The following is a 57006-nucleotide window of genomic DNA, read 5'->3' as shown; positions in this document are numbered from 1 at the left end:
GACCTGGGCCGCGCCCACCGCCTGGCCCGTGACGTACGCTCGGGCATCATCTGGGTCAACACCTACCGCGCGGTGTCGGCCATGGCGCCGATCGGTGGCTTCAAGAACAGCGGCTACGGCCGTGAGAGCGGCATCGATTCGGTGCTGGCCTATACCGAGCTGAAGACCGTGTGGATCAACCTGTCCACCGCGCCGATGCCCGACCCGTTTGTGATGCGTTAAGAGGTAGCACGAGATGATCGAACCAGGCATCTACAAAGACGTGATGGGCTCCTTCCCGTCCGGCGTTACGGTGGTCACCACCCTGGACGCCGACGGCGGCATCGTCGGTATCACCGCCAGCGCGTTCAGCGCGCTGTCGATCGAGCCGGCACTGGTGCTGTTCTGCCCCAACTACGCCTCCGACACGTACCCGATCCTGCGTGACAGCAAGCAGTTCGCCATTCACCTGCTGTCTGCCGAGCAAACCGCCGAGGCGTATGCCTTTGCCGGCAAGGGCAAGGAAAAGGCCAAGGGGATCGATTGGCACCTGAGCGAGTTGGGCAACCCGTTGCTGGCCAAGGCCACGGCGATCATCGAGTGCGAACTGTGGCGCGAGTATGACGGCGGAGACCACGCGATCATCGTCGGCGCGGTGAAAAACCTGGTGTTGCCGGCAGATCCGGTCACCCCGATGGTCTACCACAAAGGCAAGCTGGGCGCCCTGCCCCCGCTGGGCTGATACCCTTGGGGCTGCCCTGCAGCCCAATCGCCGGCAAGCCGGCTCCCACAGGATCGCCACGGTCCTGTCTGCCTGTGCTGTACCTGTGGGAGCCGGCTTGCCGGCGATTGGGCCGCAAAGCGGCCCTGTTCCACCCATTTTTTAGGGGCCGCGCGACCCTCTCACCCTCGGTTGCGGCCCCTGTTTTGATTCGGAGCCAGACGCATGAGCAACGAAAAGTACGAGAAAGGCCTGCAGATCCGCACCCAAGTGCTGGGCGAGGACTACGTCAACCGCTCGATCCAGAACGCCGATGAATTCACCAAGCCCTTGCAAGAGCTGGTCACCGAGTATTGCTGGGGCCATGTCTGGGGCCGCGAAGGCTTGTCGCTCAAAGAGCGCAGCATGATAAACTTGGCCATGATTTCCGCGCTCAACCGGCCCCACGAACTCAAGCTGCACATCCGCGGCGCATTGCGTAATGGCCTGAGCCGAGAACAGATTCGCGAGATCCTGCTCCAAGTCGGCATTTATTGCGGCGTACCCGCGGCGGTGGACAGTTTCCGCCTGGCCCGCGAAGCGTTCGCCGAAGCCGATGCGGAGTCAACCCGTTAACAACGGGCTGTTCGAACCACCGTAAGGAGCAGCGCCCGGTTCGGCGTGCTCCGCGGGTTGGCGCAACAGCCTCATAAAGAGCGCACCTGATGAAACGCCAGCCACTCGACGACAGCTTCAAGGTCAACCGCAACCCCGTTACCCTGCGCGAAATCGTGCTCGACAAGCTGCGCGCCGCGATCATGAACTTCCACTTGCTGCCAGGTGACCGCCTGGTGGAGCGCGACCTTTGCGACCGCCTCGGGGTCAGCCGCACCTCTGTACGTGAAGCCCTGCGCCACCTCGAATCCGAAGGCCTGGTCGAGTTCGCCGACGCCAAAGGCCCGCGCGTGGCCATCATTACCCTGGAAGATGCCCGCGATATCTACGAGCTGCGCTGCGTGCTCGAAGGCTTGATCGTCCAGCTGTTCACCCTCAATGCCAAGGCCAAGGACATTCGCGCCCTGGAGCGCGCGCTGGAGGTCAACCGCGAAGCCCTGGAGGAAGGCGAACTGCAACAGGTGCTCGACTCGGTGCAAGGCTTTTACGATGTGCTGCTGGAAGGCTCCGGCAACCAGGTTGCCGCTCAACAGCTGCGCCAATTGCAGGCCCGCATCAGCTACCTGCGCGCCACCTCGGTGTCGCAGGAAAACCGCCGCGGTGCCAGCAACCGGGAGATGGAAAAGATCGTCGAGGCGATCAAGGGCGGTGACCCACTGGTCGCCCACCAAGCCTCGGTCGATCACGTCCGCGCCGCCGCCAAGGTGGCCCTGGACTACCTGCGCCAGAAGCAGGATGACCACACCAAGGTGCGCGACATGGTCGAGCCCCTGGCCCTCAAAGAGCCACGTATAGAACCCCGCCTAGGCCGCTGACCATGCCCAACGCCCCGCGCTACTGCCCGCACTGCACCACGGAACTGGCCCGGGGCGTTCCCACAGGCGACACCCACGAACGCCTGCATTGCACCGGCTGCGGCTACATCCACTACATCAACCCGAAAATCATCGCCGGCTGCATCATCGAGCGCGATGGCAAGTACTTGCTGTGCCAGCGGGCTATTCCACCCCGCCCTGGCACCTGGACCTTGCCCGCCGGGTTCATGGAAGCGGGCGAGACCACCGAGCAGGCGGCGTTGCGCGAGGTGTGGGAAGAAAGCGGCGTGCACGCCGAAATCGTCTCGCCCTACTCGATTTTCAGCGTGGCCAAGATCAGTGAGGTGTACATCATCTTCCGCGCCATCGCCACGCAGGAGACCGGCCAGTTCGGCCCGGAGACACTGGCCTACAAGTTCTTCGAGCCGGACGAAATCCCCTGGGACGAAATCTACTACCCGGCCATCCGGCAGATTCTCGAGCGGTATATCCTGGAGCGCCAGGCCGGGGTGTACGGCATCTACATGGGCAATGACGATACCGGTAAGGTGCATTTCATTCGCTGAGCCAGCGCGATTCGGTAGGAGCAGCCTTGTGCTGCGAAGAAGCCGGGGATAACAGCGGAGATCTTCGCTGCTGTCGCTGGCCTCTTCGCAGCACAAGGCTGCTCCTACACGCGAAGAGGCCCGCACAGACGACATAAAGCCCTCGCCAATTCGCTATTCTCGGTGCACCCTTATCCTCCCAGGTATGAAGGATCGGCAGCACACATGGCGAAATGGCTAGACGGCGGCGGGCTGATGGCCGAACGCATCCGCCAGCACGATTGGACCCACAGCCCACTGGGCCCGCTCGAGGCCTGGCCGAGCGCGCTCAAGACTTCGGTGGCCTTGTGCCTGGCCTCGCGCTTTCCGCAAGCCGTGCTGTGGGGCCGCGAGCTGATCACTTTGTACAACGATGCCTTTATCCCTATCCTCGGTAGCAAACCTTTAGCCCTAGGCCGGCCGTTCAGTGAAGTGTGGCAGGAGGCCTGGGGCGAAATCAGCGCCATGGCCGAACACGCCATGGCCGGTGAGGCGGTCTACATCGAAGACTTTCCCTTGGTCATCGACCGCAACGGTGCCCCCGAACGCGCCTACTTCACCTTCTGCTACAGCCCGATCCGCGGCGAAGACGGCACTGTGCTGGGCATGCTCGACACGGTGACCGAAACCACCACCAGCGTGGTCAACAGCCAGCGCCTGAGCTTTCTCGACGGCCTGGGGCGCGAAGTGGCCAATGCCACCGACCCCGAGCGGATCATGGCCATCACCACCCGCATGCTGGTGGAACACCTGCAACTGTCCAGCTGCGCCTACGCGGTGATGGACCCCGACCAGGACGGCTTCAACATCTGCGGCGACACCGTCGCCCCCGGCTCACCGCGCCTAATCGGCCAATACCGCCTGGCCGACTTCGGTCGCCTGGCTGTCAGCCGACTGCGTGCAGGCGAACCGCTGGTGATCAATGACAACCTCAACGAACTGGCCGCCGAGGAAGCCGCGACGTTCCAGGCCATCGGCATCACCGCGACCATCTGCATGCCGCTGATCAAGGACGGTCGCCTGACCGCCCTGATGGCTATTCACGACAAGGCGCCCCGGGTATGGACGGGCTATGAACTGCGCCTGATCCGCGAAGTCACCGAACGCTGCTGGTCGCATATCCAACGGGTGCAGGCCCACGCCGAAGTGCGTGAAGCCCTGGCCGCGCTGGAGGCGCTCAACGCCTCCCTGGAGCACCGCGTCGAAGAGCGCACCGCCCAGCTGCTGCACACCGAAGCCGTGCTGCGCCAGGCACAGAAGCTCGAGGCCATCGGCCAGTTGACTGGCGGTGTGGCACACGACTTCAACAACCTGCTGACCATCATCCGCTCGTCATTGCACTTCTTGCAGCGTCCCAACCTGGACGAAGCACGCCGCGAGCGCTACCTCAAAACCATTGCCGACACCGTCGAACGCGGCGCCAAGTTGACCGGCCAACTGCTCGCTTTCGCCCGTCGGCAGGCCTTGAGCCCACAAGTGTTCGAGGCCGGGCCGCGGCTGCAGGCCATGGCCGATATGCTCGATACCGCTACCGGTGCACGGGTTCAGGTGGAAATCGAACTGCCAGAGGCGCCTTGCCATATCCGCGCCGACCTCAGCCAACTCGAAACCGCGATCATCAACCTGATGCTCAACGGCCGCGACGCCATGGCCGGGGAAGGCACCTTGCGCCTGCGCCTTCAGGCCAACCAACGCCTGCCCGTCCTGCGTGGGCAGGCCGCGCAAGCCGGGCCCTTTGCCGCCATCTCGGTAGTGGACAGCGGTGTCGGCATCGCCAGCGAGCTGCTCGATCGCATCTTCGACCCCTTCTTCACCACCAAAGCGCCCGGTGAAGGCACCGGGCTTGGCCTTTCCCAGGTGTTCGGCTTTGCTAAGCAGTCCGAAGGCGATGTAGAGGTGATCAGCGTCGAAGGCCAGGGCACGACGTTTACCCTGTACCTGCCGCAACAAGCGCCCTCTGCCGGCCCTGAGGTTTCTGAATAGCAGCTACCGTTGCGCGGCCAGTAACCGCGCCACACTCTGTGCCAGCTCGGCACGCCGGTACGGCTTGCGCAGCACTTCGAAGCCTTTGAGTTCGCGCGGTGTCAGGTTGGCGTAGCCGGTAATGATCAGCACCGGCAGGTTGGCCTGGCGCTGGCGCATCTGCTGGGCGAAGCGCACGCCGGTCATCTCGGCCATCACATGGTCGGTCACCAGCACATCCGGCACTAGCCCCCGCTCTACCAGCTGCAAGGCCGCCGCCGCACTGTCGGCCTCGATCACTTCGTAGCCGAGGTCGCGCAGTTGCAGCGCTGTGGCATGGCGAACGATCGCTTCGTCATCGACCAACAGCACGTGGTTCTTCCGGCCGGCCGATGGCGCTTCGGCTGTATCGCTGTCGCGGCAGCTTGCCGCCTCATCGCTGGTCGGCAGCCACAAGGTCGCCTCGGTGCCCTCACCTGGCCACGAACGAAGGGTAAAACCGCCGCCCGACTGCACGGCCAAGCCCTGCACCATCGGCAGGCCTAGGCCGGTGCCTTTGCCCACCGCCTTGGTCGAGTAGAAGGGCTCGAAACAGCGGCGCAGTTGTTCAGCGTCCATCCCACAGCCACTGTCGCGCACCTGTAGCCAGGCCAGCCGCGCCGCGGCCACACCTTCCGGCCTCGGCGGGCCGTTTACATCGATACCGGCGACGATACTCAGCTCACCGCCTTCAGCCATGGCGTCACGGCCGTTGACCACCAGGTTGAGCAAGGCCAGCTCCAGTTGATGAGGGTCGGCCACCACGGCCGGTAGCGCCGGGTCGACCTGCACGTGCACGGTAATGGTCGGCCCCAGCGAACGGGCGATCAGCTCACGCATGTCATCCACCAGCGCCGCCAGAGACACGGCTTGGGGTTTGAGGGTTTGCCGGCGGGCGAAACTGAGCAGCCGACCGACCAGGTTGCGCGCCCGCTCGGCAGCCTGCAGGCCGCCGTCGATCAGCCTGGGGGCACGCTCGGACTGTGGGTTGCGGCGCATCAATTCGAACGAGGCAATGATCGGCGTGAGCATGTTATTGAGGTCATGGGCGATGCCGCCGGTCAATTGCCCGATCATTTCCAGCTTGTGGGCTTCGTGCAGCTGCAGCATCGCGGATTCGCGCTGAGCCAGGGCCGACGCCACGCGCTCCTCCAGGCTTTCGTTGAGCAGGTGCAGCGCCCGCTCGGCCCTGGCATGGGTAATCGCCGCCCACGCTTGCTTGGCGCTCTCTTCCACCAGTTGGCATTCGTCTTCAGGGCACGGGTGGGGGGTATGGAAATGCACACTCAGGGTGGTCTCCAGCCGGCCAGCGCGCAGGACCGGCACATGCAGGCTGTGAGGCTGCTGCACCACCTGCCCCGCTGCCAGTTGCTCGCGCAACGAAGCACCGAAGCTCGCGTAGGCATGCTGGCCGACGAACGAGGACAAGCCCTCGGACCAGTCATGTGCTACCTGGAAATTGCTGCCGTCGCCTTGGTCTTCACCAAAATAGACCCGTGCCGCGCCGAGTCGCCGTGCCAGCCGACTTACCGCGAACGCTTCGATCCGCTCTGCATCACCCAGCGCGGGTAAAGCACGGCCCAGCTCCAGCAAAAAGGCCTGGCGCTGCTGGAAGCGTACGCGCTCGGTAGTCTCAGTCACCAGGCACAGCACGCCACCGACGCTGCCGTCAGCCTCGCGCACAGCGGAATAGGACACATCGAAATAGGCCGTTTCACCCACGCCGTGGCGCTCGATGTAGAAAGGGCGATCCTTGGCCGAGAAGGTCTGGCCGCTCTCGCGCACACCGCGCAGCAACGGCTCCAGGTCGTCCCACAGCTCGCTCCAGTTTTCCTGGGCCGGCCGCCCCAATGCCTGGGGGTGCTTGGTGCCAATGCTCGGTGCATAGGCATCGTTGTACAGCGCCACGTAGGCCGGCCCCCAGAACAGCACGCACTGCGCTTGCGCCGGCAGCAGCGTGCCCATGACCGTCTGCAGGTGCGGCGACCAGGTGTGGGGGGGACCCACCGGCGAGCCGCGCCAGTCCATCGACTGGAGCAGGCTGCCGACGCTACCGCCGTTGAGCAGAAAGCCCAACGGTGGGTCACCCGCGTCGGTGGGGGGTTGTTGAAGCGATCTCATGTCAGGGAAGTCCCGGGCACATTGCCATCCATCTGATGGATAGGAGGCCTGCAAGTACCCGTTCGTTCCCTTGCTCTCAGACGTTTTTCAACGGCGCCCTTCAGCCAGCATGCGCAAGGCCAACCCGGCCAGCACAGTGCCCATCAACCAGCGCTGAACGCGCTGCCACAGGGGCCGCCCGCCTAAGAACACGGCGATGGAGCCGGCCATCACCGCGATCAAGGCATTGACCGAAACGCTGATGGCGATTTGCGTAGACCCGAGCACCAGCGACTGCACCAACACGCTGCCGTGACCGGGCTCGATGAACTGCGGCATCAACGACAGGTACATGACGGCGATCTTGGGGTTCAGCAGGCTGGTGGCAAAGCCCATGGTGAACAGCCGCCGCGGGCTGTCCGCTGGCAGGTCGCGGACCTGGAATGGCGAGTTGCCGCCAGGACGAAGCGCCTGCCAGGCCAGGTACAACAGGTACAATGCGCCACCGATGCGCAGCACGTCGTAGGCAAACGGCACGGCCATGACCAGCGCGCTGATGCCCAGCGCAGCGCAGAGCATGTAGATGACGAAGCCCAAGGCCACACCACCGAGGGAAATCAACCCCGCATTGCGGCCCTGGCAGATCGACCGGGAAATCAGGTAGATCATGTTCGGGCCGGGCGTCAGCACCATGCCTAGGCAGATCAATGCGAAAGTCAGCAGTTGGGCGGTGTCGGGCATGGGGCACATCCTGGTTGTGCGAAAAGTAGCGGCGAGTGTATCCGAGCGGCGTCAGCGCCGGTAGCGTCAGCCCAACTGCCCGGTAATCAGCCCCAAGGCCACGGCGATCATCGCCACGCCCGACACCCGCCCGACCACCTTCGCCGCCCCTGGCCGGGTGCTCAAGACGGCCTTGGCGCCGTACCCCACCAGCGAATAGATCACCAGCGAGCTGCACAGGTGCACCAGCCCCAGCAGCAGGATCTGCACCGGCACCGGCCAGCTTGACTGCGGGTCGGTGAATTGCGGCAGCAAGGCCAGGAACAGCAGAAACACCTTGGGGTTGAGCCCGCTCACGCAAAAGCCTTTGAAGGCCCAGCGTGAACCGCTATCGCCAACACCGCCCTGCCCGGCTTCCGGCACCGCCGGGCTGAGCAGCAGGTTGCCGCCCAGCCACAGCAGGTAGGTACAACCCGCCAAGGTCAGCAACATCAACGCCAACGGGTGCCCCGCCAACAGGCTGCCCACGCCGGCTGCCACCACCAGCGTCGCAAGGAAGTGCCCCGACAACATGCCCGCCACCGCAGGCATCACCCAGCGGCCACGCATACCCGCCGAGATGGCGTAGGCCCAGTCGGCACCAGGGGTAATCACGAACAGCAACGACACGGCCCAAAACGCCGTCAGCACACTGATTGCCACTTGAATCTTCCTTATGTCTTGGCTTGGTATGCAGAAAGATTACGGATTCCTTCGGGGCATTTTCTTTCGTATATTCCCCGTCATCGCACATAAGCTGGAAGATTTTTCCCCATGGACAGAACTGATCGAAAAATCCTTGTCGAGCTGCAAAAAGATGGTCGCTTGTCGGTGACCGAGTTGGCGGATCGCGTGGGCCTGAGCCTGTCGCCCTGTCATCGCCGGCTGAAGGCGCTGGAGGAATCGGGCGCCATCCTGGGCTACCACGCGCGCCTGGCGCCGGCTGCACTGGGGCTGAACTTCGCCGCGCTGGTGTTCGTCACCCTGCGCGAGGTGACGCGCCAGCCGGTGGCGGACTTCGAGGCAGCGTTGGCCGAAATCCCCCATATCGTCGAGGCGCAGCGGCTGTTCGGCGACCCGGACTACCTGCTGCACGTGGTGGCCAAAGACCTGCCAGCGTTTCAGAAGCTGTATGACGAACACCTGACCAGCATTCCCAACGTGAAGCGGTTGAGTTCGACGTTGGTGATGAAGGAAGTGATCCAGGACCGGCTGTTGCCGATGTAGCTGTGCAGGCCTGCTCTGGCCTCTTCGCGGGCAAGCCCGCTCCCACACCGACCGCGTTATGCCCCCAATTTACAGGGCATGCGCGAACATTGTGGGAGCGGCCTTGTGCCGCGATGGGCCGCAAAGCGGCCCCAATGCAGGCGATGGATAAGTTAAGTGAACAGCATTACGGCACAGGCGGACTATTATCTGCACTGAAAACGCGCACCCCGCACCAGCCCGGTTCCCGGCCCATTCACCCGGATGGCGCCAACCCCTCAGGCCCAGGCCTTCCAGCCGTATGGCCCGCTCCTTGCTACCACTCGTCCCTTAACCTTTTGTCAGCCTTAGGTTTTTTAAGGTTTATGGGCACATATTTACTAATTTCTCGTTATCCCCGCACCCCCCATCATCCCTCCAACAAGAACGCGTCGCCCTTCGCCGGCACGCACCCGGGCAGTACCCCATGCCCTACCTTGCCTTGGAGTCAGTCATGACCAGTGCAGCCAACTCGGCACCCCTCATAGAAAAACACACGATCGGCTACGTGCCCCCGCAAGACCGCCATGGAAAGGTAAGGGATTTGTTCACACTGTGGTTCGGGGGCAATATCGCGCCCCTGCCCATCGTCACCGGCGCGCTGGGCGTGCAGCTGTTTCACCTGAACCTGGTGTGGGGCATCGTCGCCATCCTGGTCGGCCACCTGGTCGGCGGGGTGCTGATGGCGCTGCACTCGGCCCAAGGCCCGCAGATGGGCATCCCGCAGATGATCCAGAGCCGCGCCCAGTTCGGCACACTTGGCGCGCTGCTGGTGGTGGTGATCGCCGGGGTCATGTACATCGGGTTCTTCGCCTCCAACATCGTCCTCGCGGGCAAGTCGCTGCATGGCGTGGTCGAAGCCGTGCCGGTACCGGTGGGTATCGTCATTGGCGCACTGGGGTCAGGCATCATCGGCATCATCGGTTACCGCTTCATCCATGTGCTCAACCGCATCGGCACCTGGGTGCTGGGCATCGGTATCGTGGTCGGCTTCGGCTATATCTTCACCCACGTGCAAAGTGACGACTTCCTCACCCGCGGCGGTTTCAACCTGGCCGGCTGGCTGGCCACGGTGTCGCTGGCAGCGTTGTGGCAGATCGCCTTTGCCCCGTATGTGTCGGACTATTCGCGCTACCTGCCGGCCGACGTCAAGGTCAGTTCGACCTTCTGGACCACTTACCTGGGCTCTGTGCTGGGCTCGAGCCTGTCGTTCATCTTCGGCGCGGTCGCGGTGCTGGCAATCCCGGCGGGCATGGACACCATGGACGCGGTGAAACTCGCCACCGGCACCCTGGGCCCGATCATGCTGGTGCTGTTCCTGCTCAGCGTGATCAGCCATAACGCCCTCAACCTGTATGGCGCGGTGCTGTCGATCATTACCCTGATCCAGACCTTCGCCTACCGCTGGATCCCCACCGCCAAAAGCCGTGCGGTGCTGTCGCTGATCGTGCTGGCGGCTTGCAGTGTGGTGGCCGTGTGCGCATCGAAGGACTTCATCGGCCACTTCGTCGACATGGTGCTGGTGCTGCTGGTGGTGCTGGTGCCATGGACGGCGATCAACCTGATCGACTTCTATGCCATTCACAAGGGTGACTACGACATCCAGTCGATCTTCAAGGTCGATGGCGGTATCTACGGGCGTTACAACCCGCAGGCGCTGGTGGCCTACGCCGTGGGCATCGTGGTGCAGATCCCGTTCATGAACACGCCGCTGTATGTCGGGCCGGTTTCCGAGCACATCAACGGGGCAGACCTGTCGTGGCTGGTGGGGCTGGCGATTACCTCGCCGTTGTACTGGTGGTTGGCTTCGCGTGACAGCGCTTACCGTCGTCGGCAGGTGAGTGCCAAGTTGGCCATGGGGCACTGATTCAGCCTGTACTGGCCTCTTCGCGGGCAAGCCCGCTCCCACAGGGGGACCACAGATTCCGGGCCCTGCGGTATTGCTGTGGGAGCGGGCTTGCCCGCGAAGAGGCCGGTACAGACACCTTGTAGTCAGAGGTTATAAGCCCGCTCATTGTGCTCCGCCAGGTCCAGCCCCTGCTCTTCCTCCTCCCGGCTGGCCCGCAGCCCGACAGTCAGCTTGATGGCGCCCAGAATCGCCCAGCTCACCACAAAGCAATAAACAAAGGTAAAGGCCACGCCTTTCAGCTGCACCAGTGCTTGCCCAAGGGGCGTAATGCCTTCCACATAGCCGCCCAACGACGGCGCGGCAAACACCCCGGTCAATAGCGCGCCAACCATCCCGCCCACGCCATGCAGGCCGAACACGTCGAGGGTGTCGTCATACCCCAATGCCTGCTTCAGCCGGGTCACTGCGAAGAAGCAGATAGCCCCCGTCAGCAAGCCGATCACCAGCGCCCCCAACGGCCCGACAAAGGCGCACGCCGGCGTGATGCCAACCAACCCGGCCAACGCACCTGAGGCCGCCCCCAGTGCAGTGGGCCGCCCATGCATGAGCTTTTCGGTAATCAGCCAACCGACAATCCCTGCGCAGGCAGCCACCATGGTCGCCAGCATCACCACCCCTGCCCCTTCGTTGGCGGCAAGCCCCGAGCCCACGTTGAACCCAAACCAGCCCACCCACAGCAAACCGGCACCTACCAGGGTGAAGCCGAGGTTGTGCGGCGGCATGGCCACCTGTGGGTAGCCCTTGCGCTTGCCTAGCATCAACGCTGCAGCCAGCGCCGCCACCCCGGAGTTGATGTGCACTGCGGTGCCGCCGGCAAAGTCCAGCACACCCCAGTTGACCATCAATGCCCCTGGCCCGCCCCAGACCATATGGGCAATCGGTGCGTACACCAGGACGAACCAGGCGCCCATGAACAACAACGAGGCACTGAATTTCATGCGTTCGGCAAAGCCGCCGGCAATCAGCGCAGGCGTGATGATCGCGAAGGTCAGCTGAAATACCGCGAAGACACCTTCCGGGATGGTCCCTACCAGGCTGTCATGGCCGATGTTCAGCATCAGCGCCTTGTCCAGGCCGCCGATAAAACTGTTGAAGGTCAGTTGGCCTTCAACCATACCGCGGGTATCCACCACCAGGCTGTAGCCGAACAGCACCCAGAGGATGCCGATGAGCCCGGCCACGGCGAACAGCTGGGTGAACACCGAAAGAAAGTTCTTGGCCCGCACCATGCCGCCGTAGAACAGCGCGAGGCCCGGGATGCACATCGTCAGCACGAACATCGCCGCGCAGATCATCCAGGCGGTATTGCCGGTGTCCAGGGTGGGCTCGGCGGCGTGAGCCAACGGCGTCAATGCCAACAGCACAACAGCAAGGGCAAGCTTCATGGAGTCACTCCTGTGCGAATGGGGATGCAGCGGGGGCTGCTTCGCAGCCCTTTCGCGACACAAGGCCGCTCCTACAACGGACCGCGATCATCTGTAGGAGCGGCCTTGTGTCGCGAAAGGGCCGCAAAGCGGCCCCAGAAGGTTGAATCAGTACTGAGCCTGGCCTGGTACCCAGGCAGTACCGGCCAGCGGTACCCGGGCCATGGCGGCTGCTTCCACGGTCAGCGCCACCAGGTCCTCAGGGTCAAGGTTGTGCAGGTGCGACTTGCCGCAGGCACGGGCCATGGTCTGCGCCTCCAGCACCAGCACGCGCAGGTAGTTGGCCAGGCGCCTGCCGGCCTCTTCCGGGTTCAGGCGCTTGGCCAGTTCCGGATCCTGGGTGGTGATGCCGGCTGGGTCGCGGCCGTTCTGCCAGTCATCGTAGAAACCGGCGGCCGAGCCAAGTGCCTTCAACTGCGCATCCAGGCGCGGGTGGTTGTCGCCCAGGGCGATCAGCGCGGCGGTGCCGATGGCCACTGCGTCAGCGCCCAGGGCCATGGCCTTGGCCACATCGGCGCCGTTGCGGATGCCACCCGAGACAATCAACTGCACCTTGCGGTGCATGCCCATCTCTTGCAGTGCCTGCACCGCCTGCGGGATGGCCGGCAGGATCGGAATGCCGACGTGTTCGATGAACACTTCCTGGGTCGCGGCAGTACCGCCCTGCATGCCATCGAGCACGATCACGTCAGCGCCGGCCTTCACCGCCAGCTTGACGTCGTAGTACGGGCGGCTGGCACCGATTTTCACGTAGATGGGTTTTTCCCAATCGGTGATCTCGCGCAGCTCGGCAATCTTGATCGCCAGGTCATCCGGGCCGGTCCAGTCCGGGTGGCGGCAGGCGCTGCGCTGGTCGACGCCAATCGGCAAGGTGCGCATCCCGGCCACGCGCTCGGTCACTTTCATGCCCAGCAGCATGCCGCCACCGCCCGGCTTGGCGCCCTGGCCAAGGACGATCTCGATGGCGTCGGCCTTGCGCAGGTCGTCCGGGTTCATGCCGTAGCGCGACGGCAGGTACTGGTACACCAGGTGCTGCGACTGGCCCCGCTCTTCCGGGGTCATGCCGCCGTCACCGGTGGTGGTGCTGGTGCCGGCGATGGTCGCACCACGGCCCAGCGCTTCCTTGGCGTTGGCCGACAACGCGCCGAAGCTCATGCCGGCGATGGTCACCGGGATCTTCAGGTGGATCGGTTTCTTGGCAAAGCGGGTGCCCAGCACCACGTCGGTGCCGCATTTTTCGCGGTAGCCTTCCAGCGGGTAGCGCGACACGCTGGCGCCGAGCAGCAGCAGGTCATCGAAGTGCGGCACGCGGCGCTTGGTGCCACCGCCGCGAATGTCATAGATGCCGGTTTCGGCGGCACGCTGGATTTCCTGGATGGTCAGGCGATCGAAGGTGGCCGACTCACGCAGTACCGGGGGGAATTGCTCGCTCATGGGGTTGCTCCTGGATCAGTACGCGGAGGCGTTGTCGACTTTGAAGTTGTACAGCTGACGGGCCGAGCCATACCGTTTGAAATCGGCGGCTTTATGGTCGAGGCCCGCGTCGTTCAGCAGCGCCTGAAGCTCTTGCAGGTGCTCGGCGCGCATTTCTTTCTCGATACAGTCCGAACCCAGCGACTGGACCGTGCCCTTGACGTAGATGCGCACCTCGTACAGCGAGTCTCCCAGCGCATCGCCGGCGTCGCCGCACACCACCAAACGCCCGGCCTGGCCCATGAAGCAGCTCATGTGGCCAATGCTGCCGCCGACCACGATGTCGACGCCCTTCATGGAAATACCGCAACGGGCACCGGCGTCGCCCTCGATCACCAGCAACCCACCGTGGGCGGTTGCACCGGCGGCCTGAGAGGCACTGCCCTTGACCCGCACCGAGCCGGACATCATGTTTTCCGCCACCCCCACGCCCACATTGCCGTGCACCGTAATGTTGGCTTTCTGGTTCATGCCGGCGCAGTAGTAGCCGGCATGACCGTCGATCTCTACCGAAACGTCTTCGTTGATACCGACAGCCAAGTTGTGTTTGCCGTCGGGGCGCGTCACGCGCCACTCACGGTCTTGCACCTCACCGTGCAGGGACTGGTTAAGGACACGCACCGAAGTGCTGGAAAGGTCGATCGTCTTCATAAGGTTCTCCAGAGGTTCGGTGGCAGGTCAGGCGCTTTCGCGCTCCCAGACGTACAGGGTGGCCGGCGCCGGCTCCCAGACCTTGGCGTTTTCAATACCGGGCAGGCTGGCCAGGGCCTGGTACTCGGAGGCCATGGCAACGTAGTCGTCGGTTTCAGCCAGCACCGCTGGCTTGCAGGCGATCGGGTCGCGAATCACCGCGAAGCCGTTGCGGGTGCCGATGGCAAAGGTGAAGAACCCGTCCAGGTCTTGCAGAGCCCCGTCCAAAGCCTTGGCCAAGGTATCGCCCTGCTGTAGGCGCCAGGTCAGGTAGCCGGCAGCCACTTCGGTGTCGTTGTCGGTCTCGAAGCTGATGCCTTCACGCTTGAGTTCCTGGCGCAGGCGGAAGTGGTTGGACAGCGACCCGTTGTGCACCAGGCACAGGTCGGCGCCGGTGGAGAACGGGTGGCTGCCCTCCAGGGTCACCGCGCTTTCGGTGGCCATGCGGGTGTGGCCGATGATGTGGCTGCCCTTCATGCCGGCCAGGCCGAAGCGGCTGGAAATCTCAGCCGGCAGGCCCATGCCCTTAAGGATTTCGATGCTCTGCCCGGCGCTCATGATGCGCACTTCAGGGGCCAGCTCGGCCAATGCAGCACGGGCGGCAGCTTCCGTGGTGTGCACCTTGAGCACGGCGGCGCTGGCGTTCTGAAACCAGTCCAGCGAGCAGCCCAAGCGCCCTTCCAGTTGCCCCATCAAGCTGGCCCACGAATAGCCCCCATCAAGGGCCTGCAACGTCAGTTTTACCCAGCCGTCGGCCACTTCATCGCCGTAAATGGCAAAGCCGGCGCTGTCGGGGCCACGGTCGGTCATGGCGTGCAGCATGGGTTCGAAGAGCTTGCCGAGCTGGGCTTCCAGCTCAGGCTTCTTCAGGTACAGACCTACGATTCCACACATGGTGATGCTCCTTACTAGGCAGTGGGCGACCGCTGTTTTGAGGGCCGCCCAAGGGATGGGGGCGGTCAGAAAAACTCGGTGTAACGCTGGATTTCCCAGTCGGAAACGTGGCGGCAATACTCCACCCACTCCATGCGCTTGAGCTTGATGAACTCGTCGACGATCTCGGCGCCGAGCACCTCGCGGAACAGGGGGTCGGCCTCGAGCGCGTCGGCGGCTTCCTTGAGCGATTGCGGCAGGGTCTTGATACCGCGTGCGGCGATTTCTTCGAGGCTCAGGGTGTAGAGGTTCTCGTTGCACATCTCGCCTGGGTCGAGCTGGCGGTCGATACCATCCAGGCCAGCCGCGATGATCGCGGCAGTGACCAGGTACGGGTTGCAGCCCGCATCCGGCAAGCGGAACTCAAGGCGCCCGTAGGGGATGCGGACCATTGCCGAGCGGTTGTTGGCGCCCCAGGCAACGAAGGCTGGGGCCCAGGTCGAGCCGGACAACGAGCGGCCAACCACCAAGCGTTTGTAGGAGTTGACGGTTGGCGCCGCGAAGGCACACAGCGCCGGGCCGTGGGCCATCAGGCCAGCGGCGAAGTGGTACGCCAGCTTCGACAGGCCCATGCCGCTGCTGTCGCTGGCGTCATGGAACAGATTCTTGTTGGTGCTGCTGGCCAGCGACAGGTGAAAGTGCATGCCATTACCCGCGCGCTTGGGGTCGGGCTTGGGCATGAACGAGCAGATCATCCCCAGGTCGTTGGCGATTTCGCCGGCCGCCATGCGGAAGAACGTGAAGCGGTCGGCCGACTCCATGGCGTCGCTGTAGGTGTAGTTGATCTCGAACTGGCCGTTGGCGTCTTCGTGGTCGATCTGGTAGATGTCGAAGCCCACGGGCTGCAAGGCTTCGGTCAGGCGCTCCAGAAACAGCCGCGACCGCGACAGGCCCTTGTAGTCGTAGCACGGCTTGTCGAGGTTGTCCGAGGCATCCACCAATTGCAGCTTGCCGCCTTCGTCACGGCGGAACAGGCTGAACTCGGGCTCCAGCCCGGTGTTCAGCGTCCAGCCCTTGTCGGCCAAGCGCTGCACCTGTTGCTGCAACACGTAACGGCTGTCATAAGGCCAGGGCTGGCCGTTGACATGGCCGACGCACACCACCCGGCCATAGCCGGGCTGCCAGGGGACCGGGATCAACGTGGCCAGGTCGCCCCGGGCCATGAAGTCCGGGCCGTGTGGCTCCATGCCCATGCCGCAGATGGCGAACCCGGCAAAACCGGCGCCCTCCTCGGCCACCATCTTGAGGCCCGAGACCGGCACCGATTTGGTCTTTGCCGAGCCATGGATGTCGACAAACTGCGCCAGCACATACTTAATGCCGTGCTGATCGAGGGTGCGCTGGGTTTCTGCTGGCAACATGGGTTGAACACTCCTGGGTAAGGGGTCGCTTGTAATTCCGCATGGGAAACTTACTTTCATCACAGGAATGCAAAGCGCTTGCCAGGTTTACCTCCACCGGCCTTTTCGCGGCGGTTCGGCGCGAAGAGGCCAGCCGCCATTACCCAGGAAATTCCGTTGTAGATATGGGAAACTTGTTTTCACCTGAGGAAAACGACTGCCACCGCAGCAGCATTTCGCACTTTCTCAGTGCGAAATCTTTATTCTTGAACTGAAACCGTGCAGGACATTAGATGCCGACCGAAACCCAACCGCGCCTTCGCCTGGAGCAGTACCTGGGCTTGCAGATCAAGCGCCAGCGCCAGGCCCAGTCCCTCAAACTCGCCGATGTGGCGCGCATCGCCGGTATCAGCCAAGGGATGCTGAGCAAAATCGAGAACGCCCAGGTGTCCACCAGCCTCGATACCCTCAGCCGCCTGTGCGATGTGCTGGGTATGCCGATGGCCAAGCTGTTCAGCCAGTACGACCAACCTGACGGCAATGCACTGCTGGTGAAGGCCGGTGAAGGGCTGGAGGTGGTGCGCCGGGGCACAGAAAAGGGCCACACCTATCATTTGCTCAATCACGCCAGGGGCCCGAAGAAGCACTTCGAGGCCTACATGGTGAGCATGGATGACGCCAGCGAAGAGTTCCCGACCTTCGCCCACCCAGGCACGGAGTTCCTGCATTTGCTGGAGGGTGAACTGGTGTACCGCCACGGCAACCAGCTCTATCACATGCACGCGGGTGACAGCCTGACCTTCGATGGCGAAACCCCGCACGGGCCGGAGCAGCTCGTGCAGGTGCCCATCCGCCTGCTGTCGATCATGAACTACGGCGAAGAGTAAGGCGGCGCGGCGCGACAACGATCAATGTCGCGATCAGACAACCAGACGTCGCCCGCGACCGGCCTCGCAACCCTGTATACAAAAATAATACACACATCAGCCAGCCCCGCGCCGTGGGCTGGCAGACGCAGTAATTGCGAGTAAACAGCCTCTCTTCACAATTCCAACGCTGTGGCGCCTTTTTGCACCGGGCAATTCGTCCGGGCTCATAACGATAAAACTCCCAGTTTTGAAAACCCGCGACGCGTCGGCCGGGAGTGCTTGCGCGCGCACATTGTGAAGCATTTGACTGCCATGATCGCTACCTCCCTCCCCGTAGCCGGTGCCTCCACCGGCCACCGCAACGCGCTGCTCGTTGCCCACATCGCCGCCGTCCTGTTCGGCCTGACCGGCATCCTGGGCCACTTGATCGAAGCCGACGCCAGCATTATCACCTTCGGCCGCGCCACCTTTGCCTTCATTGCCCTGGGCTTCGTCGCCGGGCTCAAGGGCACCCGGCTGCTCGACGCCCTGACCTTACGCAACCTGCCAATCCTCGGCCTGACCGGCGCGCTGCTGGCTGCCCACTGGGTGACCTTCTTCATTGCCGTCAAGGTCGGTGGGGTGGCCGTGGCGACCCTGGGCTTTGCCAGCTTCCCCGCCTTTATCGCCATGATTGAGCGCGGTGTGTTCGGCCAACGCATTGGCGCCACCCAAGGTTTGTTATTGCTGATGGTGACGACAGGCCTGGTGCTGGTCGTGCCCACCTTCGACCTGCTCGACAAAGGCACTGTCGGCCTGCTGTGGGGTTTGGGGTCTGGCCTTGCCTTCGCCTTGCTGACGGTCGCCAACCGCCGCCGCTCATCGAGCATGAACGCGATGCAGGTGGCGTTCTGGCAGAACGTGGTCGTGGCCGCGCTGGTGGCACCGTTCGCCTTCACTCACTTGGGCAGCACCAGCCTGGGTAGCCATGACTGGGTCAACCTGGCGCTGCTGGGCGTGTTCTGCACCGGGCTGTCGCAGTTCCTGTTCGTCAAGAGCCTGGAAGGCCTTGAGGCGCGTACCGCCGGCATGATCATCGCGCTGGAGCCGGTGTATGCGATTCTTGGGGCGTGGTGGTTGTTTGGCGAGCAACCGAGTGTGCGCATGGCGGCGGGGGCGGCGTTGATCGTGTTGGCGACGCTGCTGGCTGCGGCGCGCAAGGCGCCGGCGGAGCACGGTGATACCAGCCGCTGCGCGCATTGATACGCAAGTATTGGCCCTGTGCTACATCACAGGGCTTCTCATGCACCTCGCCAACAGGTTGCGACATTGAGACGACAGTGCGATTAGGCTGTTCGATACTGGCTACCTCTGATGCACGATGTTGAAGCGGATAGGCTCCCATAAGCCGGTGGCTCTTCATCGCCTACTGGCGATGCAAAGCCCAGATTTTCGTAATTAGGCGGGAGATGTGCAGGGTCTCTCTTATACGCGTAACCTTTAACATTGAGTGGCAGCTCCCCCGACTTCAGCGCCACTCCAAACGACCCATTCTTAGAAGCATGATGCGTACCGAACGACAAATAATCTGCACGGGTAATCGAATGTAGATAAAATCTCCCATCTTGCTTCATAACACCATGAATTCCATTGGTATTATACAAAACAAGATTAGACAGGTCAGCAGGTCGCTCATTAAAAGCCTTTATGAACACCTTCACACTCTGCGGATAACCTGCATCTTTTAATAGCTGACTGAGCCCCGTTTTATCCATAAGGCCCACCGCTTTCTGCAATCCGGTAATACTCACCCAAGCGCGGCCAGAAGGGTCCGTGCGATTGATGGGATCTCCCCCACAGTAGCCATACACATTCAACCCACCACTGCCAAAAGGGCTTGATCTGTCAGGGCCTACAAAGCGCCCGGTTAGTGGACTGAATAACCTATGTCCGTTTCCTAGCGGATAACAGCCGGTCACGGTATCACGCCACTGGCCGGTAAAGCCAACCAACGCCAACCTTCTTCCATGGCCCGAATAACCATACGGTGAATAGGCCTCCGCGGCTTTCTGCCCGCTCGTAAGCGCGGCGATGACAGTATTGGCCCCATCAACTTGCAGCAGTGTTGATGAGGTATGCAACTGTGCCAGCACCGTGTTTCCAGCACGCATCAACCGCGCGCTTTCAGCCCCTACCTGACATACCACTCGCCCCTTAACGTAGAATAAATACATAGCTGAATGCTTACCGTCGGCATGGTGCATAATAAGATAAAATTTCGCAGTGATGTCTTAATATTACACACAAGATTACACCGCAAAAAACTAGCATTTCTATCAGGTCATACACTTCTACCACGATAGCGTCGGCGCATGTTAGCCACTTCCTCCAGGTAAAAGACTGCGCTCGAACATGAACGCCCGCGCATCCTGTGGCGTGTACTGATAGAGCTGTTGCGGCCTGCCCAGTCGCGGCTGGCTCTTTTCTCCTGTTTCGCGTACCCACCCCAGCTCGCGCAAGCGCTCCAGGCGTTTGCGCAGCGAGGTGTTGTTCACCGCCTGCCCCAGGCACGCCTGCACTGCCCCCAAGGCATCGAGCACGGTGAACTTCTCGGCCAGCAGGTACAGCGGCAAGCTGCTATACACAGTCTTCGCCGCCAGCCGTTCGCGGGCGCGCTCCACCAGCAAGTTGTGGTCGAAGGGCAAGAGCACCTTGCGCCCCAGCACGCTGTCCATATCGACAAACGCCAGCTGCTCACCTTCAACGGTCTGCCCAGGGGCGAGCAAGGCCAGGTAGTAGGTGCTCAGCGACCAGCCACGCGGGTCACGGAACGCATTGCCTTCGGTACCCACCTGTTCCATGTAGCACGGCACCACCCGGGCCTTCTCCCGCAAAGCGCGGTCGGCCGCGCCTTCCAGGCTGGTGTCGGGGATACGGCCGTTGACGATCACACCCGGCAAGGCCCACTGGCCGGCGTGCGGTTCGCGCTCACGGCGGTGCAACAACACTTGCAGATGCTGGGCTTCAGGGGCCATGCGCAAGGCGACGATATCGACGCTGGCCAAGACTTCAGTGCTACTCAAGGGAACGCTCCACGCTTCAGTCACTCAATAATCCACCAGAGCAGTTAAGTAGCACAAGGGGCTTTGTTTCATTAGCTCGTGCTTGACACACTTAATGCACTAGGTGGAATATATAGCCATGCCAGCGAGGAGAGCACCATGAAGATCGCCAGTTTCGATGTCGACGCGCAAAACGGCTTCACCGCCAACGCCCCGCAGGAACTACCCGTGCCCGAGGGCGATGAGATCGCCGCCGACCTCAACGCCATGGCCCTGCGTGCAGACTTGCGCCTGGGCAGCAAGGACGCTCACCCGGCCAATGCAGCCTGGGTGGTTGCCGACCCGGCCCAGATGCTGCAATCCCTGCCGCTGGCCAATGCCGATCTGACCTGGGTCAGCCACTGCGTGCCAGGCACACCCGGCTTCGAACTGCTGCCTGGCCTGCCCGCCCCCATCGATTACGACTACTTCGTGTGGAAAGGCGTCGAACCCGACTTGCACCCCTATGGCGCCTGCTACCACGACCTGGCCGAACGCCGCTCCACCGGGGTGATCGAATACCTCAAGGTGCAGCAGGTGGGCGCCGTGATCGTCGGCGGCCTGGCCCTGGACTACTGCGTCAAGACCACCGCCCACCAGCTGCGCCGGGCCGGGTTTCAGGTGTTGCTGTACCTGCCGGCTTGCCGCGCCCTCACCCAGGCCGGCGCCATCGCTGCCTGCGGCGCATTGGCCGCCGAGGGTGTCATCCTCTGCGGCGACGAAGCCGCGCTCGACTACCAACTCTCGCTGATCAAGGAAGACCGCCCATGAGTGACAGCGTTTTCGGCCCTCGCATCATCCAGAACCTGCTGGACACCGACTTCTACAAGATCACCATGATGCAGGCGGTGCTGCACAACTACCCCAACGCCGAGGTGGAATGGGAATTCCGCTGCCGTAACGGTGAGGACCTCTCCCCTTACCTGGCAGAAGTCCGCTACCAGGTCGAGCAACTGGCCGATGTCACCGTCACCCACGACCAATTGGCCTACCTCGAAAAAATCCCGTTCATCAAACCGGACTTCATCCGCTTTCTGAGCTTGTTCCGTTTCAACCTGCGCTACGTGCAGGTCGGCCTGGACGACGCCGGGCAGCTGGCAATCCGCGTGCGCGGGCCGTGGCTGCACGTGATCCTCTACGAGATCCCGCTGCTGGCAATCATCAGCGAAGTGCGCAACCGCTACCGCTATCGGGAAGTGGTGATGGAACACGTGGGCGAGCGGCTGTACCAGAAGCTTGACTGGCTCAAGGCCGAAGCGAGTGCCGATGAGCTGGCAGGCTTTCAACTGGCCGATTTCGGCACCCGACGGCGCTTCTCGTACCGGGTCCAGGAGCAGGTCGTGCACATTCTCAAGCGCGACTTCCCTGGCCGCCTGGTCGGCACCAGCAACGTGCACCTGGCCCGCGAATTGGAACTCAAGCCCATCGGCACCATGGCCCACGAATGGTTCATGGCCCACCAGCAACTGGGCCCGCGCCTGGTCGACAGCCAGGCCGCTGCGCTTGAATGCTGGGTACGGGAATACCGCGGGCTACTGGGCATCGCCTTGACCGATTGCATCACCATGGATGCGTTCATGGGGGATTTCGACTTGTACTTCGCCAAGCTGTTCGATGGCCTGCGCCACGACTCGGGCGACCCGCTGGCATGGGCAGAAAAGGCCATTGCCCACTATGAAAAACTGGGGATCGACCCGCGAAGCAAAACGCTGATCTTCTCGGATGGGCTGGATTTCGCCAAGGCGCTTGGCCTGTACCGCGCACTGCATGAGCGGATTAACGTGAGCTTTGGCATCGGCACCAACCTCACCTGCGATATCCCAGGGGTGGAGCCGATGAACATCGTGATCAAGATGACAGCGTGCAATGGGGCGCCGGTGGCGAAGATTTCCGACAGCCCGGGCAAGACCCAATGCCGGGACGAGAACTTCGTGGCGTATCTCAAGCACGTGTTCAAGGTGGGTTGATACCGCCGGGAGAGGCCAGCTTCGCTAACCGTCTTTGGGCTCGCCCACACACAACTCCATAAACCGCGCCGCCGCTCGCGACGGCGTGGCAGCATGGGGCATCAGGATGGAAAAGCGCCTGACCAACGGCTGCGGCGTAATGCGCAGCCGCCGCAACACGCCATCCTCATGGCGAATCGACATGGCCGACACAAAGCCAATCCCCATACCTGCCCGCACCGCTTCCTTTACCCCTTCCACACCGGCGATTTCCATCGCGACGCGCATTGCCACGCCACTGCGGGCAAACGCCCGCTCGACAATCTGCCTCACCCCTGAGCCACTCTCGCGCAGCACCAGTGGGTAGGCCCCCAAGGATTCCAAGGTCTGCGCCTCGTCACCGGCCAACGGATGAGTACTGGGCACGATCGCGACGATCTCATCCTCACGCCACGGCGTGACCCCGGTGCCCAACGGCAACTCCTGCCCGGGAGGCCCTTCGATCAAGGCGATATCGACACTGCCCAGCGCGGCGACAATTTCAGCCGTGTTGCCATTGGAGGTGCTCACCGACACGTCTGGGTAGCGTGCGTGGAAGTCGGCGATCAGGTACGGCAGTAGGTAGCTGGCCGGCGTGGTACTGGCGCCGATGCGCAAGGTGCCGCGCTCCAGGCCGCGCATGGCCTCGCGCAGGGCTTGGGCCTGGCGGAAGGTATCGCGCAGGCGCTCGGCATGGGCCAGCAACTGCTCACCTGCAGCCGTGAGGCGCACCCCGCGCCCCGCGCGTTGGTAAAGGGGCTCACCGAAAGCCTCCTGCAGCAACTTGAGCTGCCCGGACACAGCGGGCTGCGAGAGGTGCAACGCCTGGGCCGCGTGGCTGATGTTGCCATGCTCGGCGACGGTGGCGAATGTTATCAGCTGTTCTGGGGTCATAAATTCAAAATATCAGCTAAACGGATACCTCACATCCTAAATTACGATTTTTTATAAGCTTATAACCAGATTAACGTAAGCCTTGTCGAAATACCTTTCCCGGAGGACTCACATGGCCACGGTTCCATCCCACCCCGCCTACGCGCCTACCCTCTCTACCCGAGGGCGGCTCAATGGCATTTTGTTCGTGGCGCTGTTCGCGCTTGCCGTCACCCAATTGGCAGCCTTGCCCGCCATCGCCAACCTGGGCATCAGCCCGCTGATCGTCGGTATCGTTGCCGGTGCCCTGTACGGCAACGCGCTGCGCGATGGCGTGCCGGCGAGCTGGGCGGCGGGCATCAACTTCTCGGCCCGCGGGCTGCTGCGCATCGCCGTGGCCTTTTTCGGCCTGCGGGTCAGCCTGCAGGAAATCGCCGAAGTCGGCTGGTCGGGCCTGACGGTTTCGCTGCTGGTGGTGGTCAGCACCCTGCTGATCGGGCTCTGGTGCGGCATGAAGCTGCTCAAGCTGGACCGCGACACCGCGCTGCTCACCGCTGCCGGCAGTGCCATTTGCGGCGCCGCTGCAGTACTTGCGTTCGAGTCGGCGCTGCGCAGCGCCCCGCACAAGAGTGCCATGGCCGTTGGCAGCGTGGTGCTGTTCGGCACCCTGTCGATGTTCCTTTACCCCTTGGCGATCAATGCCGGATGGCTGCACCTGGATACCCTGGGCGCGGGCCTGTTCCTGGGCGGCACAATCCACGAAGTGGCCCAAGTGGTAGGTGCAGCCAGCAACGTCAGCCCCGAGGCGACGCACATCGCCACCATCGTCAAGATGACCCGGGTGATGCTGCTGGTGCCGGTGCTGCTGGTGGTAGGCCTGTGGATCAGCCGCTCGCGCCAGCCGGGCCAGGCGCAAGGCAACGGCCGCATCGCCATGCCCTGGTTCGCTTTCGGCTTCCTGGCGCTGGTGCTGGTGAACTCGCTGCAGGTGCTGCCTGGCAGTGTGACTCAGGCGATCAATAGCCTCGACACCTTTGCCCTGACCATGGCCATGACGGCGCTAGGGATGGAGACACGCTTCAGCCAGATCCGCCAGGCAGGGCCACGGGCGCTGCTGACCGGGGCGATACTGAACCTTTGGCTGGTGGGGGGTGGGCTGGCAATTACGCTGGGTGTGCAAAAGCTCTTCGCATGACTTATGGTGTTGTCTAAGAAGGATGTTTTACCTGCACAGGAAAGACTTAGATGCCCCAACGCCATGTCATAAATGCATCCGTCAGCCCCAAAGGCAGCCTGGAGACGCTGTCGCAACGTGAAGTCCAGCAACTGAGCGAAGTCGGTACCGGTAGCCTCTACACCCTGTTCCGCCAGTGCGCGCTGGCCATCCTCAACACCGGCGCGCATGTCGACAATGCCAAAACCATTCTCGAGGCCTACAAGGACTTCGAGGTGCGTATCCACCAGCAAGACCGGGGCGTACGCCTTGAACTGCTGAATGCCCCCGCCGACGCCTTCGTCGATGGCGAAATGATCGCCAGCACCCGTGAAATGCTGTTCAGCGCCCTGCGCGACATCGTCTATACCGAAAGCGAGCTGGCCAGCCAGCGCATCGACCTGGAAAGCTCCCAGGGCATCACCGATTACGTGTTCCACCTGCTGCGCAACGCCCGCACCCTACGCCCAGGCGTGGAGCCGAAGATGGTGGTGTGCTGGGGCGGCCACTCGATCAGCAGCGAAGAATACCAATACACCAAAAAGGTCGGCCACGAACTGGGCCTGCGCAAGCTGGACGTCTGCACCGGCTGCGGCCCTGGCGTAATGAAAGGCCCGATGAAAGGCGCCACCATCGCCCACGCCAAGCAGCGTATGCACGGCAGCCGTTACCTGGGCCTGACCGAGCCGGGCATCATCGCCGCCGAAGCGCCCAACCCGATCGTCAACGAGCTGGTGATCTTGCCGGACATCGAGAAGCGCTTGGAAGCCTTCGTTCGTGTCGGCCACGGCATCATCATCTTCCCGGGCGGCGCCGGTACTGCCGAAGAGTTCCTCTACCTGCTCGGCATCCTCATGCACCCGGACAACCAAGGCCTGCCCTTCCCGGTCGTGCTCACTGGCCCCCGCAGTGCCGAGCAGTTCCTGCTGCAACTGCACGCTTTCGTCGGCGCCACCCTCGGTGAAGCCGCGCAAAGCCACTACCAGATCATCATCGATGACCCGGCCGAAGTCGCGCGCCACATGGTCGAAGGCCTCAAGGAGGTCAAACAGTTCCGTCGCGAACGCAACGACGCCTTCCACTTCAACTGGCTGCTGAAGATCGACGAGGGCTTCCAGCACCCGTTCGACCCGACCCACGCCAACATGGCCGAACTCGCCCTACGCCGCGAGCTACCGCCCCATGAACTGGCCGCCAACCTGCGCCGAGCGTTTTCCGGCATCGTTGCCGGCAACGTCAAGGACAAAGGCATCCGCCTGATCGAAGAACGCGGCCCCTACCAGATCCGCGGCGACAGCGCAGTATTGGAGCCACTGGGGCGATTGTTACAAGCATTCGTCGACCAGCACCGCATGAAGTTGCCGGGTGGTGCCGCCTATGTGCCGTGCTACCAGGTAGTGACCTGAAAACGGTGATCTAGCGCCGGCTCTTGATCTTGATCTGGCTTTTGACCTTCAGCGACTCAGGAGGCCGAGCGCAGGCCTTGCGAAGGGAGGTGACGGGCAAGGATGCCCGTCAAGCGCTGGGGCCCAGGATGGGCCCTGCAGCGCGGTCCTCCCGTGAGCAAGGCCGTAGCGAGGGGACCCCGAAGCGCAGCGTAGGGGCCGTATGATGGAGCGCAGCCCTTTTTGGTTACTTTTTGGGGCGTTTGCCAAAAAGTGACCCGCCGTAAGGGCGGAAAGGTGACTAAGCGTCGCCCCAATGCTGGATCAACCACCCCCTCAAAACCAACACCAACACCCACACCCACACCCACACCAACGATCAAGAAACCAAACCCTCCCGCTCAACCAGCCGAATACTGTCACGCCCCCCGCGCTTCGACTCATACAACGCCACATCCCCCTGCTCAATCAACGCCGCCAAACTCACCGGCGGCTGATCAAACACATTAGCCCCAATACTCAACGTAACCGCCTGCGGCGTAGGCACCGTCTGCCCAGCAAACAGCTGAAACCGCTCACGCAACTGGCTACCCAGCTCCACCACCCGCTCCCGCGTCGCCTCACTGAGCAAAATCACAAACTCATCCCCCCCAAGCCGCGCCGCCAGCGACCGCTCCGGCAACACCGCACGAATCATCTCGCTCAAGGCGATCAACAGCCGATCCCCCGCAATGTGCCCGTGCAAATCGTTGACCAGCTTGAAGTTGTCGATATCGATCAACAGCAAGGCCCCCGGCCGCGCCGGGCTGACCTCTTTGAAAAAGTGCGGCGCCCGCACTTCCAGCGCCCGCCGGTTGTACAGCGCCGTCAACGGATCGCGCGCCGCCAGCCGGGCGATACGTTCTTCACGGCGATAACGCACCGTCCCCGTCATCGACAGCGCAATCAACATGATCGCCATCGCCCCCTCGACCAGGGAAATCTGAATGATCAGCCCGCCAAAGGTCGCCAGGTCAATCAAGGTGCCCGGCGTGATCGCAATGATCGCCTTCGCCACATAGAACAACCCATGGATCAGCAACACATAGCGCAATTGCACCGCGCCCACGCTCAGCGACCTGCCGTGGGGCTTCAACAAAAAGCTGGCCTTGAGGGTCAACAGCGCCACCAGCAACGAGTTGACCATCAGCATCACCTTCGACCACTCCGGCCCCGCGGGCAGCAGCAGTAAGGCGAACCACACCGGCACCATCAGCAGCCAGGTGCGCGACAGGCGGTTCTGGGTAAAGCGCAACACCCCCATCAGGAAAAACGCATGCGCCACCACCAGCAACCCGTTGGCAAACCAGATGCCGATCAACAGCAAGCCAATGCCACGCAACAGGGCCAGAGTGGAGCCAACGGTAATAGTGGCGAAGCCCGCGCTCCAAAACAGGAGTGAAGCCTCGCGAACGCTGCGCCATTCAATCGCCAGGTACAAAGCAGCAGCGGCTGCCAGGGCGATCGTAATCGTCAGCATCGTGGGTGGATCAAGCGCCATAGACGGTTTGGCCTATCTGGTTAATGAGGAAAACGCCTCATTGTATTCGTTTGCCATTGGTTTTCAGAGGGGGACACGCAAACGATCATATCAATTCGAAGCTCCCTCACAGCGCAGCACCCTCCCGTTGTTACCACCATGGTTTCACTGGCTTGTTCCATGCGTTGTTTGCGACAGCTTTTCCGTACAGCGCCTACTCCGCAAGTCTTATTTTCATACCTAATCTCTCAAGGTAATCCCTGGGTGGAACTAGCCGCTCTATCGGTGGCTGGTAGTGCCCTGAATAATTATCCAACACAAAGACGCCATCGGATTTACTAATATAGCCTGCACTAATAACTTCACCGCTATCGCCGGCCCCCAGTTGACCGTATCTAGCGATGCTGGCATGACTTAAATCTCCATCGCTGTAGCTGCCAATGAAAAAATTCTTGTCTCGAGTGAACACGAATTTATGTTTGAATCCAGGTCCAGGTAGATCATGCAAGCTACGCCCATCTGATGCCAGAGTAATGAAAGCGCTCCCCGCCGACATCAGTGCTCCTGCTTCCGCCATCTCATTAATCAGGTTCTCGGGCTCCTTATTTACGAGCGCATTTAAATGGCTGCCATTCCCTTTTCCAGATGTCAGTTTTTTCTTGAATCTGTTGACTGCTAGAACTTGAACGGCTGCCCGCTTGAACCGAGATCTTCCACTAGGGTCTTGTGAATTGACAGGGTCATTCAGGCAGTAGGCATAACAGTTGACACCCCCTTGTCGAAAAGGGCTCAGTGCGTCGGCGCTTATGAATCGCATCAAACGAGGATTGTAAATTCGATGTCCATTCCCAAGATGATAGAAGCCGCTCGGAGTGAAAACAAGCTCACCATTGAAACCCAATAAACCAGTTATTTCAATATCGGCATATCGGTAGCCATAAGCTGAATAATTACTGGTCTTGTGGCATATTGAAAGTGAAGATAGCTCTCTCATGCTTATGGTCTGCTTGATGCGGGGTGACGTATGAGTGTGGCCTAACCGAGAAGGAATGGAACCTGATAAATTTGTCAGGTGATCTAGATTCTCTTTCGTCGTAACCTAATTGCTGCGTCGGCGAGGCTAGCCGTCAAATCCTTGTTGACTTGCCTTTTACTCTTTATGTGACGTCCCGTCGTCCGAGAGCTTTCCTACCAGAACTCTGCGATCAAGTCAGCAGCGGCCACCCGAGCTGCGCTGCGGTGGCCGATGTGATGCCGCTGCAGATACTCACAGGACTCGTTTGATCAACGGTTCCAGGCGGCTGTAACGCAATCGCCGCAGGAACTTGCGCACTTCCTTGGGGTGCTCGGCCTTGACACCCAGTTCTTCAGCCGAGCTGATCTTCGGCGCATGCCGGCGAATGCCCTCCAGCTCCACCTCGCGCGACACGATCCACTGCCCCTGCGCGTCATCGATAAGCAAGCCATTCTCAAGGTCCAGGTTGAACCCGCGCGGGTTGAGGTTGTTACCGGTCAGCAGCGAATAACGCTGGTCGATCCACAGCCCCTTGGCATGGAAGGTGTGCCCAGGGTCGTTCCAAATCCGCACTTCGAGCTGGCCATTTGCAAGCGCGGCCTGGCGACGGCGGGCAAAGGCGCGCAGGTTGTCCTCGTACAAGTAGGGCAACGCACCGCTAGCACTGAACGGCTCACCCGGGGCTATATAGAAGTCATTGGCCGTGCGATCGCCAACGATCAGCTCCACGCGCACGCCACGGTCCAGGGCGTGGTCGATTTCGCGCATCAATACCCGAGGCGGGTTGAAATAAGGCGTGCTGATGATGATCTGCGTGCGTGCAGCGGCCAGCAGTGCGCAAAGTGCTTTGTTGAGCGGGTTGCCCCGCCCAACGCCAAGCAGCGGGATGACCCGCAAGCCCTGCCCCGCTTCGCCGGCGGGTACCTCATAGACCATGCGCCGCAGCCGCGCGCGCAAACGCCGGATGTCACCGCGCAAGCTGCGGGTCGCGGGCGGTGCCGGCAAGTCCAGCCGCGGTGTGGCGGTGTGGTGCAGCAAACGTCTAACCAGGTCGACCATGGCATCGGCCAGCGCAGGCGACTGGAACAGGTGATAGCGATCCAGGCGATAGCGGTCGAAACGGTGCAGGTACACGTTGTTGAGGCTGGCACCGGTGTAGATCACACAGTCGTCGATGATGCTGCCTTTCAAGTGCAACACACCAAACAGCTCGCGGGTTTGCACCGGAACGCCATGGATCACCACATCCAGCCCACGCAATTGACGCTGGGCCTGGTACCAGGCCGCATTACCCGGCTGCCGCCCGCCCCCCAGCAGGCCACGGCGGGCACGGAACCAGTCAACCACAATGGTGATTTCCAGGCCTGGCCGCGCGGCCTTGGCCTGGTACAAGGCATCGAGCACTTCCTGCCCGGCCTCGTCTTCCTGCAGGTACAGGGCGACGATGACGATGCGCCGGGTCGCCGCCGCGATGCGCTCGAGCAGGCAGCGACGGTACGCCGCGGCATCGGGCAATACCTGGATCGCCTCAGGCGCGAGGGCGAAACCTGGCAGCGCTGCCAGCATGGATTCGGGGTTCACGTAGGTTCACCTTCTGTCTGCATTCAGGTCCATTCCTGGCCACCAGCCCGGGGTGTAAGATCGACCGGGTAACGACCTATAACAACAAGAATCATGCGAGGCCTGTTTTTCTCACTGCCCCCGACGAATCACGCCTCAGCTTGCACAGGAAGATCGCAATGGTCCACCCCGTTTCTGCAATCGTAAAGCCTTCGCCCGCCAAGACCTTCGGTTTTCTGATCTTGCCCAACTTCACCACCATCGGCCTGGCGTCGGCGGTGGAGACCCTGCGCATGGCCAACCTGGCGGCCCGCCGGCCGATGTACCGCACCGTGCTGATCGCCGCCAGCGATGAACCGGTGGCGGCCAGCAACGGCATGCGCGTGTTGCCTGACTACAGCATCGGCAACGCCCCGGCGCTGGACGCCCTGTTGGTGGTCGGGGCCAACCCGATCGATCGCAGCCGTGGCAACCGGCCCTTGATCGACTGGCTACGCCAGCTGGCCCGTCAACGCCTGCCGTTGGGCGGCATCTGCACGGGCAGTTACCTGCTGGCCAAGGCCGAGTTGCTCAAGGGCTACCGCTGCACCATCCACTGGGAAGACATGCAGACGTTGCAGGAGCAGTTCCCCGGTATCGTCATTTCTGGCCAGCTGTTCGAACTAGACCGCGACCGCTACACCTGCTCGGGCGGTGTGGCGGCCATGGACATGATGCTGCAACTGGTGGCCCGGGAAGAAGGCGGCCAAGACATCGCCGCCAAGGCCGCCGAACTGCTGCTGTGCGACCGTGTGCGTGGCGAGCGCGAACGCCAGCGGGTGCCCCTGCGCACCCTGCTCGGCAGCGCTCAGCCCAAGTTGAGCCAAGTGGTGGCGATCATGGAAGCCAACCTGGAGGAGCCACTGGGGCTGGAGGAGCTGGCCAGCCTCAATGAAGTGACCGTGCGCCAATTGGAGCGGTTGTTTCATAAATACCTGCAGCGCACGCCCAGCCAGTATTACCTGGAGTTGCGGCTGTCGCGGGCGCGGGAGCTGTTGTTGCGTAGCGATGTGCAGGTGCGAGAGGTGGCGTTGGCGTGTGGGTTCAGCTCGCCGGCGCATTTTTCCAAGAGCTACAGCCGGTTTTTTGGGCTGTCGCCGCTGGGAGAGCGGCGGCAGGCTTCGTTGCACTGATTTCAAACAGTGCTGGCCTCTTCGCGGGCAAGCCCGCTCCCACAGGATTTCCACTCACCTTGAGCGCGGTGGGGGACCGGTGGGAGCGGGCTTGCCCGCGAAGAGGCCGGCACAGATCGAATCAATCCTTCAGGGCCGCATGCGCCGTCTCCCGGCACATCAGCATCGCCACCAGCGCCACCAGTGCTGCGGCCAACAGGTACCCCGCCGGCGCCAGCTTGCTGCCGGTCGCCTGTATCAGCCAGGTGGCAATGAACGGCGCCGTCCCGCCAAACAAGGCATTGGCCACGTTGAAGCTCAGGGCGAAACCACTGAAGCGCACCCGCGTCGGGAAGATCTCCGCCAACAGGCACGGCAAGGTCCCATCGTTCATCGCCAGCATCGCGCCAAACAGAATCTGGATGGCCAGAATCACCAGCAGCGGTTGCCCATCGAGCAACGTGAACAAGGGCACGGTGAGCCCCAAAAACAGCAGCGAGGCGATCACCAGCATGGTCTTGCGGCCAAACTGATCCGACAGCCGCCCCATCAGGAAAATCAGGCCGATGTAAGTGGCCAATGAAACCGTCGAGGCAATGAAGGCATCTCGCTCGGTCATGCCCAGCTCAGTAGACAGGTACGTCGGCATATAGCTGAGCAGCAGGTAGAACGCCACCGCATTCAGGCACGTCACGCCGATACCGATGCCGAGGCTGCGACGATGCTGGGTCAGCAACTCGCGAATCGGTGCCGGGGTCATGCAGGCCTTGTTCTCAAGACGCTGCTCCATCTCCAGAAACTTGGGGGTGTCCTGCAGGCTCATGCGGATGTAACGGCCCACCAGCCCGAACGGTGCAGCCAGCAGGAACGGCAGGCGCCAGCCCCAGCTGTGCAGGTCCTCGGTGCTGAGTAGCTCATGCAGCACCGCCACAAACGCCGCACCGAACAGCAACCCCGCTGCCGTGCTGGCCGGCACGATACTGGTGTACAGGCCACGCCGGCCCTGGGGCGCGTATTCGGCCAGGAAGGCCGATGCCCCCGCGTATTCGCCCGACGCCGAAAAACCCTGCACCAGGCGTATCAGCAGCAACAGGCACGGTGCCCATAGGCCGATCTGCGCATAGCCAGGCAGCAGCCCGATGCAGAAGGTCGAGATCGACATGATCAGGATCGACAACGACAGCGCGTTGCGTCGCCCATGGCGATCACCAAAGTGGCCCCAGACCACGCCGCCCAGCGGGCGAACGAGAAACGACAGGGCGAACACCGCGAAGGTCGCCAGCAGGCCGGTAGTTTTGTCGGTTTGCGGGAAAAACGTGGCGGCAATGATGGTGGCGAGGTAGCCGTAGGCGGCGTAGTCGAACCATTCGACGAAGTTGCCCATGAAACTGGCGCGCGCGGCCTTGCGCAGGGCCTGGCGTTCGGCGCTGTGCACGGCGCCGCCGAGGGTTGAGGCGTTCAGGGTGGTGCTGGACATGACGGGTACCCTCTGATTCTTCTAATTGGAGGCAGGGTCTGGTGGTCATACAGTGATTTTATTGTTGTTGGTGCCGGCCTCTTCGCGGGTAAACCCGCTTCTACAGGGACCGGCACCGAGCATCATTTGCGGATGATGTTGTGCTCCGGCCCGTACGGGAACTTGGTGATGTTTTCGGCGCCGCTGTCGTTGACGATGAGGATATCGTGCTCGCGGTAGCCGCCAGCACCCGGTCGACCTTCGGGCAGCATGATCATCGGCTCGATCGACACCACCATGCCCGGCTCCAGCACGGTGTCGATGTCTTCGCGCAGCTCAAGCCCCGCCTCGCGACCGTAGTAGTGGCTCAACGTCCCAAACGAATGGCCATAGCCGAACGTGCGGTACTGCAGCAGGTCGTGACGCAGGAAGATCTCGTTCAGCTCACGGGCAATGTCACTGCAGCGCATGCCCGGGCGCACGAGTTTCAGCCCAGCCTCATGCACCTCGACGTTGGCCTGCCACAGGCGCAGGTGATCATCCGGGCAATGGTCGAGGAACAAGGTGCGCTCAAGGGCGGTGTAATAGCCGGCGATCATCGGGAAGCAATTGAGGCTGAGGATCTCACCCTTGCCCACCGTGCGGCTGGTGACCGGGTTGTGCGCGCCGTCGGTGTTGAGCCCGGACTGGAACCAGGTCCAGGTGTCCATCAGTTCGCCGTCGGGGAAAGACGTGGCGATCTCGCGAACCATCGCCTGGGTGGCATGCAGCGCCACTTCGTACTCGGGCACATGCTCACGCAGGGCCTCGACCACTGCCGCGCCGCCGATATCGGCCACCCGCGCGCCGTGCCGGATCAACGCCTGCTCTTCTGCGGACTTGATCATGCGCATGCGCATGCACGGGGCGCCGATGTCCAGCAACTCGACCTTGGGGTAGCAGGCGGCGAGCTTGGCGTGGTTTTGCAGGTTGAGGTGGTCGTATTCCACGCCGATGCGCGAGGCCAGCGGCAGCGCTTGTTGAATGGCGACGAAGAAGTTGTCGCGTTGCCAGTCGGTGTAGACGATGTTGTCGGTGCCGACCGTGCGCCGCCAAGGCTGGCCGCCATCGATATTGGCACTGATCGAGACGACCTTGTCCTGGGTCACCACCAGTGCATAGGGGCGGCCAAACGAGCAGTAGAGGAAATCACTGTAGTAATTGACGTTGTGGTACGAGGTAAAGATCGCCGCTTCGATGTCCTGCTCGGCCATGTAGGCCCGCAGGCGGGCGTGGCGGGCTGCGTATTCCTGAGCGGAGAAGGTCGCTTTGACCTTGTCGCCGTTGCGGATCTTCAGGGTTTTTGGCATGTGCATGGTCGGGTTCCTTGTCGTTGTGAGCACGCTGTTTCAGGCCGGCCGCCTGAGAAGCATTGCAACAGAACGAACGAGGACGCTTTTGTATCTATCCGACCTGGAATTGGCGGGATGGCCACCGACTTGCAGGAGCAGCCTTGTGCCGCGAAGAGGCCGGCACAGGCAGCCCGAATTGCGGCTATCTGTACCGGCCTCTTCGCAGCACAAGGCTGCTCCTACACAGGCTGTGGGGTTTCAGGCACGCCCTATTTCAAATCAAAGCGGTCCAGCTCCATGACTTTTACCCAAGCCGCAACGAAGGCCTTCACAAACCTGTCCTTGCCATCGCTGCTGCCATACACCTCGCTCAACGCCCGCAACTGGGCATGCGAACCGAACACCAGGTCAACACGGCTGCCCGTCCATTTAACCTGCCCGGTCTTGCGGTCCCGGCCTTCAAAGCGCTCGTTGTCGGCTGATGTCGGCGTCCATTCCACGCCCATGTCCAGCAGGTTGCGGAAGAAGTCGTTGCTCAACGTACCCGGCTTGTCGGTGAACACCCCGTCCTTGCTGCCGCCATGGTTGGCGCCCAGCACACGCAGGCCGCCGATCAGCGCGGTCAGCTCGGGCGCCGTCAGGGTCAGCAGTTGGGCCTTGTCCAGCAGCAGCTTCTCGGCCTTGACGCTGTAGCGGTCCTTGGTGAAGTTGCGGAAGCCATCGGCCAACGGTTCTAGCACAGCGAACGACTCGACATCGGTCTGCTCCTGAGACGCATCGACGCGGCCGGGGCGGAAGCCGACGCTGCCACTGTAACCCGCATCCTTGGCGGCCTTCTCGACGGCGGCGGTACCTGCCAGCACGATCAGGTCGGCCAGGGAGACCTTCTTGCCACCGTTGTTGAACTCGCTCTGGATCTTCTCCAGCGCTGCCAAGACCTTGCCTACGCCCTGGTTCGCAGCCCAGTCTTTCTGCGGTGCCAGGCGCAAGCGTGCGCCATTGGCTCCACCGCGCTTGTCGGACCCACGGAAGGTCGAGGCTGAGGCCCAAGCAGTCGATACCAACTCGCCCACGCTCAAGCCTGAAGCCAGAATCTTGGCCTTGAGCGCTGCGACATCCTGCTCGCCCAACGATACCGGGTCGGCTTTAGGCAGCGGGTCTTGCCACAGCAATTCCTCGTTGGGCATTTCTGGCCCGAGATAGCGCGCCAGCGGGCCCATGTCGCGGTGGATCAGCTTGTACCAGGCACGGGCAAAGGCGTCCGCCAATTGGTCAGGGTTGTCCTTGAAGCGGCGGGCAATCGGCTCGTAGATCGGGTCAAAGCGCAGTGCCAGGTCGGAGGTGAGCATGGACGGCGCATGGGTTTTGCTGGGGTCATGGGCATCCGGCACGGTGCCAGCGCCTTTGCCTTCCTTCGGCCGCCACTGGTGCGCACCGGCCGGGCTCTTGGTCAGCTCCCACTCGAAGTTGAACAGGTTGTTGAGGTACTCGTTGCTCCATTTGGTCGGGGTTGAGGTCCAGGTCACTTCCAGGCCGCTGGTGATGGTGTCGGGGCCTTTACCGGAGCCGAATTTGTTGGCCCAACCCAGGCCCTGCATCTCCAGGCCCGCAGCCTCGGGCTCGGCCCCCACATTGTCGGCGGGGCCTGCGCCATGGGTCTTGCCGAACGCATGGCCACCGGCGATCAGCGCCACGGTCTCTTCATCGTTCATGGCCATGCGGCCGAAAGTTTCGCGGATGTCTTTGCCCGAAGCGACCGGGTCAGGGTTGCCTTCCGGACCCTCCGGGTTGACGTAGATCAGGCCCATCTGCACGGCGGCCAGCGGGTTTTCCAGGTTGCGCTCGGCCTGCAGGTTGCGGCTCTGTTCTTCACCGTGCTTGGCGGGTTCGGCCACCAGGTCACCCTGGCCGGGTTCCTGTGCCTTGACCTGCTCCTTGCCGTAGCGGGTATCGCCGCCCAGCCAGACCTTTTCCGAGCCCCAGTACACATCTTCATCCGGCTCCCACACATCGGCACGCCCGCCAGAGAAACCAAAGGTCTTGAAGCCCATGGACTCCAGCGCGACGTTGCCGGTGAGGACGATCAGGTCGGCCCAGGAAATCTTGTTGCCGTACTTCTGCTTGATCGGCCACAGCAGGCGCCGGGCCTTGTCCAGGCTGACGTTATCCGGCCAGCTGTTGAGCGGGGCGAACCGCTGCTGACCGGAACCGGCGCCACCGCGGCCATCGCCAATGCGGTAGGTCCCGGCGCTGTGCCAGGCCATACGGATGAACAGCGGGCCGTAGTGGCCGAAGTCGGCGGGCCACCAGTCCTGGGAGTCGGTCATCAGGGCCGTCAGGTCTTGCTTCAGGGCCTGGAAATCGAGGCTCTTGAAGGCGTTGGCGTAGTCGAAATCCGGGTCCATCGGATCGGATTTGGCGGTATGTTGGTGAAGGATTCTCAGGTTGAGCTGGTCAGGCCACCAGTCACGGTTGGTGGTGCCGCCACCTGCGGTTTGATGGAACGGGCATTTCGATTCGTTCGACATCTGTGGGTACCTTTGGGTCGGTTATCCAGATTTCCGGTCTATGCCAGGTGTTCTATCAGCCGAGCGCTTGGGCTCGTGCCTACCCCTCATCAGGTCTGGTCGGTGTCTTGCCGACACGGGGCTTGCGAAGCTGTCACGGCGGGGCGCTACGGTCTTGAACACAGGTGCTCAGGCGCGCCCCGGCCGCGGAATTCACAGGGCCAGGGGAAAGACTAGCCGAGCTTGGGCAGACTTCTAATAGAGCGAGTATTACGGGGTAATAGGCTGGCTCTGTCAGCGTTCTGCCGTGCCGGCCTCTTCGCGGGGCAAGCCCGCTCCCACAGGTTGAGTCAAGGCCCGTGCCAAACCTGGACTGCCCCGCGAAGAGGCCCGCACATCCATACAAGGCAATCGGGCCTGCGCCGTGCTTCAATACACCGCCAATCCCCTCAGCCCCCGTGAGCCAAGCCCCATGAACCGCAACGACCTGCGCCGCGTCGACATGAACCTGCTGGTGCTGTTCGAAGCCCTGATGATCGAACGCAACCTGACCCGCGTCGGCGAAAAACTGTTCATCACCCAGTCCACCGTCAGCGCCGCCCTCGCCCGCCTGCGCGAGCTGTTCGACGACCCGCTGCTGATCCGCAACGGTCGGGCCATGGAGCCCACGCCACGGGCGATGCAGATTTTCACCGAGCTGGGGCCGGCCATGGATGTGATTTCTTCCGCCATCAGCCGTGCGCGGGCGTTCGACCCCGCCAACAGCTGCAACGTATTCCGCCTCGGGCTTTCGGACGACGCCGAGTTCGGCCTGCTCCCTGCCCTGCTTCAGGCCTTGCGCGAAGAGGCACCCGAAATCAGCGTGGTGGTGCGGCGGGCCAACTTCCTGTTGATGCCAGGCCTGCTCTCCAGCGGCGAGATTTCGGTGGGCGTGAGCTACACCACCGACCTGCCGGCCAACGCCAAGCGCCGCAAGTTGCGCGACATTGGCGTGCGCGTGCTGCGCGCCGACGATCGACCGGGGCCACTGACCCTCGACGAGTACTGCGCCCGCCCGCATGTGATGGTGTCGTTTTCTGGCGACATGAGCGGCAACATCGACCTGGACCTGGCGCGCATCGGCCGATGCCGCAAGGTGGTGCTGGCCGTGCCGCAGTTCGGCAGCCTGCGCGCGCTGCTGCGCAACACCGAACTGATCGCCACAGTACCGGACTACGCCGCCTGCGCCCTGGCCGATGACGGCAGCTTGCGCGCCGACCCAGCGCCCTTCGAAATCACCGAGGCAGAACTGTCGATGGTCTGGAGCGGCGCCCAGGACAACGACCCGGCCGAGCGCTGGTTGCGTGAGCGGATCCTGCAGTTCATGGCATCGCCATGAACCCAGGCCGTGTCACTTGCTCCGCTGCATCCACGCCGCGCCCAGGCCACTGATGCAGATGATCGAGATCCCCACCAGGCTCAGGCTGTCTGGCACCTGGCTGTAGAACAGCAGCCCAAGCAGCCCGGCAAACACGATCTGGCAGTAGCTGAACGGCGCCAGCAGCGCCGGTGCAGCATGGCGAAACGCCTGGGTCAGCAGCAGGTGGGCCGTCATGCCGAAACCACCCAGCGCCAGCATCAACAGCGCGTGGTCCCAGCGCGGCACCTCCCAGAAAAACGGCACCAGTGCACTCATCGCCAGGGTGTTGCACAGCCCTGCATAGAAGTTGCTGGTGGTGGGGCTGTCATGGGCAGCCAGAATCCGCGTCAGCAACTGATAGAAGCAGAAGCCCAGCGCCGAGCCGAAGGGGTACAGGATCGCCGGCGTGAACATCGCACCCCCGGGGTGCACCACCACCAGTACCCCAATAAAGCCCATCACCACCGCCACCCACTGCCCCACCGTCACCCGCTCCTTGAGCAGGGGTGCCGACAAGGCCGTGACCAGCACGGGCGCGAGGAAGTTGACCGCCGTGGCCTCCGCCAGCGGCAGGTATTGCAGGCCGGTGGTGAACAGCAGGCTGGTGCTGAGCAGGCTCAGGGCACGCAGGGTCTGTAACAACGGGCGACGGGTGCGCAGTACATTGAGGCCAGACTTGGGCAGGAAGATCCCGGCCATCAGCAGGGTGTGCACCACATAACGCGCCCACACCACCATGATGATCGGGTACAGGCCACCGAGGAACTTGGACAGGGCATCGTGGCTGGCGAACAGGAACGTCGCCACCACCACCAGGGCGATGCCACGCAGCGGTTGGTTGACTCCGGACAGCGGTGTGCTGGAACTCATGGCGTTCTCGACGGCGGCGCGGCCGGATGCTGCGCCCAGGGAAAGCCGCACAGGGCTGGCCTGGCGGATGAAACAGCTCGAATTCTAGAAGAGATAGACGAGGATAAGGAAGTTCAATTGGCGCTTGTCGAGGCCAAACGCAATTTCCGTTCGCTGATCGACCACTTTCGCCCCGCCGCGCATGGTCCGCGCCGGGCTGATCGAAGACCATCCCCTACGGACTCTGTAACCACTACAAGGAACTGTCATGCGAAGGCTCACCACCCCTAACGGCCTGGACCTGCCCTGCATCGGCCTGGGCACCTGGCCGATGACCGGCAGCGAGTGCACCCAAGCCGTGCGCCAGGCCCTGGACCTGGGTTACCGACACATCGACACCGCCACCGCCTACAACAATGAAGCGGCCGTGGGCCAAGCCCTGCGCGAGAGCGACGTGCCACGCGAGCAGATCCACCTGACCACCAAGGTCTGGTGGGACCGCCTGGACCCCAAAGCCATGCGTCAGTCGCTGGAAGACAGCCTGCGCGTGCTGGGCACCGAGCAGGTCGACCTGTTCCACATCCACTGGCCGGGCAAGGACTGGGACCTGGCCCGCAGCATCGAGACCCTGGTAGCCCTGCGTGACGAAGGCAAGGCGCGCAGCATTGGTGTCGCCAACTTCCCGCTTGGCCTGCTGCGCCAAGTGGTCGAGACGCTGGGCGCGCCGTTGTCGGCCATTCAGGTGGAGTACCACGTGCTGCTCAACCAGCAGCCGTTGCTCGACTATGCGCGCCGCCACGACTTGCTGCTCACGGCCTACACCCCGCTGGCACGCGGGCAGGCGGCGCAACAAGAGGTGATCCAGGCGATTGCCCGCAAGCATGGCGTCCTGCCGAGCCAGGTGGCACTGAAGTGGTTGCTCGACCAGGACGGCGTCGCCGTGATCCCCAAGGCCAGCAGCCGCGAGAACCAGTTGGCGAATTTGGCAGCGCTTGACGTGCGGCTGGATGATGAAGACCGGGCATTGATTGCGGGTTTGCCGAAGGATCAGCGCGTGGTCAGCCCCGACTTTGCGCCTGACTGGAATAGCTGAGCATGACCGGGGCCGCTGTGCGCCCCATCGCCGGCAAGCCGGCTCCCACAAATTGCGCGCACCTCGCGATCAACGCTGTACCTGTGGGAGCCGGCTTGCCGGCGATGGGGCGCGCAGCGGCCCCCGCGCACCTAGCCCCACAGCAACGCCACCTGCTTCAACCGCTCACTCGCCGGCACAGGCCGCCCATACAGGTAGCCCTGGAAATGCGAGCACCCCTCTGCCGCCAGGCGCCGCATCTGCTCCTCCGACTCCACACCCTCGGCCGTGGTCTTGATCATCAGGCTGTTGGACAGGTCGGTAATGGCGCGGATGATTGACATGGCTTCGCGGCTGTCGCACATGTCATGCACGAACGACTTGTCGATCTTGATCCGGTCGAACGGGAACGAACGCAAATACCCCAGCGACGAATACCCGGTACCGAAGTCGTCCAGCGAAATCGACACACCCAGGTCTTTCAGCGCCCGCAAGGTGCGCACGTTCTCCTCACTGTTGCCCAACAACACCGACTCGGTGATCTCCAGCTCCAGGCGCCGCGCCGGCAAGCCCGAATCTGCCAGGGCCAAAGCCACGGTGTGGACCAGGTTGGCATTCTTGAACTGTACCGGGGACAGGTTGACCGACACTGTCTGTTCGCTGTCCCAGCTGGCCGCCTCCTGGCACGCCAGGTTCAGCGCGCGGATGCCGAGCTCGTGAATCAGCCCGGTCTCTTCGGCGATGGGGATGAAGTCCATGGGCATGACCATGCCGCGGGTCGGGTGCTCCCAGCGCAACAACGCCTCATACCCCGTCACACTGCTGGTCTGCTGGTCGACCACCGGCTGGTAGTGCAACTGCAGTTGACCAAGGTGCAGCGCCGTACGCAGGTCGGTTTCGACCAGGCGGCGTTGGCGGGCGGCGACATCCAGCTCGACATTGAAGCACTCGTACCGGTTGCGGCCATTGCGCTTGGCTTCGTACAACGCCATGTCGGCATAGCCCAGCAGTTGCTCGGCCTGGTCGTTGTCATCCGGGGCGATCGCCACGCCGATACTCACACCCACCGTGAACTGATGCCCCTCGATCTGAAACGGCGGGCAGATGGCATTGATCAGGCGCTGCGCGGTATTGCACGCGGCATCACGGCCATCCAGGCCCGTGAGCACGATGGCAAACTCGTCACCGCCCAGGCGGGCCAACGTGTCGTGCTCGCGCAGTTCGCGGCGCAAGCGCTTGCCTAGCTCACGCAGCAGCTTGTCGCCGAACGCGTGACCTAACGAATCGTTGATGTTCTTGAAATTGTCCAGGTCCAGGCACAGGGCAGCGGTCAGCTTGGCGTTCTCATCACCGCGCACCAAGGCTTGGCGCAAACGCTCATGGAACAGCGTGCGGTTGGGCAGCCCGGTGAGGGCATCGTGGTGCGCCATATGGTGGATCTGCGCGTGGGCAGCCAACTCTTCAGTGGCATCCTCGGCCACGAACAGCACATAGTCGGCCTGGCCCTCGCGGTGCTGGCTGAGCAACGTACGGCTGCGCAGGGTGCGTGGCCCGCACTGGGTGTCGACCCGGGTTTCGGCGGCATAGCCCTTGGTGCTGCGTGCCCCGCGAGCGAGCTGTTGCTCCAGGTAATCGGCTGCAGCCGGCGCCAGGCTTTGGGCAGGCAGTTGCCCAATCATGCTCGAACCCGGCACACCAAACAAGCGTTCGGCCTGCTGGTTGGCCAGCAGGATGCGCTGGCTCTCCAGGTCCTGGACCATGACACTGGCCGGGATGTTGGCAATGACCGAGTCGAGAAACTGCGACAGCTTGGCCATCTCTTGGCTGTACTGTTCGGCCAGTTCCTTGGCTTTGAGCAGCTCCAGCTCCTGCTGGTGGCGTTCGGAGATGTCGCGGGTGACCTTGGCGAACCCCACCAGGCGGCCGTCATCGTCATGCACCGCGTCGATCACCACATGCGCATGGAAGGCCGAGCCATCCTTGCGCAGCCGCACACCCACCTCTTCGAAGCGCCCCGTGCAACGCGCCTGCTCAAGGTTGTGCGCGGGCAGCCCGGCAGCCCGTTCGGCCTCGCTGTAGAACAACGAGTAATGCTGGCCGACGATCTCGTCGGCAAGGTACCCCTTGGCCCGCTGGGCGCCGGGGTTCCAGTTGGCAACAATGCCTTCGGGGGTGAGCAGGTAGATGGCATAGTCCACCACGCTCTGGATCAACAGCCGATACATGATGTCGGGGCTTGCGACTAGCGACATGAAATTAACCTGAACCTTCGACGGGCACGAAAAGGACCCCGGCGCTGCGCGACCGGGTCTTGTACAGAGGTGATGGCATTATGCCGGTCACTCGGATTTTGTGAAGTGGTTCACAAAATTTTGCTGCACTGTCCTTTGCCGAATGAAGGCGGGCGAGTCTTGCGCATAGCAACGCAGCAGCCAGTTGCGGATCAGAGGGGCCTGATCAGCGGTGGTCGGCAGCAGTTCGATGGGCAACATGGCGTTGCGGGCTCGGGTAAAACGACCATTCTAGAGCCCCCGCGTTGTAGGAGCAGCCTTGTGCTGCGAAGAGGCCGGTGATAACACAGTGAGCATTTGCTGGTGTCACCGGCCTCTTCGCAGCACAAGGCTGCTCCTACACGATTAAACGATTGCTAGCTTTGCTCAGTACCTGATCATCACCGATTTGAGCTCGGTGTAATCCTCGATGAACGCACTGCCAAACTCACGCCCTACCCCCGATGCCTTCGACCCACCAAACGGCACAGCCGGGTCGAGGAAGGTGTGCATGTTGACCCACACCGTGCCCGCTTCGATCTGCGGGATCAGCCGCAGCGCCTTGGACAGGTCGTTGGTCCACAGGCTGGCGGTCAGGCCATAGGGGCTATCATTCATCAACGCCAGCAACTGTTCTTCATCGTCGAACGGCAGCACACAGACGATCGGGCCGAACGTTTCCTCGTGCAGCAACGGGTCACTGGCGTCATTGGCCAGCACCACCGTAGGCTCGACGAAGTAGCCCGGCCGGTCGAGCGCCTTCGCCCCACAGACCACCGTGTTGCCGGCCCGGGCACGCTCGAAGAAGCCGAGAATCTTCTGCAGGTGCGCAGCATTGGCCAAAGGGCCGAACTGGGCGTCGGGGTCCAGCGCCGAACCAATCTTCAACTGCCCCAGCGCTTCACCCAGCTTGCGGGTAAATTCCTGAACCTTGCTGCGGTGCACATACACCCGCTCCGGCGAAGCGCACACTTGCCCCTGGTGCACGAAGGCCGTCTGCAGGATGCCTGCCACGGCGCCGTCAACGTCCACATCGGCCAGCAAGGCTGCCGGGTTCTTGCCCCCCAGTTCCAGCGTGGCGCGGGTCAGGTTCGCCGCCATCGCGGCCTTGCCGACGGCGATACCGGTCGGCACCGAGCCTGTGAACGCGACCTTGGCCACGAGCGGGTGCTCAATCAACAGCTGGCCCGCCTGCCCGCGCCCATTGACCACGTTGAACGCCCCCGCCGGCACCCCTGCCTCGACCGCCAGTTCGGCGATGCGCAGCAGCGTCAGCGGCGTGAATTCGCTGGGTTTGATCACGATGGTGCAACCGGTGACCAAGGCAGAGGCGATCTTCCAGATACCGATCATCACCGAGAAATTCCACGGCACGATCCCCGCGACCACGCCCACCGGCTCACGCAGGGTAAAGGCGGTGTAGCGCTCGCCACCGAATGAAGGCAGCGACGGGGTCATGGTCTGCCCAGTGATCTTGGTCGCCCAACCCGCGAAATAACGCAGGAAGACTACACTTTGAGCGATCTCCAACCCCCGCGAGAGGTTGATCGACTTGCCGGAACACAGGGTCTCGAGCTGTGCCAGCTCTTCGGCATTGGCCTCGATCAGGTCAGCCAAGCGGTTGAGCACCACGCCTTTCTGATAGGGCGAAACCTCAGCCCAACTGCCCTTGAAGGCCTGCCGGGCACTGTGCACCGCACGTGCTACTTCCACCTCGCTGGCCTCGGCAACCCGGCTGATGACTGTGCCGCTGGAGGGGTCGTGGATATCGACTGACGGCCCCGCCTCACCCGCCTGGTATTGGCCATCGATGAAATGGCCATGGGGCCTGGCGAGGAACTCGACCACGGCAGGTAACAGCTGGATATCGCTCATGACATGACTCCTGGAAGGCAGCGCAAAAGTGTGTGCGGGCCGATCTTCAGGCCCCCGCCTACCCGCCTGCCAGCCCCGACTGGCGTTTTGTCAGGGAGCCTCAAGAGAATGTCACGCTGGCCAAATCACCACGCCGGCCCAGGCGGCACACTGCGATCACTGCGATATCTGCATAACCCATAACAACATCGGAGATAGCCAATGCGTCGCGTAGACAGGCTTAGCATCTCGGCAGCCCTGGCCTTGGCCCTGGCTGCGAGCACAAGCGCGGTGCGGGCCGACCTGCCCGCCGAAGAGATCGGCCAGAACAACCTGCCGTTCCCGCCGGACCCTCACCGTGTCTACATCCTCGATGTGGACTTCAAGAACCCCATCGCCGGCAAGGTGGTGGTGGTCGACCCCAAGGCCAAGCGCATGCTCGGCATGACCACCAACGCCTTCGTCGCCCCAACGGCGCTGAGCCCGGACAACCGCACCCTGTACTCGGCCAACCTGTTCTACTCGCGTGGTACCTACGGCGAACGCACCGACGTACTGGTGGCGTGGGACACCCAGACCCTGCGCCCGCAATGGGAAGTGGTACTGCCCGCCAAGCGCGCCTCCACGCTCACCGAGAAGTACGCGATGGGCGTCAGCGCCGACAGCAAGCTGGCATATGTCTTCAACCTGACGCCGTCGACATCGGTGACCGTGGTCAATACTCAGACGCACACGGTCGCCAGCGAAGTCGCCATCAGCGGCTGCGTACTCAACTACCCAGTCGGCAAACGCAGCTTCGCGTCACTGTGCGGTGACGGCCAACTGCTGGTGGTGACACTGGATGATGACGGCAAGGAAGTCTCGCGTACCCAGACGCCGTTCTTCGACCCGAACAAGGTCCGCCTCAACGAGCGCGCCATCGCCAACGGCGACACCTACTATTTCACCACCACCCATGGCGAGGTGTACCCGGTGAGTTTCGAAGGGGGCAAGGCCAAGCCGCAGCCCACCTGGTCGCTGGTCAGCGACGAGGAACGCAAGCAAGGCTGGGCGCCGGGTGGCTGGCAAGCCCTGGCCTTGGCGCCAGGCCTGAACCGGCTGTATGCGCTGATGCATGACCAGCACACCGATGGCAAATGGGAAGACCCGAGCACCACCATCTGGGCGTTCGACCTGAAGACGGGCAAGAAATTCGGCACGCTCGACTCGCCCAAGCCGGTCTGGAGCCTGCAGGCCAGCCATGACAAGGCGCCCATCCTGGTGGCCACTGACCTGGAAGGCGGCGTGCAGTTCTTCGACCTGGCCACCGGCAAGCACAGCGGTGCCATGGACCAGATCGCCGACACGCCCGTGCTCACCTTGGCCCCTTGGTAAACAGGAGACCCGACCATGCTCGACCCTGTTCTCGTGATTGCCAGCAGTACCGCTTTGGCGACGCTGCTGGCCAGTGCCGCCAGCCACAAGCTACGTGACCTGCGCGCGTTCAGCGCCATCGTGCGCGACTACCAACTGCTGCCAGCACCCCTGGCACCGGTAGCCACGGCAAGCCTTGCACTGGCCGAACTGGCCCTGGCGCTGGCCTTGCTGCTACCCGGTGGGCGAGCCAGCGCGGCGTTGGCGGTGGTGCTGTTGATGGCGCTGTATGCCAGCGCCATCGGCATCAACCTGTGGCGTGGCCGCCGCGACATCGATTGCGGCTGTTCAGGCCCCGGCGCTGCCCAGCCACTGCGCCCAGTGCTGTTGCTGCGCAACCTGGTGATCGCCCTGTCGGCCGGCCTGGCGGCGCTGCCCATGGCCGAGCGTGCACTCGGTGCCCTGGATATTTTCGTGGTGATTGCGGCCAGTGCCGTGGCGCTGCTGATTCATGTGGCGGTGGATGGCCTGCTGGCCAACCAGCCGCGTCTTGCCAAATTGACTGGGAGATAACCCATGCAACTGCTTATCGCATCGAACATTTTGCTCTGGCTGCTGCTGATCGCGGTGGCGTTCACGGTCATGGCCCTGGTGCGCCAGATCGGCGTGCTGCATGGCCGCATCGCGCCTGCCGGTGCGCTGATGGTAGACAAAGGCGTGACGGTCAACGACCCCGCCCCACAGGTCACCGCCGCCGACCGTCATGGCCGCCCGGTAAACATCGGCTACTGCAGCGAACGCTCGCAGCTGCTGTTCTTCCTCGCGCCCGGCTGCCCGGTGTGCAAATCGCTGCTGCCGGCGGTCAAGTCGATTGCCAAGGACAACAGCGGCGGGCTGGACGTGATCTATGTCAGCGACGGTGATTTTGCCGAACAGCAGGCCCTGATCGACGCCAACGACTTGCAGCAAGCCACCTATGTGGTCGGCCCCGAGATCGGCATGACCTACCAGATTGGCAAGCTGCCGTACGCCGTGTTGATCGACCAGGCCGGCACCCTGCGCGCCAAGGGCCTGGTCAACTCCCGCGAGCACCTCGACAGCCTGTTCGAGACCGTGCACCTGGGCAGCGCGAGCCTGCAGCAGTACCTGCACGGCAACCACGCGCACGGCCATGCTCACGACCATGACCATGCCCACCCACACAGCGCGCAACACTGATCGCGGAGCACACCATGAGTTTTCTCGACAAACTGTTTGAACGCTCCAGCCGTCATGTCGCCGACACCACCTCACGGCGTAAGGTGCTGGCACGCCTGGGCTCGCTGATCGTCGCCGGCGCGGCCCTGCCGGTGCTGTTGCCGATCGACCGCACCGCCAAGGCGCTGGCCGCCGAGCAGCCGAAAATGGGCGACCCAGGTGACCCGACCAGTTGTGACTACTGGCGCAACTGCTCGATCGACGGTTTCCTGTGCTCGTGCTGCGGCGGTTCGATTACCTCCTGCCCGCCCGGCACCGATGCCTCGCTGGTGACCTGGATCGGCACCTGCCGCAACCCGGCCGATGGCAAGAACTACATCATCTCGTACAACGACTGCTGCGGTAAGCACGCGTGCGGCCAGTGCGCCTGCTCGCGCAACGACGATGAACAACCCTTGTATCGCCCGTTCAACAACAACGACATCAACTGGTGCCTCGGGGCTGAGTCGAAGATCTACAACTGCACCGTTACCATCATCCGCGGTGTGGCGGTCTAGCGCCGTGAAGGCCCTGACCGCGGTGTTGATCCTGTGCCTGCTGGCGCCTGTCGCCCAGGCCAGGACCCTGCCCAACCCCAACCAGCGCCCGGCGTCGGGCAACGAGGTGCCACCGGTGCCGATTGCCCAGGCCGGCTACTCGGTGCCGGTGAATTACCAATTGCAGTGCGCCGGCTGCCACCGCGACAACGGCGAAGGCTCGGCGGCCAACGACACGCCGCGCATGCAGGGGTTTGTCGGCAACTTCCTGCGGGTGCCGGGCGGGCGCGAGTTTCTGGTGCGGGTACCGGGGATTTCCCAGTCGGCGCTTAATGATCAGCAGATTGCCGATTTGCTTAATTGGCTGCTGGCGCGGGATGGGATGGCCGGCAACAGCTCACCCGAGCAATGGCCGCCGTACAGCGGCGAGGAAGTGCATCGGGTACGTCAGAACAGCATGCTCAACCTGCCGCATGTGCGCGCCGGGTTGATCGAAGCGATGCAGGCCAAGGGCATTGCCATCAGCGATGGGCTTGGCCACTGAATCACGCAAGCGTTGTGCCTTCAGCCCGCCCTGTCAGCGGGCTTTTTTTTTGGTTGTCGGGTGGTTTTTTTTGGGGGGGGTTGGGGGTGTTCGTCGCAGGATTTTCGGCGCCTGTGAGATCGAGCGCCACCTCACAACATGAGGCAGGCACCTCGTCGCCCTCCCCCAACCTGCCAAAGTGCAACATCTGGAAACAAACCTGTATCAATTGGCTACATCCCAGCGCATTCCAGCGCACTAATCACACCACTACCACTGCCAACACCCTCATCACAAATAAAATTAATCCCAATTAAAACAATGCACTAGCAAATACCCCCTGCTACACCACCCCCTCTCAGGCCCGATTTTTGCTTGAAAATTCAAGTGAATTATAATGCTTTAAGGCACCCCTCCAAGAGTTCGCTCAAGCGAACCGTTCCACGTCCTACCGTGCGAGGCCCCCATGACACCAGCAACCCGTGTTACCGACGATCACTTCCAGGCCTGGCTCAGCCAGGTCAACGATGCCTGCGGCCACTTCAACGCCCGCAAGCTCGACGCAGGCTTCGTCGGCCAGCTCGAAAAGTGCCAGGTAGGCCAGATTTCCATGAGCATCGTCGACATGACCCACGTCAACCTGTTCCGCGGCCCGCGGGAAATACGCGCCAGCGGTGCCGACAACTACTATGCCGTCTTGCAGATGGCCGGCACCTCGCATATCGAGCACCAGGATGCACGCATCGAACTGCGGCCCGGCGACCTGACCCTGATCGACGCCAGTGCCCCGTTGGACATGCACTTTCACCAGCGCTCGCGCCAGTTGTCGCTGATTTTGCCGCGCACTCAGGTCCAGAGCAGTACCCGCGGCGTCAACGTGGCCTGCGCCAAACGCATCGAAGCGCAAACCCCGTTGGCCAGCATGGCCCGCCAGATGATGCTCGAAGCCGGCCGCACCCAGCACATGGCCAACAACGAAAGCCAGGCGGTACTGGAGGCGCTGATCGCCTTGCTGCGTCCCGCCATCACCCAGGACTCGGTGCCCGGCAGCCACGAGCGGATGTTCCGCAAGGCCCTGGCACTGATTGACCAGCGCATCACCTGCGAAAGCCTGACACCTGAGTTCATTGCCCGCGAAGTGGGCATCTCCATGCGCAGCCTGTACCGCATCTTCGCCAAACACGACTTGGTCATCGCCCAGTACATCCGCAACCGCCGCCTCGACTTCTGCGCCGAAAGCCTGCGCAACCCGTCGATGGATCAGAAGGTGTCGTCGCTGGGGTATGCCTGGGGGTTTTCCGATTCGAGTTACTTCAGCACCGCATTCAAAGGCCGGTTTGGCATGACCCCAGGCGAGTACCGCAAGCGTCACGCCAACTGACAAGCCCAGCAAACACCCTGGCAGGCACAACAAAACCCGCCCGCCTGTACTCGCACACAATCAAGCAGAACACCAACAAGAAGCAGCCCCGCGCTGCCCTACCCAGGAACCGTGCGTGATGTCGACCGTCGTATCCAGCAAGTTCGTAATGCCCTTCCTGCTCGCCGCGCTGGCCAGCCCGCTGGCCCTGGCCGAAGACTGCGCGGCCCCGCAGCGCCAACAGGGCGAACAGGTGTTCGCGCGTGACTGCGCCGCGTGCCATTCGGCGCAAAAGGATGGCCCAGTGATGATGGGCCCCAACCTGCACGACGTGGTGGGCCGTACCCCCGGTACCGTGCCAGGGGCCAATTACTCTCAGGCCATGAAAACCCGCCAGGCGGCCTGGACGGCGCAAAGCATCGGCGCCTTCATTGCCCAGCCACAGGCGGCAGTACCCGGCACCTACATGCCTTATGCAGGGTTGCCGGACGCTGGCGAACGCCAGTCGGTGACGTGTTTCCTCGCCGGCCTCAAGTAACCACGTTTGCCCACGAAGGCCCCGCGATGGGGCCTTCTGCGTTTTTAACGCCCGCCCCATCAGCTTGGCACACCGCCAAAGTCAACTGGCAGCCAGGGCAAAAGCCCAGGGCTGAGCTTGCTTCATGATCATTGGCACGTCTTCGGAACTTCTGCCAAAACCATGACAAAGGAAGCCAGACCATGCACCATCGCCCGTTCCGCCTAACCTTGGCCGCACTCCTGGCCGGGGCTTCGCTGAGTGCGTCCGCGCACGAGCTGTACAGCGATGCCGAACGCCATCTGAACGCCAATGTGGAAGCCGTGTTCGGTGCATTCCACAGCGAACGCAGCTACGCCATCGCCCGCGACCAACCCGGCTCCACCTCGTGGCGGGAAGGCTACATCAAGTATGGCTTGAGCGCCGACCAGGCCCTGGGCAGCGTCGGTTCGCTGTACGGCGCCTTCGCCATGCTCAGCTCAGCGACCTGGGGCGACGGTGATGCTTCCGGCTTTAGCGATGGTAGCGAACGCACCAGCAAGATCGAGGATGCCTACGTGGGCTGGAAGTCCGGCAACCTGGTGCCGATGCTGGGCGAGGACGGTATCGACCTGTCGTTCGGCAAGCAGATGGTCGCCGTGGGCGATGGGTTTCTGCTTCAGGGTGACTCGCTGAACGTCGGCCATGGCCTTGCCGATGGTCAGTTCAACCGGGGCGGTGCGTACTACCTCGCCGCTCGCAAGAGCTTCGACAAGACCGCCGTGCTGCGCCTGGGCGGCAGCAGTGGTTGGCGCGGCGACCTGATGTGGCTACAGTCAGACAACCGCGCCCAGGCCAACACCGAACTGCACGTGGCCACCCTTGAGCATGTGGCGGACGCCGGCACCGTCGGCCTGACTTATATCGGCACTACCCATGTCGACGAACAGTACGCCTCTCCGCTGCAACTGGAACGTGATGGCATGAAGACTTACAGCCTGCGTGGCCAGGGCAATGCCGGGGTAGAAAACCTGTTTCTGTCCGGGGAATACGCCAAACAGGACAAGCCCCATACCGCCACCGAGGACGCCTGGTACCTAGAAGCCGGTTGGACCTTCGCCGACCTGCCCTGGCAACCGAACCTGAGCTACCGCTACAGCCGCTTTTCCGAGCAGTACGACACGCTGTTCTATGGCCTCGGGCGCGGGTTGGGTACCTGGTTCCAGGGTGAGGTGGCCGGTAACTATGCCGGGCCGTTCAACAGCAATGCGCGGGTGCAGAAGGTCGGCCTGACGGTCAGCCCGACGCCGACGTTGAACCTTGGCGTGATGGGGTTCCATTTCGACACCATCGATCGCAGCCTGGGCAATGTGGACGGTCGCGAGCTGGATATCTATGCCGAGTGGACCCTCAATGATCACCTGATGATCGTGCCGCTGGTGGGGTTGTATCAGCCGGATCGCAGCGTGGAGCAAGGGGGGACGCAGTTGGGCAACAACCACGACAACCTGTATGGCCAGGTGGTGTTCGTCAGTACCTTCTGAGCTGCAGGCACTGGGGCTGCTTGGCAGCCCCAGCATCCGTGACTACCGCTCTGGCACCGGCAACGGCGCGTCGCTGTTCCACGCCGTCACTGGTCGGCTGAACAGGTTCTCGGTCTGGAAATGCGCCATGCGCCACTGGCCCTCTTCCAGCGCAAAGCGCACGGTCAGCCGGGCAGCATTGAGGTGCGAGGCGCCGTCGGCAAAGGTACTGGTCTGCAACATCACCCAGCGCCCCACTCCTTCCTCACCGGCCACCTCGATAACCTCACTGGTCAGAAAGTGCACATTCAAAGCGAAATGCGCCGGGGTCTTCATGTAGGTGGCGAACATCGCCCGGATCGCTTCGCGCCCGCGGTAGCCGCCAAAGCTCTCGGCGTACTTGGCGCCCTTGCCCTCCCACACCGCATCACGGCAAAACAGCTGCGCCAGTTCATCGAGCGGGGATTGCGCGTCCAGTTGGTCGCACAACGCCATGTAGCGGTTGATGCAGACGCGGATGGCCTGCTGGTTTTCAAAGCTGCGCAGGCGGGCCTGGAGTTCGAGGATATCGGTCATCGCAATCGTGGCCTCAATGATCGTTGCCGGCGTACAGGTTCAGCAGCAAGCGCTCGGCCACTGCCAGCAATTTCTCGTCGGCACCTTTGGCCGCCACCAGTTGCAGGCCGACCGGCAAACCGGCCTCGCTGCCCAGCGGAATGCTCAACGCCGGGTGCCCCGACAGGTTGAACGGCCGCACCAGCGAGGTCATGCCCAGCACCGCGCGGGTATCGGCGGCGTCCTCCAGGCGCAGTGGGAAGTCCGGCATGGTCGGCAGGGCCAGGACATCGAAGTTGGCCAGGGCCTGGTCGACTTCTTCAGTGAAGCGTCGACGCACCTCCTGCGCCTCGGCCAGCGCCGTGTCGGTGGTCTGCCCCGCTGCCGCCAGGCGCCCGGCGATATCGCTGCCGACCTTGCCGGTTTGCAGAAGGTGGCCACAGCCTTCGAACGTCTCGCGGTTGATCACGACCATGCCGGCGTCATAGGCGGCGCCAAAGTGTTTGAGTTCGACATTGCCCAACGGCAAGCCACTGGCGCTCAGGGCCCCGTGCACCACTTTGTGGATGGCGGCCTCGGCGGTCACCCGCAATACGCCGATGCGCGCCTTGGCCGGTACCTGGGCGGGGACGAAACTGGGGTCGATCATGCTCATGGCGCGTACCAGCATCGGCAGGCTCGCGGCGAACGGGCCAACGCAGTCGAGGCTGGTGCGGGCCGGCATCACGCCTTTACGGCTTACCCGACCAAACGTCGGCTTGAGGCCAAACACGCCACAGCAACAGGCCGGGACACGCACCGAGCCACCGGTGTCGGTGCCCAGGCTGAAATCCGCCAGGCCAGCGGCCACCGCAGCAGCCGAGCCGCTGGACGAGCCACCGGGTATGCGCCCCGGAAAGCGCGGGTTGGCGGCCGTGCCGGTATAGCGGTTGATGCCGGTCGTGCCGAACGCCAGTTCGTGCAGGCTAACCTTGCCGGTCAGCCGGGCACCGGCCGCCAGCAACTGGCTGACCACGTCGGCATGCCGCTCGGCCAGCGGCGCATCCTCTAACGCCTGGCTGCTGGCGCGGGTCGCGGTACCGGCGACATCGATGGTGTCCTTGACCACGACCCGGGGGCCGGTGCCGCCCAGATCAAGGGTTTCTACTATGATTGTCATTGTTGTGCAGCCCTCTTCAAGAATGGATGCCGGGCCTGGGCCCAGCCGATAAAATGCGTGCCGATTACTTGAAATGTCAACTGAACATTCCAGTATTATGCACCCGCTTTACGGTAGCCAAATGCGCGGAAACGTCTATGATGTCGCGACTATTTCCGCACAAGTAGTGAATCGATGAGCAACTCGAAAAACACAGGCCACAGCCACCACGACCCGGCCAGCGATGAATTTCGCAAGGAAGATTTCCCCTTCTACTGGCTGGCGCGCGTGCATGGCCGCTATACCCAGAACATGGAACGTCTACTCAAGAAGATCGACCTCGACGTGCCGCGCTGGCGCGTGCTGTGGATCCTCAACGAGAACGGTGAATCGAGCATTTCCGAGATCTCCACCCACGCCATCGCCAAGCTGTCGACCATCACCAAGATCGTCTACCGCATGAAGGACGACGGCCTGGTCGATACCGCGCCAAGCCCGGAGGATGGGCGCGTGACCCAGGTGCGGATCACCGAAGTCGGCCTGCAGAACATCGAGCGCATGCAGGACGTGACGCGCGAACTCTTCCAGCGCAGTTTCAAGGGGCTGACCGAAGCGCAGGTGCAGCGGCTGAACCGGATGCTGGAAGTGGTGTTCCATAACCTCGAAACCCCTTAACACCCAATCCCCTCCCTGTAGGAGCAGCCTTGTGCTGCGAAGAGGCCAGTGCAAACGGCACACAGCGCCGGTACTTTCACCGGCCTCTTCGCAGCACAAGGCTGCTCCTACACAGGGTCAGCGCAAGCTGCTCAGCACGCCTTCGAGAGCACACATCGCGGTTGCTTTCACCGGCCTCTTCGCAGCACAAGGCTGCTCCTACACAGGGTTAACGCAAGCTGCTCAGCACGCCTTCGAGGCCTCGCATACCCGGTGATAGGCCCGGTTGAAATACACCAGCCCATCGTCCGCCCCACCATGGCGGATATCCTGGATCTCGCAGTAGAAAATGCTGTGCGAACCCACCTCATGCACCTGGGCAATGCGGCAGTCAAAGTTGACCAGCGCCTCCTGCATCACCGGCGCGCCGCTCTCCAGCACGGTCCAGTGCGTGGTCGCAAAGCGCTCTTCCGTGCTCAGGTTGCGGTTGGCAAACGCCCCCGACAACTCCTGATGGGTACCGGCCAGCACGTTCACGCACAGCGCGCCGTTGGCCTTGAATTGCTCATTGGAATACGAGGCGCGGTTCATGCACACCAACAAGGTGGGCGGCGCGTCGGTCACGCTGCACACCGCCGACGCGGTAAAACCGAAACGGCCTGCGGGGCCATCGGTGGTGATGACCGATACGGCGCCACCGAGCAGCGCCATTGCATTGCGAAACTGGCTTACATCTACCATGGTCATGCTCCTCAGATATCCAGCACCAGCTTGTTGGACTTAGCCCGCGAGCAGCACACCAGGATCTGGTCGTTCGCGGCTTTTTCTTCATCGGTCAGGTACACATCGCGGTGGTCCGGCTCGCCTTCGAGCACTTCGCACATGCAGGTCCCGCAGACGCCCTGCTCGCAAGAAATGTCGATCTTGATGCCAACCTGGGCAAGCGCTTCGAGGATGGTCTGCCCCTCGGCCACCTGCACGGTCTTGTTGCTGCGCGCCGCCACCACTTCGAAACCTTGGCCACTGGCGTCGACCTCGACCTGGAAGTACTCCTTGTGGATGTGGTCTTCGGCATAACCCTGCCGACGCGCGCCCTCAATCACCCAGTCCATGAAGCCGGACGGGCCGCAGGTGTACAGGTGGGTGCCCTGGCTGGCAGCGCCCAGCACCGCCTCCAGGTTCAGCCGCTGTGCCGGGTCTTCATCATCGAAGTGAGTGACCACCCGCGCGGCGAACGGCGCCGCCGCCAGCGCCTCGAGAAACGCACTGCGGCTGCGCGAGCGCCCGCAATAATGCAGTTCGAAATCCGCGCCCTGCTGGTGCAGGGCGTGGGCCATGGCGATCATCGGCGTGATGCCGATACCACCGCCCAGCAGGATCGAACGGCTGGCCTGCGGCGCCAGCGGGAACAGGTTGCGCGGCGCACTGATCTGCAGCTGGCGCCCTTCCAGCAAGGTCTCGTGCACGCCCACCGAACCGCCGCGTGAAGCCGGGTCTTTCAGCACGCCCAGGCGATACACCGAAGCATCGGCCGGGTCACTGCACAGCGAATACTGGCGCACCACGCCGGGCGCGACGTGGATATCGACATGCGCGCCCGCCTCGAAGGCCGGCAACGCCGCGCCATCAGCGCGCCCCAGGTCGAGGACGACCACGTCGGCCCCTTGGATCTCGCGCTTGCGCACGACTACGTTCAACAATTGTTCATTCATGGCCGGTGTCCCGTGTAACGACAGGAGGCGCGCAGCGCCCCGCAAAAAAAATCAACGCATGAACAGGCCGCCGTTCACGTCCCAGGTCGCCCCGGTGGTGAAGTAGGCTTCGGGCCGCGCCAGTTGCACGATCAGGTCGCCCAGAAAACCGGCGTCCCCCAGGCGCTGCACCGGGATGTTCGCCAGCAGCCCTGGCAGGCGCTCGGCAGGTACCGCGGCATGCACCGCCGGCGAATCGATCGGGCCGGGGGCGATGGCGTTGACCGTGACGCCACGGGCAGCGAACTCCTTGGCGAAGATCTTGGTCAGGGTGACGATCGCGCCCTTGCTCGCCGCGTAGTGCGCGCCGGTCGCGGTGCCGCCGTTCTGCCCGGCCAACGAGGCCATGTTGATGATCCGCCCGTAACCGGCCTCGGCCAGGTACGCGCCGAACACCTGGCAACCGAGGAACACGCTGCGCAGGTTCAAGCCAACCACGGCGTCGAACTCTTCCGGGCTGATCTGCATCAGCGGCGTGGTCTTGGTCACCGCAGCGTTGTTGACCACCACGTGCAGGGCACCAAAGTGCTCCAGCACCTGGGCCAGCGCCTGCTCGAAATCGGCCTTGCTGGCGACGTCGAGCTTGACCGCCAGGGTACGGCCGCCCTGCCCTTGCCGGGCTTGCTGCAGTTGTTCGGCGCTGGCCTGAGCGAGCGCCAGGTCACGGTCCGAGACCACCACGTCAAAGCCTGCGGCAAGCAGTTGCGCGCAGAAGCGCTGGCCCAAGCCCTGGCCGGCGCCGGTTACCAATGCGACTTGGTTCATGGTCGGTTCCTCACAGGATGTAGCCGATACCGGCGAGGGTATCGTCACTGTTGATCAGGCTGATCACCTTGCGGTGGATCTTGAAGCTGCCTTGCGCCCGTACCAGGGTGTAGGTCAGGTCGGCGCTGTAGTGCTTGAGGCTCTCTTTGCGGAACTCGCGCACGTTCTGTGCGCAGCGCACGGTCACGTTGACGCCGTCGTCGCCCAGCACCCGGAAGCGCGAAATCGTGCGCACGGTGCGTGGTTGCGGGCTGGTGGAAATCGACTCGCCGCCGATCAACCGCTGCACGCGCAGGCCACGCATGTGGTGGTCGTCGTAGGCGTAGTTGAGGGTGTTTTCGTAGTCACTCTCGCGCGGGTCGATGGGAATGATGTACGTGCCTTTTTCGGTCCATTGGCCGAGCCAGGTGTCGTACTCGCCGTGGTCGAGCATGTCGCCTTCCTGCCAGATGAAGGCGGTGACTTCTTGCAGCAATTGCAGGTTCATAGGGTTCTCCACGCTCACGCCGACATCATCTTTTTCCACTGCTGGTACGCCGCACGCATGCCGGTTTCGGCACTCACGTCGGACACCAGCCCGTCTGCGCTGGGTTTCTCGCCCGGCAGGCCGCGGTTGAGCATGATCCACAGGTCTTCACCGGCACGGGCGCCTTTCTGCACGCGCTCCCAGGCTTCGGAATCGTCCGGGGTGCCAAAGCCCATCGGGCCCTGGAAGTGCTCGTGCAGGCGCAGCCGGTAGCGGTTGGCTGCGGCTGGGCCGCCGTCCATGGTGATCACCGAGTGGTGGATTTCGGTCTCGGTCACCGAGATCGGCTGCAGCACGCGGAAAAACGCCATCGAGCAGGCGACGTTGGGGAACAGGTTGAGGTTGAAGCCCGAGCCACCGACGGCGCGGACGATGCGGCGCACCTGCTGCTCGTCGATGCCTTCGTCACGCAGTTCGGCGGCGAGGGACTCGAAGCGCTCGGGGATCGGCTTGTCGAGGTCGGCTTCCAGGTCCACCAGCTCGGGGATCATCACCATCACGCTGTGGCCGTTGCCGAGGTCTTCGACGTAGCCGGGGCCTTTGACGAAGTCGAACAGCTCCAGGGTCTGCTCGTCGACCGAGGACAGGAAGCTTTTGTGCACCAACGGGAAGTG

53 protein-coding genes (1 of these 53 only partly in view) are annotated in these 57006 nt (G+C 62.8%); 26 read left to right on the top strand and 27 right to left on the bottom strand.

Annotated elements, in window-relative coordinates; translation table 11 throughout:
• From D886_RS0118770 to D886_RS0118745, 6 genes are all read left to right on the top strand, one after another.
• Window positions 1-222, top strand: partial view of an aldehyde dehydrogenase gene (locus D886_RS0118770; RefSeq protein WP_027595376.1) — the final stretch only. 1260 nt of this gene lie to the left of the window's left edge; the window shows 222 of its 1482 coding nt (coding positions 1261-1482); its start codon lies off the left edge, out of view; the stop codon is at window positions 220-222.
• 13 nt (window positions 223-235) lie between these two features.
• Window positions 236-721 carry a flavin reductase family protein gene (locus D886_RS0118765; protein ID WP_027595375.1) on the top strand — a complete coding sequence of 162 codons (486 nt, stop codon included), beginning with the start codon at window positions 236-238 and terminating at the stop codon, window positions 719-721.
• Between the two features lie 204 nt (window positions 722-925).
• Entirely contained in the window at window positions 926-1315 is a 390-nt protein-coding gene (locus tag D886_RS0118760; protein WP_016499260.1) for a carboxymuconolactone decarboxylase family protein, read from the top strand.
• A gap of 89 nt (window positions 1316-1404) precedes the next feature.
• The gene (locus D886_RS0118755) at window positions 1405-2169 is read left to right on the top strand and encodes a GntR family transcriptional regulator (RefSeq protein WP_027595374.1); all 765 of its coding nucleotides are present in this window, start codon (window positions 1405-1407) and stop codon (window positions 2167-2169) included.
• Between the two features lie 2 nt (window positions 2170-2171).
• Window positions 2172-2735, top strand: a complete 564-nt coding sequence (locus D886_RS0118750) for an NUDIX hydrolase (RefSeq protein ID WP_027595373.1) — start codon at window positions 2172-2174, stop codon at window positions 2733-2735.
• 204 nt (window positions 2736-2939) lie between these two features.
• Window positions 2940-4736, top strand: a complete 1797-nt coding sequence (locus tag D886_RS0118745) for an ATP-binding protein (RefSeq protein WP_027595372.1) — start codon at window positions 2940-2942, stop codon at window positions 4734-4736.
• Window positions 4737-4739: 3 nt separating this feature from the next.
• On the opposite strand, the gene D886_RS0118740 is transcribed toward D886_RS0118745, so the two are convergent.
• The 3 genes from D886_RS0118740 to D886_RS0118730 all read right to left on the bottom strand — a co-directional run bounded on the left by D886_RS0118740 (window position 4740) and on the right by D886_RS0118730 (window position 8276).
• Window positions 4740-6875, bottom strand: a complete 2136-nt coding sequence (locus tag D886_RS0118740; protein WP_027595371.1) for a response regulator — start codon at window positions 6873-6875, stop codon at window positions 4740-4742.
• Window positions 6876-6962: 87 nt separating this feature from the next.
• Complete coding sequence (locus tag D886_RS0118735) at window positions 6963-7595, bottom strand: LysE family translocator (RefSeq protein ID WP_027595370.1); 633 nt, start codon at window positions 7593-7595, stop codon at window positions 6963-6965.
• Window positions 7596-7661: 66 nt separating this feature from the next.
• Window positions 7662-8276, bottom strand: a complete 615-nt coding sequence (locus D886_RS0118730) for a LysE family translocator (protein ID WP_027595369.1) — start codon at window positions 8274-8276, stop codon at window positions 7662-7664.
• A 111-nt stretch (window positions 8277-8387) separates the two neighbouring features.
• Between D886_RS0118730 and D886_RS0118725 the strand changes: the two genes are divergently transcribed.
• Both D886_RS0118725 and D886_RS0118720 read left to right on the top strand, forming a co-directional pair.
• A complete protein-coding gene (locus D886_RS0118725; RefSeq protein ID WP_027595368.1) occupies window positions 8388-8840 on the top strand; it encodes an Lrp/AsnC family transcriptional regulator in 453 nt (150 codons plus the stop codon).
• Window positions 8841-9312: 472 nt separating this feature from the next.
• A complete protein-coding gene (locus tag D886_RS0118720; protein WP_027595367.1) occupies window positions 9313-10725 on the top strand; it encodes a cytosine permease in 1413 nt (470 codons plus the stop codon).
• A 125-nt stretch (window positions 10726-10850) separates the two neighbouring features.
• On the opposite strand, the gene D886_RS0118715 is transcribed toward D886_RS0118720, so the two are convergent.
• The 5 genes from D886_RS0118715 to glnT form a co-directional block, all read right to left on the bottom strand.
• Window positions 10851-12152, bottom strand: coding sequence for an ammonium transporter (locus D886_RS0118715; RefSeq protein ID WP_027595366.1), 1302 nt, complete (start codon window positions 12150-12152; stop codon window positions 10851-10853).
• 147 nt (window positions 12153-12299) lie between these two features.
• The gene (locus tag D886_RS0118710; protein WP_027595365.1) at window positions 12300-13625 is read right to left on the bottom strand and encodes an FMN-binding glutamate synthase family protein; all 1326 of its coding nucleotides are present in this window, start codon (window positions 13623-13625) and stop codon (window positions 12300-12302) included.
• 15 nt (window positions 13626-13640) lie between these two features.
• On the bottom strand, window positions 13641-14315 hold the full coding sequence (locus D886_RS0118705; RefSeq protein ID WP_027595364.1) for a protein glxC: 675 nt from the start codon (window positions 14313-14315) through the stop codon (window positions 13641-13643).
• 27 nt (window positions 14316-14342) lie between these two features.
• Window positions 14343-15248 (bottom strand): glutamine amidotransferase family protein, encoded by a 906-nt coding sequence (locus D886_RS0118700; protein ID WP_027595363.1) that lies wholly within the window; start codon window positions 15246-15248, stop codon window positions 14343-14345.
• Window positions 15249-15313: 65 nt separating this feature from the next.
• Complete coding sequence (gene glnT, locus D886_RS0118695) at window positions 15314-16648, bottom strand: type III glutamate--ammonia ligase (RefSeq protein ID WP_027595362.1); 1335 nt, start codon at window positions 16646-16648, stop codon at window positions 15314-15316.
• A 272-nt stretch (window positions 16649-16920) separates the two neighbouring features.
• Between glnT and D886_RS0118685 the strand changes: the two genes are divergently transcribed.
• Together D886_RS0118685 and D886_RS0118680 are read left to right on the top strand one after the other, a co-directional pair.
• Complete coding sequence (locus D886_RS0118685) at window positions 16921-17514, top strand: cupin domain-containing protein (RefSeq protein ID WP_027595361.1); 594 nt, start codon at window positions 16921-16923, stop codon at window positions 17512-17514.
• Window positions 17515-17808: 294 nt separating this feature from the next.
• The gene (locus tag D886_RS0118680; protein ID WP_027595360.1) at window positions 17809-18738 is read left to right on the top strand and encodes a DMT family transporter; all 930 of its coding nucleotides are present in this window, start codon (window positions 17809-17811) and stop codon (window positions 18736-18738) included.
• An 83-nt stretch (window positions 18739-18821) separates the two neighbouring features.
• On the opposite strand, the gene D886_RS27955 is transcribed toward D886_RS0118680, so the two are convergent.
• Together D886_RS27955 and D886_RS0118675 are read right to left on the bottom strand one after the other, a co-directional pair.
• Complete coding sequence (locus tag D886_RS27955) at window positions 18822-19646, bottom strand: RHS repeat-associated core domain-containing protein (protein ID WP_177323903.1); 825 nt, start codon at window positions 19644-19646, stop codon at window positions 18822-18824.
• A 204-nt stretch (window positions 19647-19850) separates the two neighbouring features.
• On the bottom strand, window positions 19851-20558 hold the full coding sequence (locus D886_RS0118675) for an NUDIX hydrolase (RefSeq protein WP_027595359.1): 708 nt from the start codon (window positions 20556-20558) through the stop codon (window positions 19851-19853).
• A gap of 138 nt (window positions 20559-20696) precedes the next feature.
• Between D886_RS0118675 and D886_RS0118670 the strand changes: the two genes are divergently transcribed.
• Together D886_RS0118670 and pncB are read left to right on the top strand one after the other, a co-directional pair.
• Window positions 20697-21347, top strand: a complete 651-nt coding sequence (locus D886_RS0118670; protein WP_027595358.1) for an isochorismatase family protein — start codon at window positions 20697-20699, stop codon at window positions 21345-21347.
• Window positions 21344-22543, top strand: coding sequence for a nicotinate phosphoribosyltransferase (gene pncB, locus D886_RS0118665; protein ID WP_027595357.1), 1200 nt, complete (start codon window positions 21344-21346; stop codon window positions 22541-22543). Before D886_RS0118670 ends, pncB begins: the two co-directional genes overlap by 4 nt.
• Before the next feature lie 24 nt (window positions 22544-22567).
• Here pncB and D886_RS0118660 read toward each other — a convergent pair whose 3' ends face one another.
• Window positions 22568-23455, bottom strand: a complete 888-nt coding sequence (locus D886_RS0118660) for a LysR family transcriptional regulator (RefSeq protein ID WP_027595356.1) — start codon at window positions 23453-23455, stop codon at window positions 22568-22570.
• A gap of 112 nt (window positions 23456-23567) precedes the next feature.
• Here D886_RS0118660 and D886_RS0118655 point away from each other — a divergent pair, with 112 nt between their 5' ends.
• Both D886_RS0118655 and ppnN read left to right on the top strand, forming a co-directional pair.
• Window positions 23568-24629 carry a YeiH family protein gene (locus tag D886_RS0118655; RefSeq protein ID WP_027595355.1) on the top strand — a complete coding sequence of 354 codons (1062 nt, stop codon included), beginning with the start codon at window positions 23568-23570 and terminating at the stop codon, window positions 24627-24629.
• 50 nt (window positions 24630-24679) lie between these two features.
• Window positions 24680-26053 carry a nucleotide 5'-monophosphate nucleosidase PpnN gene (ppnN, locus tag D886_RS0118650; RefSeq protein ID WP_027595354.1) on the top strand — a complete coding sequence of 458 codons (1374 nt, stop codon included), beginning with the start codon at window positions 24680-24682 and terminating at the stop codon, window positions 26051-26053.
• Between the two features lie 358 nt (window positions 26054-26411).
• Here ppnN and D886_RS0118645 read toward each other — a convergent pair whose 3' ends face one another.
• From D886_RS0118645 to pssA, 3 genes are all read right to left on the bottom strand, one after another.
• Window positions 26412-27572: a GGDEF domain-containing protein gene (locus D886_RS0118645; protein WP_027595353.1), complete on the bottom strand. Its 1161-nt coding sequence runs from the start codon at window positions 27570-27572 to the stop codon at window positions 26412-26414.
• A gap of 193 nt (window positions 27573-27765) precedes the next feature.
• Window positions 27766-28545 carry an RHS repeat-associated core domain-containing protein gene (locus tag D886_RS27950; RefSeq protein ID WP_081717519.1) on the bottom strand — a complete coding sequence of 260 codons (780 nt, stop codon included), beginning with the start codon at window positions 28543-28545 and terminating at the stop codon, window positions 27766-27768.
• Window positions 28546-28818: 273 nt separating this feature from the next.
• Window positions 28819-30147, bottom strand: a complete 1329-nt coding sequence (gene pssA / locus D886_RS0118640; RefSeq protein WP_027595352.1) for a CDP-diacylglycerol--serine O-phosphatidyltransferase — start codon at window positions 30145-30147, stop codon at window positions 28819-28821.
• Between the two features lie 158 nt (window positions 30148-30305).
• Between pssA and D886_RS0118635 the strand changes: the two genes are divergently transcribed.
• The gene (locus D886_RS0118635) at window positions 30306-31298 is read left to right on the top strand and encodes a GlxA family transcriptional regulator (protein WP_027595351.1); all 993 of its coding nucleotides are present in this window, start codon (window positions 30306-30308) and stop codon (window positions 31296-31298) included.
• Between the two features lie 121 nt (window positions 31299-31419).
• On the opposite strand, the gene D886_RS0118630 is transcribed toward D886_RS0118635, so the two are convergent.
• From D886_RS0118630 to katG, 3 genes are all read right to left on the bottom strand, one after another.
• Window positions 31420-32754, bottom strand: coding sequence for an MFS transporter (locus D886_RS0118630; RefSeq protein WP_027595350.1), 1335 nt, complete (start codon window positions 32752-32754; stop codon window positions 31420-31422).
• Between the two features lie 122 nt (window positions 32755-32876).
• Window positions 32877-34088, bottom strand: a complete 1212-nt coding sequence (locus D886_RS0118625; RefSeq protein WP_027595349.1) for a M24 family metallopeptidase — start codon at window positions 34086-34088, stop codon at window positions 32877-32879.
• Window positions 34089-34333: 245 nt separating this feature from the next.
• A complete protein-coding gene (gene katG / locus D886_RS0118620) occupies window positions 34334-36592 on the bottom strand; it encodes a catalase/peroxidase HPI (protein WP_027595348.1) in 2259 nt (752 codons plus the stop codon).
• A gap of 451 nt (window positions 36593-37043) precedes the next feature.
• Between katG and D886_RS0118615 the strand changes: the two genes are divergently transcribed.
• The gene (locus tag D886_RS0118615; RefSeq protein ID WP_027595347.1) at window positions 37044-37949 is read left to right on the top strand and encodes a LysR family transcriptional regulator; all 906 of its coding nucleotides are present in this window, start codon (window positions 37044-37046) and stop codon (window positions 37947-37949) included.
• 12 nt (window positions 37950-37961) lie between these two features.
• On the opposite strand, the gene D886_RS0118610 is transcribed toward D886_RS0118615, so the two are convergent.
• Window positions 37962-38840, bottom strand: a complete 879-nt coding sequence (locus tag D886_RS0118610) for a DMT family transporter (RefSeq protein ID WP_027595346.1) — start codon at window positions 38838-38840, stop codon at window positions 37962-37964.
• Between the two features lie 247 nt (window positions 38841-39087).
• On the opposite strand from D886_RS0118610, the gene D886_RS0118600 reads away from it, so the two are divergent.
• Window positions 39088-39912: an aldo/keto reductase gene (locus tag D886_RS0118600; RefSeq protein WP_027595345.1), complete on the top strand. Its 825-nt coding sequence runs from the start codon at window positions 39088-39090 to the stop codon at window positions 39910-39912.
• A 131-nt stretch (window positions 39913-40043) separates the two neighbouring features.
• On the opposite strand, the gene D886_RS0118595 is transcribed toward D886_RS0118600, so the two are convergent.
• Both D886_RS0118595 and D886_RS0118585 read right to left on the bottom strand, forming a co-directional pair.
• Window positions 40044-42143 (bottom strand): bifunctional diguanylate cyclase/phosphodiesterase, encoded by a 2100-nt coding sequence (locus tag D886_RS0118595; protein WP_027595344.1) that lies wholly within the window; start codon window positions 42141-42143, stop codon window positions 40044-40046.
• Window positions 42144-42548: 405 nt separating this feature from the next.
• Complete coding sequence (locus D886_RS0118585; protein ID WP_027595343.1) at window positions 42549-44036, bottom strand: aldehyde dehydrogenase family protein; 1488 nt, start codon at window positions 44034-44036, stop codon at window positions 42549-42551.
• A 201-nt stretch (window positions 44037-44237) separates the two neighbouring features.
• Here D886_RS0118585 and D886_RS0118580 point away from each other — a divergent pair, with 201 nt between their 5' ends.
• From D886_RS0118580 to D886_RS0118545, 8 genes are all read left to right on the top strand, one after another.
• Window positions 44238-45389, top strand: a complete 1152-nt coding sequence (locus D886_RS0118580; RefSeq protein ID WP_027595342.1) for an amine dehydrogenase large subunit — start codon at window positions 44238-44240, stop codon at window positions 45387-45389.
• A 15-nt stretch (window positions 45390-45404) separates the two neighbouring features.
• Window positions 45405-45941 (top strand): MauE/DoxX family redox-associated membrane protein, encoded by a 537-nt coding sequence (locus D886_RS0118575; protein ID WP_027595341.1) that lies wholly within the window; start codon window positions 45405-45407, stop codon window positions 45939-45941.
• Between the two features lie 3 nt (window positions 45942-45944).
• The gene (mauD, locus tag D886_RS0118570) at window positions 45945-46586 is read left to right on the top strand and encodes a methylamine dehydrogenase accessory protein MauD (RefSeq protein WP_027595340.1); all 642 of its coding nucleotides are present in this window, start codon (window positions 45945-45947) and stop codon (window positions 46584-46586) included.
• 14 nt (window positions 46587-46600) lie between these two features.
• Entirely contained in the window at window positions 46601-47122 is a 522-nt protein-coding gene (locus D886_RS0118565) for a methylamine dehydrogenase light chain (protein WP_027595339.1), read from the top strand.
• A gap of 4 nt (window positions 47123-47126) precedes the next feature.
• Window positions 47127-47645 carry a cytochrome c gene (locus D886_RS0118560; protein WP_027595338.1) on the top strand — a complete coding sequence of 173 codons (519 nt, stop codon included), beginning with the start codon at window positions 47127-47129 and terminating at the stop codon, window positions 47643-47645.
• Window positions 47646-48090: 445 nt separating this feature from the next.
• Entirely contained in the window at window positions 48091-49005 is a 915-nt protein-coding gene (gene feaR / locus D886_RS0118555; protein ID WP_027595337.1) for a transcriptional regulator FeaR, read from the top strand.
• Between the two features lie 118 nt (window positions 49006-49123).
• Entirely contained in the window at window positions 49124-49522 is a 399-nt protein-coding gene (locus D886_RS0118550) for a cytochrome c family protein (protein ID WP_027595336.1), read from the top strand.
• 182 nt (window positions 49523-49704) lie between these two features.
• Window positions 49705-51024, top strand: coding sequence for a hypothetical protein (locus D886_RS0118545; RefSeq protein ID WP_027595335.1), 1320 nt, complete (start codon window positions 49705-49707; stop codon window positions 51022-51024).
• A gap of 42 nt (window positions 51025-51066) precedes the next feature.
• Here the strand turns inward: D886_RS0118545 and D886_RS0118540 are convergent, their stop codons facing one another.
• Both D886_RS0118540 and D886_RS0118535 read right to left on the bottom strand, forming a co-directional pair.
• Window positions 51067-51579: a nuclear transport factor 2 family protein gene (locus tag D886_RS0118540; protein ID WP_027595334.1), complete on the bottom strand. Its 513-nt coding sequence runs from the start codon at window positions 51577-51579 to the stop codon at window positions 51067-51069.
• A 13-nt stretch (window positions 51580-51592) separates the two neighbouring features.
• Window positions 51593-52717 carry an amidase gene (locus D886_RS0118535; RefSeq protein ID WP_027595333.1) on the bottom strand — a complete coding sequence of 375 codons (1125 nt, stop codon included), beginning with the start codon at window positions 52715-52717 and terminating at the stop codon, window positions 51593-51595.
• Window positions 52718-52891: 174 nt separating this feature from the next.
• On the opposite strand from D886_RS0118535, the gene D886_RS0118530 reads away from it, so the two are divergent.
• On the top strand, window positions 52892-53371 hold the full coding sequence (locus D886_RS0118530; protein ID WP_027595332.1) for a MarR family winged helix-turn-helix transcriptional regulator: 480 nt from the start codon (window positions 52892-52894) through the stop codon (window positions 53369-53371).
• 222 nt (window positions 53372-53593) lie between these two features.
• Here the strand turns inward: D886_RS0118530 and D886_RS0118525 are convergent, their stop codons facing one another.
• From D886_RS0118525 to D886_RS0118505, 5 genes are all read right to left on the bottom strand, one after another.
• Window positions 53594-54091, bottom strand: coding sequence for a flavin reductase (locus tag D886_RS0118525; protein ID WP_027595331.1), 498 nt, complete (start codon window positions 54089-54091; stop codon window positions 53594-53596).
• A gap of 11 nt (window positions 54092-54102) precedes the next feature.
• Complete coding sequence (locus D886_RS0118520; protein WP_027595330.1) at window positions 54103-55062, bottom strand: PDR/VanB family oxidoreductase; 960 nt, start codon at window positions 55060-55062, stop codon at window positions 54103-54105.
• 51 nt (window positions 55063-55113) lie between these two features.
• Window positions 55114-55866, bottom strand: coding sequence for an SDR family NAD(P)-dependent oxidoreductase (locus D886_RS0118515; protein ID WP_027595329.1), 753 nt, complete (start codon window positions 55864-55866; stop codon window positions 55114-55116).
• Between the two features lie 10 nt (window positions 55867-55876).
• On the bottom strand, window positions 55877-56353 hold the full coding sequence (locus D886_RS0118510) for an aromatic-ring-hydroxylating dioxygenase subunit beta (RefSeq protein ID WP_027593647.1): 477 nt from the start codon (window positions 56351-56353) through the stop codon (window positions 55877-55879).
• Window positions 56354-56367: 14 nt separating this feature from the next.
• Window positions 56368-57006, bottom strand: a 639-nt coding sequence (locus tag D886_RS0118505) for an RHO alpha subunit C-terminal catalytic domain-containing protein (RefSeq protein WP_027593646.1), incomplete at its 5' end; no start/stop codon positions are given.

The sequence above is a fragment of the Pseudomonas sp. LAIL14HWK12:I7 genome, from assembly GCF_000483465.1.
Taxonomy (GTDB): Bacteria; Pseudomonadota; Gammaproteobacteria; order Pseudomonadales; family Pseudomonadaceae; genus Aquipseudomonas; species Aquipseudomonas kermanshahensis.
The sequence above is the reverse complement of the archived record's forward strand: the minus strand, read 5'-3'. Positions and strand labels throughout refer to the sequence as shown.

Excerpts from the sequence above, each read along its gene's own strand:
- D886_RS0118600 (WP_027595345.1), top strand. The coding sequence starts at position 39,088 with ATGCGAAGGCTCACCACCCCTAACGGCCTGGACCTGCCCTGCATCGGC.
- D886_RS0118550 (WP_027595336.1), top strand. The coding sequence starts at position 49,124 with ATGTCGACCGTCGTATCCAGCAAGTTCGTAATGCCCTTCCTGCTCGCC.
- D886_RS0118545 (WP_027595335.1), top strand. The coding sequence starts at position 49,705 with ATGCACCATCGCCCGTTCCGCCTAACCTTGGCCGCACTCCTGGCCGGG.
- pncB (WP_027595357.1), top strand. The coding sequence starts at position 21,344 with ATGAGTGACAGCGTTTTCGGCCCTCGCATCATCCAGAACCTGCTGGAC.
- D886_RS0118655 (WP_027595355.1), top strand. The coding sequence starts at position 23,568 with ATGGCCACGGTTCCATCCCACCCCGCCTACGCGCCTACCCTCTCTACC.
- D886_RS0118700 (WP_027595363.1), bottom strand. The coding sequence starts at position 15,248 with ATGTGTGGAATCGTAGGTCTGTACCTGAAGAAGCCTGAGCTGGAAGCC.
- glnT (WP_027595362.1), bottom strand. The coding sequence starts at position 16,648 with ATGTTGCCAGCAGAAACCCAGCGCACCCTCGATCAGCACGGCATTAAG.
- D886_RS0118595 (WP_027595344.1), bottom strand. The coding sequence starts at position 42,143 with ATGTCGCTAGTCGCAAGCCCCGACATCATGTATCGGCTGTTGATCCAG.
- D886_RS0118530 (WP_027595332.1), top strand. The coding sequence starts at position 52,892 with ATGAGCAACTCGAAAAACACAGGCCACAGCCACCACGACCCGGCCAGC.
- mauD (WP_027595340.1), top strand. The coding sequence starts at position 45,945 with ATGCAACTGCTTATCGCATCGAACATTTTGCTCTGGCTGCTGCTGATC.
- D886_RS0118680 (WP_027595360.1), top strand. The coding sequence starts at position 17,809 with ATGATCGCTACCTCCCTCCCCGTAGCCGGTGCCTCCACCGGCCACCGC.
- D886_RS0118765 (WP_027595375.1), top strand. The coding sequence starts at position 236 with ATGATCGAACCAGGCATCTACAAAGACGTGATGGGCTCCTTCCCGTCC.
- D886_RS0118660 (WP_027595356.1), bottom strand. The coding sequence starts at position 23,455 with ATGACCCCAGAACAGCTGATAACATTCGCCACCGTCGCCGAGCATGGC.
- D886_RS0118745 (WP_027595372.1), top strand. The coding sequence starts at position 2,940 with ATGGCGAAATGGCTAGACGGCGGCGGGCTGATGGCCGAACGCATCCGC.
- ppnN (WP_027595354.1), top strand. The coding sequence starts at position 24,680 with ATGCCCCAACGCCATGTCATAAATGCATCCGTCAGCCCCAAAGGCAGC.
- D886_RS0118715 (WP_027595366.1), bottom strand. The coding sequence starts at position 12,152 with ATGAAGCTTGCCCTTGCTGTTGTGCTGTTGGCATTGACGCCGTTGGCT.
- D886_RS0118755 (WP_027595374.1), top strand. The coding sequence starts at position 1,405 with ATGAAACGCCAGCCACTCGACGACAGCTTCAAGGTCAACCGCAACCCC.
- D886_RS0118630 (WP_027595350.1), bottom strand. The coding sequence starts at position 32,754 with ATGTCCAGCACCACCCTGAACGCCTCAACCCTCGGCGGCGCCGTGCAC.
- D886_RS0118615 (WP_027595347.1), top strand. The coding sequence starts at position 37,044 with ATGAACCGCAACGACCTGCGCCGCGTCGACATGAACCTGCTGGTGCTG.
- feaR (WP_027595337.1), top strand. The coding sequence starts at position 48,091 with ATGACACCAGCAACCCGTGTTACCGACGATCACTTCCAGGCCTGGCTC.
- D886_RS0118645 (WP_027595353.1), bottom strand. The coding sequence starts at position 27,572 with ATGGCGCTTGATCCACCCACGATGCTGACGATTACGATCGCCCTGGCA.
- D886_RS0118510 (WP_027593647.1), bottom strand. The coding sequence starts at position 56,353 with ATGAACCTGCAATTGCTGCAAGAAGTCACCGCCTTCATCTGGCAGGAA.
- D886_RS0118515 (WP_027595329.1), bottom strand. The coding sequence starts at position 55,866 with ATGAACCAAGTCGCATTGGTAACCGGCGCCGGCCAGGGCTTGGGCCAG.
- D886_RS27955 (WP_177323903.1), bottom strand. The coding sequence starts at position 19,646 with ATGCGTGCTGGAAACACGGTGCTGGCACAGTTGCATACCTCATCAACA.
- D886_RS0118635 (WP_027595351.1), top strand. The coding sequence starts at position 30,306 with ATGGTCCACCCCGTTTCTGCAATCGTAAAGCCTTCGCCCGCCAAGACC.
- D886_RS0118685 (WP_027595361.1), top strand. The coding sequence starts at position 16,921 with ATGCCGACCGAAACCCAACCGCGCCTTCGCCTGGAGCAGTACCTGGGC.
- D886_RS0118750 (WP_027595373.1), top strand. The coding sequence starts at position 2,172 with ATGCCCAACGCCCCGCGCTACTGCCCGCACTGCACCACGGAACTGGCC.
- D886_RS0118580 (WP_027595342.1), top strand. The coding sequence starts at position 44,238 with ATGCGTCGCGTAGACAGGCTTAGCATCTCGGCAGCCCTGGCCTTGGCC.
- D886_RS0118525 (WP_027595331.1), bottom strand. The coding sequence starts at position 54,091 with ATGGTAGATGTAAGCCAGTTTCGCAATGCAATGGCGCTGCTCGGTGGC.
- katG (WP_027595348.1), bottom strand. The coding sequence starts at position 36,592 with ATGTCGAACGAATCGAAATGCCCGTTCCATCAAACCGCAGGTGGCGGC.
- D886_RS0118740 (WP_027595371.1), bottom strand. The coding sequence starts at position 6,875 with ATGAGATCGCTTCAACAACCCCCCACCGACGCGGGTGACCCACCGTTG.
- D886_RS0118625 (WP_027595349.1), bottom strand. The coding sequence starts at position 34,088 with ATGCACATGCCAAAAACCCTGAAGATCCGCAACGGCGACAAGGTCAAA.
- D886_RS0118565 (WP_027595339.1), top strand. The coding sequence starts at position 46,601 with ATGAGTTTTCTCGACAAACTGTTTGAACGCTCCAGCCGTCATGTCGCC.
- D886_RS0118575 (WP_027595341.1), top strand. The coding sequence starts at position 45,405 with ATGCTCGACCCTGTTCTCGTGATTGCCAGCAGTACCGCTTTGGCGACG.
- D886_RS0118610 (WP_027595346.1), bottom strand. The coding sequence starts at position 38,840 with ATGAGTTCCAGCACACCGCTGTCCGGAGTCAACCAACCGCTGCGTGGC.
- D886_RS0118710 (WP_027595365.1), bottom strand. The coding sequence starts at position 13,625 with ATGAGCGAGCAATTCCCCCCGGTACTGCGTGAGTCGGCCACCTTCGAT.
- D886_RS0118540 (WP_027595334.1), bottom strand. The coding sequence starts at position 51,579 with ATGACCGATATCCTCGAACTCCAGGCCCGCCTGCGCAGCTTTGAAAAC.
- D886_RS0118725 (WP_027595368.1), top strand. The coding sequence starts at position 8,388 with ATGGACAGAACTGATCGAAAAATCCTTGTCGAGCTGCAAAAAGATGGT.
- D886_RS0118720 (WP_027595367.1), top strand. The coding sequence starts at position 9,313 with ATGACCAGTGCAGCCAACTCGGCACCCCTCATAGAAAAACACACGATC.
- D886_RS0118670 (WP_027595358.1), top strand. The coding sequence starts at position 20,697 with ATGAAGATCGCCAGTTTCGATGTCGACGCGCAAAACGGCTTCACCGCC.
- D886_RS0118705 (WP_027595364.1), bottom strand. The coding sequence starts at position 14,315 with ATGAAGACGATCGACCTTTCCAGCACTTCGGTGCGTGTCCTTAACCAG.
- D886_RS0118585 (WP_027595343.1), bottom strand. The coding sequence starts at position 44,036 with ATGAGCGATATCCAGCTGTTACCTGCCGTGGTCGAGTTCCTCGCCAGG.
- D886_RS0118535 (WP_027595333.1), bottom strand. The coding sequence starts at position 52,717 with ATGACAATCATAGTAGAAACCCTTGATCTGGGCGGCACCGGCCCCCGG.
- D886_RS0118735 (WP_027595370.1), bottom strand. The coding sequence starts at position 7,595 with ATGCCCGACACCGCCCAACTGCTGACTTTCGCATTGATCTGCCTAGGC.
- D886_RS27950 (WP_081717519.1), bottom strand. The coding sequence starts at position 28,545 with ATGAGAGAGCTATCTTCACTTTCAATATGCCACAAGACCAGTAATTAT.
- D886_RS0118520 (WP_027595330.1), bottom strand. The coding sequence starts at position 55,062 with ATGAATGAACAATTGTTGAACGTAGTCGTGCGCAAGCGCGAGATCCAA.
- D886_RS0118760 (WP_016499260.1), top strand. The coding sequence starts at position 926 with ATGAGCAACGAAAAGTACGAGAAAGGCCTGCAGATCCGCACCCAAGTG.